Raw genomic sequence first — 45,214 nt, 5'->3', positions numbered from 1 at the left:
TCCACCTCAGCCACTACCTGGAGCTTAAAGCCTAAGGTATAATCGCGCTGACTACGCTTGCTTTTTTTCTCTGCTACTTTTTCCATAATAGGTTAATTTTAATGTCAACCTATTTTAGGACGGGACATGCGCTCAAAAAAGGCCTCGATCGGAGTTTTAAAGCGCTCTTCAATCTCCTCGGTCAGCTCTTTGTCTACAGGGCCGGTTTTAATCCAGGTAGAGCGGAGTTCTTTCAGTTTCTCCGATGCTTCTTTCCAGTCGATACTATCCTGCAGGGCTTCCGCTTCTTTTATCAGGCCTATTTTGATGGCCAGGTTCTTTTCGCGGTTCTGTTTTATAGTTTCATTTATATCTTCCTCGGCTTTGCCAAGGATATGATACATGGCTTCAAAGTCGCCAAGGGCATCGTAGTTGCCTACCTGCTCTTTCATATGAAGCACTTTCATCAGGAAGGAGCCTTTGTTTTCAGAAGAGGCGATGCGCTCCAGCAGGTTGTTTACTTTGTCGCGGAACATCTCAAAACGCTTCGCAAAATACACCAGCGAGTCGTCCTCAGATTCTTTAACATCGCCAACCTGGCGGGCCGGGTAGTTCATAAAGGGTTTTAACCACACCTGCTGGTCCTGAATAAAGCCATACTTTCTGGCTTCTTCCAATAGATCGTTGTTTTCCATTTTTGTATGGATCGGGTTATGCGTAGAAAATATAGGGTAAGAGCACTTTTTTAAACTAACTTTAGCATACGCAGCTTTACCGGTAGCGTTATAGTAGCAGTTTATGACCGAAGGTCCCTGTACTGTTTGCTGGTAATACTGGTTGCAAAGCAAGTATAAGTATACTTAGCCCATTCGTATGTTACAAGTTTAACGATTTCGGCGCAATAAACTGAAAGGTAAATGCATGAAATTTTACGATATTTGTATGTAGTTGATAAAACAACGGTGGCACGGGCGTAACAGTATAATTTTTCCGGAGCCACTTACCGAAGTATAACCTCACAAAAGCATAGCATGAGCAACGAAAAAATCATTTTCTCGATGGCTGGTGTAAGTAAAATTTACCCACCTCAAAAACAAGTACTTAAAAACATTTACCTGTCGTTTTTCTACGGGGCTAAAATTGGCGTGCTGGGCCTTAATGGTTCCGGTAAATCAAGCCTGTTAAAGATCATTGCCGGTGTTGATAAGCAGATACAGGGTGAAGTAGTCTGGAGCCCGGGCTATAGTGTGGGTTACCTGGAGCAGGAGCCGCAGCTGGACCCGACCAAGACCGTGCGCGAGATAGTAGAAGAAGGCGTAGCCGAAGTGGTAGCCCTGCTGAAAGAGTTCGATGAGATAAACATGAAGTTTGCCGAAGAAATGACGGACGACGAAATGAACAAGCTGATCGAGCGCCAGGGAGTAGTGCAGGAAAAGCTGGACCACCACAACGCCTGGGAACTGGATAACCGCCTGGAGCGCGCCATGGACGCACTTAGAACCCCGCCGGAAGATGCCATTATAGGTAACTTATCGGGTGGTGAGAAGCGCCGCGTGGCCCTTTGCCGCCTGCTGTTGCAGGAGCCGGATGTATTGTTGCTGGATGAGCCTACCAACCACCTGGATGCCGAATCGGTGGACTGGCTGGAGCAGCATTTGCAGCAGTATAAAGGTACTGTAATTGCTGTAACCCACGACCGTTACTTCCTGGACAATGTAGCTGGCTGGATTCTGGAGCTGGACCGCGGCGAAGGTATTCCATGGAAAGGCAACTATAGCAGCTGGCTGGAGCAAAAGGCTGGCCGTCTGGCACAGGAAGAGAAGACCGAAAGCAAACGCCAGAAAACCTTACAACGCGAGCTGGAGTGGGTGCGTATGGCGCCAAAAGCCCGTCATGCCAAGTCTAAAGCGCGTATCAGCCAGTATGATAAACTGGCCGGCGAAGATGCCAAGCAGAAAGAAGAAAAGCTGGAACTCTTCATTCCGGATGGTCCGCGCCTGGGCTCTCAGGTAATAGATGCGCACAACATCAGCAAAGCGTATGGCGATAAACTGCTGTTCGAAAACCTGAACTTCTCGCTGCCACAGGGTGGTATAGTTGGTATCATCGGCCCGAACGGTGCTGGTAAAACTACCTTGTTTAAGCTGATAACCGGCCAGGAAAAGCCGGATGCAGGCGAATTTACTGTAGGCTCAACGGTGCAGATCTCTTATGTAGACCAGGAGCACGCGCAGCTCGATGCCAATAAGTCTGTGTTTGAAGTGATAACCGGCGGTACCGAGCACATGCTGCTGGCTGGCCGACAGGTTAACTCCCGTGCCTATGTCAGCAAGTTTAACTTTACCGGTGCCGACCAAGAAAAGAAAGTAGACAAACTATCGGGTGGGGAACGTAACCGCGTGCACCTGGCCATGACACTGAAAGAAGGCGGCAACTTACTGTTGCTCGATGAGCCTACCAACGACCTGGACGTGAACGCGATCCGTGCCCTGGAAGATGCCCTGGAGAACTTTGCCGGTTGCGCCGTTATCATCTCCCACGACCGCTGGTTCCTGGACCGTATCTGTACGCATATCCTAGCTTTTGAAGGCGACTCGCAGGTGTACTGGTTTGAAGGTAACTATACCGATTACGAAGAGAACAAGAAGAAGCGCATGGGCGATGTAGAGCCGAAGCGCATCCGTTATAAAAAGCTGGTTTAAAGAATTACGAATTACGAATTTTTAGCCTGAATATAGAAGCCCGTTGCAGCAATGTAACGGGCTTTTTATATATAGTAAAATTTATATTCTTATAGTTATTTATGTTACTCGCTCTCTGCTTTTTACAGCGTAAATAAAGTTGTACTCATCTCCTGAGGGGCTTTTACTAACATTCCTATACCTTATGTTAACATATCCTGTTAATACGCGTAAACTCTAATATACAAACAGCCAAAGGTATAAATCAGTTGTTAAATGATTAAAGGTTGTTTATTATGAAAAAAGTCTACCAAAATGATGAAGAGTTAGCTTACTGGATTATAGCAGGATACTTTGCCATTATCGGCAGTATCGCCGTGATAGTATCTTAGCTTAAATAATAGTAAGAAAATACAAAAGCCGCACTGCAAGGTACGGCTTTTGTATTTATAGTTGGTGGCGGTTACTTTACGCGCTCAAACTTCAGTTCATCAAAGTGGAAGTCGGGGTTGTTGGCATCCAGGCGCAGCTGGCTTATAGTTCCGTCTTCGCCCACCAGAAACCGTGCGCGGGTAGGCGTGAGCAGGGCATAGTCTGTTTTCCAGTCCAGGTCAAAAATGTCGTGCTGCCAGTGGTTCAGGGTGCCGCCCAGCGCTGGGGCAGGGGCCAGCTGCAGGTCCAGTTTGCCATTTTTCAGGGTAACTATAGCATCGCCGTAAAGCTGGCTGCGGTAGGTACCGGTGTAGGCGTTCAGGTCCATGGTTGGCTTGCTTTTACGCTTCTTCTCTTTTGGTTTCTTGGCTTCTGCCTCGGCTTGTGCTTTCTTAGCCTTTGCCATGCCATCCAGCATTTGCTGGCTCCAGTCGCGGCTGTTCTGCAAGCCAAAGAACTGGTCCAGGGTATAGTTGGCAAGTGGCGTCATAATGCTGCTCATGCTGTTGGTCAGGATCACGATGCCCAGGTTCTCTTCCGGCGCCAGTACAGTGCGGCTGTTCATGCCTTCGTGGCCACCGCCATGGTATACCAGTTTACGACCTTCGTAGTCGCTTACAAACCAGCCCAGGCCAGCAGCATTAAAGTGCGTGGACGGCATGTACTCTTCCGCTGCTTTAGATACCGGGAACGGGTTATGTGCCTGCCACATGTGGCGGCTGGCGTCTTCGCTAAATATCTGTTTGCCTTTGTAGGTACCGCGGTTAAGCTGCAGGCGCATCCACTGGGCCTGCTGGTTTACGCTGGTAAAAATCCCGGCTGCCGGGTTCCAGTTATCCCAGGCGTTAAAGGTAGTGGCAAACGGTTTGTCATCCTTGTCAGAGCCATGCGGTGAGGCTACATTCTGCACCCCTTTCAGATCGTTTACCGACGTGTAAGAGCGGTTCATACCCAGCGGCTGAAAGAATGTTTCTTTTATGTAGTTTTCCCAGGTTTTGCCGGTTACGTTCTCAATTACTTCGCCGGCTGTAATAAACATCAGGTTGGAGTAACCATAGCCATCGCGGAACCCATATGCTGGCTCCAGGTACTGCATTCTGCGGATGATGTCTTCGCGACTATAAGTTGTGTTGTACCAGAGCAGGTCGCCGCTGAAGGTTTTGAACCCGGCCCGGTGGCAAAGCAGGTCTTCAATGGTCAGGTTTTCGGTAACGTAAGGGTTGTATAGTTTCAGGTACGGGATGTACTGGTTCACCTTGTCTGTCCACTTTATTTTGCCGGCATCTACCAATGTAGCCAGCGCGGCCGAGGTGTAGGCTTTGGAGTTAGAGGCAATCCCGAAAACAGTGTTGGCATCTACCTGGCCGCCGGTGTTAGCGTTCAGCACGCCGTAGCCTTTGGCAAAAATCACAGAGTCGTCTTTAACTATAGCAATGGCCATGCCCGGCACATTCCATTCTTTCAGGGCTTTCTGGTAATAAGCATCAAGTTTGGAGAGGGTGGCTGCCGTGTTTGCTTTCTGGGCCAGCACAGGTTGCAGTAACAGGCCAAGCAACGTATAGGTTTTGTTCATGAAGATAGCATTTTATGATGCAGCAATATATGGATTTTTGCTCTCCCATAAAACCAGGCCACCTTATAAGCAAAGCTATAGTTGTAACTATAAACCGGCTATAGTTTGGTGGAGTGCTATAGTTGTGAGGTTATCTACTCCGGCTTTTCGCGCCTGTCAGAAAAAGGGGCGGGCTGCTGGGTTAACTTTACAGGCTCTCCCCGGAAACCGCTGTTCTCGTTATGGTTGTCGTAAGGTACTTTTATGCCGTGGTAGTAGTCCTGTAGTTTATAGTCTTTGCGGAGCGGGTGACCTTCCCAGTCAGCTGCGCAGAGGATGCGGCGCATGTCGGGGTGGTCTGTAAAATAGATGCCAATCAGGTCAAACACCTCGCGCTCGTGCCAGTCGGCGGTGCGCCAGATGTGGCTGACGGTTGGCACGGCTGGTATTGGCTGGCCTGCAGTGTTGCGCGGTACCTGTACTTTTAAGGTAAGATGCTGGTTGTAAGGAATGGAATACAGGTTGTAAACTACTTCCATCGTTCCGGCTTCGGGGCCATTGTCGATACCAGTGAGGCAGGAAAGGAAATCGAAATACGTTTGCTCATTGTCGTGTAGCTCCAGGCATACCTCGGCCAGGCGCTCTGGCTGCAGCACCAGGTAAGGTTGCAGGTTGTCTGGCTTCTCGGCAACTATAACCTCAGCGCCAAACTGTGCAACTATAAAATCCCGTAATTCCGCAAACGTCATTTAATTATTAATTAGTAATGATTAATGAATAATAAGTGGTATTCGATCCCACTAGTAGTCATTACTCATTAAACATTATTCATTACATCTTCATTATTCATTCGTTCAGCCATAATTTGCTGTACGGCTCGTGGTGCGCGTATTGTCTCTTTCCGGATGATCTCCTGTAGTTTCAGGAAACCACCGATCAGGGCTTCGGGGCGGGGCGGGCAGCCGGGGACGTACACGTCTACCGGTATAATTCTGTCCACACCTTTTACCACATGGTAGCCATGCTCCCAGTAAGGGCCGCCGCAGTTAGAACAGCTTCCCATCGAAATCACGTAGCGCGGCTCGGGCATCTGCTCGTACAGGCGTCGTACGCGGTCGGCCATCTTAAACGTAACCGTGCCGGCCACAATCATCACATCCGACTGCCGTGGCGAAGCCCGTGGTATGATACCGAAACGGTCCAGGTCGTAGTTAGAGCCGTAAGCGCCCATCATCTCAATGGCACAGCAAGCCAAACCAAACCCCATCGGGAACAGCGAGGTAAGCCGCGCCCAGTTCAGGAGGTCGTCCAGTTTGGTAATTACAATGCCGCCTTCTCCGGTTTTATCCACGGGCTTTAATGATTAATGACGATTGAGTAATAAATAGATAAACTATAGTTCTTCTTTTTTGTCCTCTGTAAAAGTATCTTTTGTCCTGATGCTATAGTTGCGCTCGTTCACGCGCTGGTATAGTTCGGCTGGTATTTTGGAGCGGCTTTTGGGTATAACCGGGGCAGGTTTTATCCAGTCCAGGTGGCCTTTTGCCCAGGCATACGCCAGGCCCAGCACCAGTATACCGATAAAGATGAACATCTCGATCAGCGCGAACCAGCCCCATACACCATCTGTAGCTTCTATCAGGTCCCGGCGGCCAAACACCGTTGCCCACGGAAACAGAAAGGCCAGCTCTACATCAAAAATGATGAAAATAAGCGCCACCACGTAAAAGCGCGGATTAAACTGCACCCACGAGTTGCCAATCGGCTCTTCCCCCGACTCGTACGTTGTCAGCTTTTCGGCGTTTGGTCGGTTAGGACGCAGCAGCTTGGCCGTAAGCAGACCGATTACCACAAAAATGGCGCTTCCTACTATAAATAGCAGGATAGTTCCGAAGTCTGATGTATAGTTCTCTGCCATAGTAGCTGCTGTTCAGACAAATTTACGATAAATTAATTTGTGATTGCTCGCTGGTGCTTGTCTGAATCTTTAAACAGGGCTTTTACCCCAGGGATTTACAGGATTGGGCTGTTGCTATAGTTGGCTCACCTATTGTTCTATAGTTGCCGTGGTCAAACCACCCCTGCCCCTCCTTATCCAAGGAGGGGAACCTTGCAGTCTTTGATTCATAAACTATAGTTTTATAGTTGCTGCTTTAACACCCCTGTAGTCCCCTCAAGGGGACAATCTCTGCCTTTAACTATAGCTCAAACTATAGTTTCATAGTTACAGACCACGAGCAGGACAGGTTTACCTGTCCCTACGGAACTTTCACCACGAGAAAAGCTACAGAACTATAGCTAATCAAATAAGCTATAGATTCGCTATCGAAAGATCTCAGTCTTTGGGTTGAGCGCCTTGGCAGGTTCCGGTGCCGATAGGCAGCGCGACGTTAGGAGCGCAGGAAGCTGGCACCGCGCGATGCCCGAAGACGGGGCCTCCCGGCCTCAGAGGGAGGCAACCAAACTATAAAACTGTAGGCTCTTAGAGCTCCCAGGATAGAAAGTAGCTATGAAACAAACGGCTTGTGTCGAGTGGTAGGCAAAGTTAACTATAGAACTATAGCCTTTCAACTATAAGCTGAGATAGATTTCTCACTTTGTTCGAAATGACAATAGTGGAACTATAGGACATATAAGATGTCTCGGCTTTGCTCGACATGACAAAGGAGAAACTATAGTACAAATAAGATCCTTCAGCTGCACTCGGGATGACACGTAAAACCTCAACTATAGCTAAAATCAAACTATAACCAATAACCTTTGCCACTACAACCCGGTACCAATAGCACCATTAACCCAAAATAAAAAATGCTGACAGGCCGTGTAAATGCACCCGAAATCAAAACTGCCCATGGCTGGCTGAACACCGACCGTGAACTGACTCTGAAAGACCTGCGCGGTAAAATTGTTCTCTTAGATTTCTGGACGTTTGGCTGTATAAACTGTCAGCACATTGTACCGGATTTGAAGCGCCTGGAAGATGAGTACCACGATGTGCTGGTAGTGATAGGAGTACACTCCGCTAAGTTTGATGCCGAAAAACAGAACGAAACGATAAAGCAGGCCATCCTGAAGTTCGGGATTGAGCACCCGGTCGTGAATGATGCCGACTATAAACTATGGGACCAGTATGGCATAAAAGCCTGGCCAACTATAGTGCTGATAGACCCGCATGGCAGAGTGGTTGGGCAGCACGCCGGCGAAGGTGTGTACGACAGGGTGCAGCCTTATATACAGCGGCTGAAAGATGAGTTTAAAGATGAACTGAACTATGAGCCGATAAATTTCCACGTGGAGCATAGCGGAAATTCTATCTTATACTTCCCATCCAAGCTCATTAGCGACCCGGATGGTAACATTTACCTATCCGACAGTGGACATAACCGGATACTTAAACTAAACCAGCAAGGGCAGATACTGGAGACGATTGGCAACGGCAGACAGGGCTTTTCGGATGGCAACTATAGCAATGCCACTTTTTACGAACCACACGGCCTGGCCCTGCTGGGTGATACATTGTATGTAGCCGATGCCAAGAACAACGCCATCCGGAAGGTAGACCTGCAACACAAAATGGTAACAACTATAGCCGGCAACGGCGAGCTGGATTATTATTTTATGGAGGAACGCGCCCAGGAACCGGTAAACCCCAACAGCCCCTGGGACCTGCTTATTTACGGGCAGAGCATGTTTATTGCCAGCGCCGGCAACCACCAAATCCTGCGCATGGACCTTGAAACCGAAAAAGTATACCGCTTTGCCGGCTCGGGCCGCGAAGCCCTGGCAGATGGCTGCTGGCTGGAATCGGCTTTTAACCAACCCAGCGGACTGGCCATCAATAAAAATGTGCTCTACGTAGCCGATGCCGAAGCCAGCGCTATCCGGACTGTAAACATAGACACCGGCATGGTGCTCACGCCGCTCGGCCAGGGGCTGTTCGATTTTGGGGATGTGGACGGCCACGTAGACGATGCCCTGCTGCAGCACTGCGTAGGCGTAGAGATTATAGACAGCGACGTGTACATTGCCGACACCTACAACGGGAAAATAAAAGTGCTCGACCTTAGTCGTAACCGCGTACGCACCCTAACCAGTGGCCTGCACGAGCCCAACGATCTGATCCTTTTGAACGGCAAACTATGGGTAACCAGCACCAACAGCCATCAACTCTTTAAAGTGGATATGACGACCGGAGAGAAGGAAGAAATTACAGTTAGCAGTAAACAGTTATCAGGAAACAGTAAACAGTAATGAGTTAACAGTAACCAGTTAACTTTAACTGAACACTTGTAATTGTTTACTAATAACTGTTTACTGCTAACTGTAATTACGCTGCTGCTTTAACTATGGCTTGCTGTTTTACCCGGAGGGCCTGCTGCAGGTGGCGCTCCTGGTGCATTACTACAAATTCCAGGGTCTCGCCGATGCGCATTTTCAGCAGTTTAAAAAACTCGACCGGAATGGCTTTTTTGTTCAGGTTAGTTGTGCGGGCGCTTTGCAACAGATTTTGCAGGTCCTGGAGGTGCTTCTGAAACTCGGCTATAGTTGCTGGGCTTAGCTGGCTGTTGGCGGGGTTCATGTGCTTTACCGTTTTGTGCTTTTTGCCGTTCTGGGGGCGCACCATGTCCAGCGACTTTTTACCTAACCAACTATAGGTAATGCTGGGTACATAATTTCCATCGGCGTTGTTGGCTACGGCTTCGGCAAGGGCGGCATTGTAATAGCGGCTGTAGCGGTTCAGGTGCTCCAGGCACTCCAGTATGCTCCAGCTGTCGGGGGCAGGTTTATAGTTCAGTGTGGTGTTGTCCAGCCCGGATAGTTCGGTAACTATAGTCTGGTACTGGCTGCTGACTGTTTGCTGTAGTTGCTCTAATGTGATCATAGCGGTATAGTTTTATTTTGTACACTACAAAGGTACAGCAGCTTACACCTGCCAATCCTTGACGGGAATCAAGATTTACACTTTCAGGCGGCTCAAAGTCTCGGGCGACATGCGCAGGTACGAGGCAATGTACTTTTTGGGGATGTGCTGAAACAAATGCGGGCTGCGCTGCATAACGCGTTGCAGGCGTTGTTCCGGCTCCGGAAGCAGCAGGTCTACTTCCCGCTCTATTTTACCAACCAGGGCCTTTTCCAGTTGCTCGTACCAGAAGCGCTTAATGTTCGGCCTTTCTTCCATCAGGTTCACAAGGTCGGTTTTGCTGATGCCCAAGAGCTCGCTTTTCCGGAGTGCCTGTATGTAATACGCCGACGGCTTGCCATCCACAAAACTCGGAAACGAGATCATGAGTGTGTTCGGGTAACCAAAGCCAACGCAAATATCTTCGTCGGGTAAAGGGTAGTAAATGCGGAGGGCGCCGCTGGTCACAAAATACAATCCCTGTTCTACCTGCCCCTGGCGTATTAAAAAATCATAGCGGTTCAGGTGCACCTGTTTCTTCCAGAGCGGCTCAAACGCAGCTATGTCGTCCGGGGTGAAGTAAGGGATTTGCTGGAGTAGGGCGCGGAGCATGGAAGAAGACTTCTCTTAAATTAATGTTGCATTAGCTTATCAAAGTAAGAAATTCTTCTTCATAAATAATTCTAATTTCCTTACCACTTGAAATCAGTGATTCAATTTTAGCCATTTTAGAAGGCCCCGCATTTGAGCCAACCACCACAATATTTGTTTTAGTGCTTATTGCTGTGTTTATATCCGCGCCCATACTCTTCACAATTTTGGCAGCGTCTCCTCGGTTAATTGACTTCAAATCACCTGTAAAAACGAGCTTCTGATTATAGAATACACTATTTTTATCTGCTGCATCAAGGTCAGGTTTAAGAAGTGTTCTTTCTATCTTTTTATCTTGATATATAAGATCAAAAGACGATTGAGCATTTAAAGAGACCCTTTTAGATATTAAAGCTGTTAGTTCCTGATGATTAAAATGAAAAATAGACTTTGGTAAACGCGGAATAGCTGTAATTGCTATCATAGCTGAAACTATAGCATCAGCTTCGCTATTATGATGTTCAAATTCTACTCCGAAGTATTTTGCAACATCTTTTAATCTATAGTCGACTAAATCATCAAAAGCTTCTTGCGCAAGTTTATGGGTACAGAGATATTTGAAACTTGGCTGTGGTAAGTCGTAAAGGTTTAGAGTCTGAGTTAAAGCATTAATGTCAAAATCAGCATTATGAGCTACCAGAATCTCATCTTGAATAATTGATTTTAAATGAGGCCATAAATCACAAAATTCAGGCTGTGATGCAACTATCTTATCTGTAATCTTATGAATATCTGTATTTATAGTAGAGAATCTTAATTCCTGGGGTCTTACAAGAATATGGTTTGTTTCTACAATCTCGCCTTTACGAACTTTTGCATATCCAATCGAACATATGCTGGCTCTTTTCTCATTAGCCGTTTCAATGTCTATTGCTGTAAAATTAAGCTCTGAAAGCTGGTTAAGTACATAGTTTTGATTCATAGCTGATGTATTTTATCTTGTATTATAAATATACTAAATAAAATATGATTAGCAATATGATTTGAATCACCGCCGCTGCTCAAACTTCTCAAACCCAGCCAGTCCATCTAACTCTTTAACTACCACTTTTTCAACCTTAGCCCGCTCCGGCCCGCGGTGCGCCCAGGCTTCGAGTTTGGCTATAGTTTCGGGGTCGCCTTCGGCTTCTAAATACACGGTGCCGTCGGGCTCGTTCTGCACAAAACCGGTAAGTCCAAGTTCCTGTGCTTTCTCCTGGGTGCTGGCCCTGAAAAATACCCCCTGCACTTTTCCGTATACTTTCATAGATACCCGTTTATAGTTGTTGTTCATGGTTTTATAGTTTAAGTTAGCTGCATCATGTGCTACGCAGCAAAGTTAAGCTTGTTAGCCAGAGCTTTACAGCGCCCGTGTTAGAACAAAACAGGGTAGTGCCGTTGTTATACTATAAGCCCCAACTATAGGGCTTTGCTGAAATTTGATTTATCTTTATTGCCGCCGTTTTTAAATGCATCCGGCAGGTTTAGAACAGAACTATATGTCGTTATTATTCACTGATTTTAAGAGCTGGGACGCGCACTGCGCAGAGACCGGCCAGCCACTATACCAGCCGGTGCTGGAGTACGAAATTGAGCAGAAAGGCCGTACCGAAGAATTTATCTGGGAAAACATTGCCAAGGCGTACGAAGTGATGAAGGATGCCGTAAAAACCGGCCTCACCGAAAACATGACCTCACGCTCGGGCATGGTGAACAACGGAGCCAAAAAAGTAGCTAACTCGCCGGTTACCGTACTGTCGCCGGAGTTCCAGATGCTGGTTTCAAGGGCGTTGGGTGCCAAGGAAGTTAACTCGTGTATGGGGCGTGTGGTGGCAGCACCTACGGCTGGCGCGTCGGGTATTTTGCCGGGTGCCTTTACCACGCTGCAGGACCTGCACGGACTGGAAGACAGAAAAATACACGAAGCCCTGCTGGTTGCAGCTGGTATAGCCCTGATTATTGAGCAGAATGCCTCGCTGGCAGGTGCCGTGGGCGGTTGCCAGGCCGAAACCGGCAGCGCTGCAGCCATGGCGGCCGGCGGTATCGTTTACTGCCTGGGCGGTGATACAAAGCAGGTGTTTAATGCGGTAGCCATAACTATACAGTGTATGCTGGGCCTGGTGTGCGACCCGGTAGCTGGACTTGTAGAAGTGCCGTGCATTGTGCGTAACGCCAGTGCGGCTGCTATTGCATATTCCTCGTCGCAGTTGGCCATTGCCGGCGTAGATCCGGTTATACCGGTAGACCAGTGTGTGGCTGCCCTCGGCGAAGTAGGCGAAAGCATGGAGCGTAAGTACAAAGAAACTGCTGAAGGTGGCCTGGCCAATACACCACGTGCCCGCGAGATCGAGAACTTTGTGCTGGTGCAGGATGTAGAGATTCTGCCTGACGAAGATGCAGTGTAACAGTTAGAAAGTTGGGAAGTTAAAAAGTTAGAAAGGGTGAATGACCTGTATGGTTATTTGCCCTTTTATTTTATGATGCGGGCAACGGTATTTATAGTTTTGTGCTCTTTGTAGTTGAAGAACTATAGTTTATCTTGATATGGCGCGAGCGTCCTCGCCGTGTCGGCTATAGTTGGACCTCTGGCCCATTAATTATAAGATTCAATACTATACTAATACAACTTACCTGGCTAAAATACAACTTACCTGGCTAACTATAAACTATGAAAAAGCCCCTGATCATCACTATGCTGGCTGTGACCGCTACACTATCGGCTTGCACAGTGCCGCAAATGGCGTTGCAGTCTGATTTTAAGCAGCAGGCGGAGGAACTGCCTGTTGAAGGACGCAAAATGCTGAAACCGAACGGCGACTTCACCATCGGCACCTATACTGTAACCAATGTAAAGCGCGGCTGGGTGCAAAAGAGTGGAACCAATATTTTTGGCTACAACGAAAACGAAGCAACCCAGAAGTACCAGCTTAGTTTGCGGAACAGCCAGGGGCAGGAATGGTCGATGATCTCGGGGAGCTACCTGGGTATAAAGTCGTGGGAGGATGGTAAAGGCCTGACGATAGAACTGTCGCCGAACATGGAGTATTATGTCAGTAAGATCACGTCGCCGGAAGGTGAGGAGTGGCGTCTGATAACCGTAGACCCGCGTCATTATTTTAAGCGCAAAGAGTTTTTCGGAGAGCTCTCAAACGGAACTACCACCTTTAAGATAGATCCTGTTTATAAATTTGAAGGCAAAGGCTTGCCGCTTTCAGAGATCGTGGGCTATGAGTTCAGGGATTCCGGTAGCGTGGTGGGAGCAGTGCAGGTTATTAATGGTGGCAAAGTGTGGTTAAATCCTGATCTTCAAAGTGATACACGCACGGTAATTGCCAGTGCCATGGCCTCGTTTTTGCTTTACAATAAGTTGGAAGAAAGCTTTCAGGACAATTGAACTAAATTAAAGAATGTTTCTGTTGCCGCAGTAAGCGTAATTTCATCACATTTAGTTGGCGGTTCGTCACATTTTAGTGTCCAAAAGTATAAAAACCAGTAAGTTGCGCGTTAATATTGCAGGCTGCCCTTGCGTCAGCGTCACTCTGTTCAGTCATAATAAATGAAGAATTTTTTTTGGTGGTGCGCCGGAGCCGACGATACCATTTTAGAGAAGTGTTCTAAATCGGAGCACATAAAATATGCCGGTGTGGGCGCTACCGTTCTGTTTACGGGCGTGCTGGCCAGCATTTCGGGCGGGTATGCCCTGTATTCTGTTTTCGATTCGGTACCAATGGCTGTAGCTTTTGGCTTGTTGTGGGGTGCCGTTATCTTTAACCTCGACCGTTTTATAGTTTCCACCATCCGCAAAGAAGGCCGCTTCTGGAAAGAACTGCTGATGGTGACGCCCCGTATTTTGCTGGCCCTGGTACTGGCAATCGTTATCTCGAAGCCGCTGGAGCTGAAGATCTTTGATAAAGAGATACAGGCGATACTGAAAGAAAAGCAGGCCGAACTGGCAATACAGCACAAAACCCTGGTAGGAAAACAGTTTGCCGAGGTGGATTCTGTTAAATCTGAGATTGCTGCCATCCGTTCTGAAATTGAAGCTAAAGTACAGGAGCGCAACAAACTATACGAGATCGTAGCTGCCGAAGCCGACGGAACTGGTGGCACCGGTAAAATAGGCAAAGGCCCGATTTACGAAGAGAAAAAACGCCAGTACGACAAAGTAGACGAAGAACTGAAACTGCTACAGGCCAGCGCCGCCGACCGGATTCTGGTAAAGGAAAAACGTATTGCTGATTTGATGAAGCAGTATGACGAGACAGTTGCCGAAGGCCAGAAAAGCTTCTCGAACTACGACGGGTTGATGGCCCGTATTGATGCCCTGAACCAACTGCCGTGGTTGCCGGTGTTCTTTATTACACTGCTGTTCATCATGCTCGAGACTGCTCCGATCTTTACCAAACTTATCACCAATAAAGGGCCTTATGACGATATTCTGAAGGGGGTAGAGCACGAACGCACCACGCAGGAAATACAACGTGTGGCCGAGCGCCAGAAGCAATATGATATTAAACAGGCTGTAACCGAAGCAAAATTTGCCGCCCGCCAGGAGTATGAAATCGATGCCAAACGGGAAGAGGAAAAACTGAAATCGGATGCACACCTGGATGCCGTACGCGAATCGGCAGCTGTTTGGAGAGAACGTAAACTGGCAGATATTAACCGCAGTCCGAACACCGCCACCGAAATACTGAACGATGGTGAAGAGAACGGCTACTATAAGTGGTAAGAAAGTAATTAAACTATAAGCAAAGCGCCCGGCAAGTGTAAAACCTGCCCGGGCGTTTTTGTTTGTCTGAATCGGGTTACCTCACCCCAGCCCTCTCCTTTTATCGAGGGCCCCTACCCCCAAAACAGGAGAGGGAGACTTTTGGGTTCTGTTATAGTTAGGCTATGGCTCTATAGTTAGTCTTTCTCCGCTGGCGCGGGTTTGTAACCCGTGTCTAACTATGGTGTTGAGTTTGTAACTCAACTGGCCCGGTAGGGACAGGCATAAGTAATAGCTGTGGCTATAGTTCTATAGCAGTCCAACCACCCCTAACCCCTCCTTGTCTAAGGCGGGGAATTTTCTGCTATTGCTATAGTTTAGGCTATAGTTCTATAGTTTTACTACCGCTGTTCCGGACTTCCTTGTCCGGAGCCAATCTGTTTCGGAATTCCTGATCCGCGTTATTCTGGTTGCTTCTTTTTATTCTGCCATCCTGAAAGGATCTTTGAGAGAATTGACTACTGCTATAACCCACCCCAACCCTCCCAGGAGGGGAATTCTGGCCTTTGCTATAGTTTCCGTTATCATTCTATAGTTGCTACTGTAACAACACAAATGAGCACGACAACTATAAAATTGGCTGTTATTTGAGCTTTTTTACCCGTTACGGCTGCTATACTTTTCCAGAAATCGTAACTTGCAGTAACCAAACCCATCCTGACATGACCGTTTCAAAAATGGCTCAGAACCTGATCGGCTCCGAAATTATAAAGCTGGCCGGTGAGGTTAATTCCATGATTGCACGTGGAGAGCAAATCTGCAACCTGACCATCGGGGACTTTGATCCCAGCATCTATCCAATTCCGCAGGAACTGAAAGAAGGCATTACTAAAGCGTACAACGAAGGCCATACCAATTACCCGCCTGCCAATGGCGTAGCGGTGCTCCGCAAAGCGGTAACGGCCTTTACCAAAGAAAAACTGGGCTTATCTTACCCGGAGAACGATATTCTGGTAGCTGGTGGCTCACGTCCGCTGATCTATGCTACGTACTTGGCCCTGGTTGATCCGGGCGATAAAGTGGTTTTCCCGACCCCATCCTGGAACAACAACCATTACTGCCACTTGTCTGGTGCTACGCCTGTTATGGTAGAGACCCGGGCCGAGAACAACTTTATGCCGACTGCCGCCGATGTGGCTCCGCACCTGAAAGGCGCAACCCTGCTGGCTTTGTGCTCGCCGCTGAACCCGACCGGTACCATGTTCGCTAAAAAAGACCTTCAGGAGATATGCGACCTGGTGATAGAAGAAAATAAGAGCCGCGGCGAAGGCGAGAAACCACTTTACATCCTCTATGACCAGATCTACTGGATGCTGACTTTCGGTACAACGCACCAGCACTTCGACCCGGTAAACCTGCGCCCGGAGCTTAAGGATTACGTGATTTACATTGATGGCATATCGAAGAGCTTTGCTGCTACTGGTGTGCGTGTTGGGTATGCTTACGGCCCAACTATAGTTATGGATAAAATGAAGGCTATACTTGGCCACGTGGGTGCCTGGGCTCCGAAAGCAGAACAAATGGCCACAGCCGCCTACCTGCAGCAGCCAGAACAGGTAAACACCTTTATGACTGGTCTGAAGCAGAAGATACAAAGCAGCCTGGAGGTGCTGTACAATGGTTTTAAAGACCTGCAGAAAGAAGGTTTCGCTGTTGATGCCATAGAGCCGATGGGTGCCATTTACCTGTCTGTGAAGATGGACCTGGCCGGTAAAACAACTCCGGCTGGCGAAGTGCTGCACACTAGTAAAGACATTTCTTTCTACATCCTCTCAGAGGCTAAGCTGGCGGTAGTGCCGTTCTCTGCGTTCGGTTCTGAGCCAGAGCTTAACTGGTTCCGCTTATCAGTTGGTGGTGCATCTTTGGAGGACATTAAGGCCTCAATGAGCAGGTTACGTGCTGCGCTTGAGAAATTGAAGTAAACTATAGTTATAGCCCTCGCTTGCGTCCCGCGAGTGTGAGCTATTAAGCGGACTCTGGCCGCGTCTAAACTATAGTTTATACTTTGGTTATAGTTTAAAACCAGATCATAACGTGGCGGGACGCCACCTGATAACTCACACTCGCGGGACGCGAGCGTGGGCTTAACATCAACTATAAAAGAGACCTGCCAACTATAGCAGGTCTCTTCCTATTATGGCTCAATCGTGATCTGGCGGCTTATGCTCTCTTCCAGCGAAATAAAAGTTTCAGTGCGCTGTACGCCGGGCAGTACCTGTATCTTTTCGTTCAATACTTCGCGCAGGTGTTTGGTATCGCGGCAAATCATTTTTACAAACATACTATAGGAGCCGGTTGTATAGTGCAGCTCTATAATTTCAGGGACCTGGCGCATCTGCTCTACTGCTTCCCTGTATTCCGAGCCCTTCTCCAGAAACACCCCAATAAAGGCGCAGATGTCGTAGCCTAGCGCAACCGGATCCACCTTTAATTCTGCTCCGGTTACTACTCCCATCTCTGTAAGCTTTCGCATCCGCACATGTATCGTTCCACCCGAAACACCCAGGGTTTTGGCAATTTCGGTGTAAGGCTGCTGCACATCCAGCATCAGTGCTTTTAAAATTTCTTTATCCAGGTTATCAATTTGGTAATTCATATAGCCAGAATCAGATCCTTTTTAATGGTTTTACAATTTATACGTGCATTTTTTTAAAATATAATAACGAGGTAGATTTATTTTTGATGAGGTGTTAAAATTGTGCAACCTGTGTTGCTTAACTATAGTATAGTGGCAGGAGAATATTTAATAACTAATCAAATAAATAATTATGCAAAAAGAAGTTTTAGAAGAGCCTAAGGTGCTGGAAGATGTGTTAAGCCACCTGAGTCGGCCCGCACTGCCGGGAGTATTGCTCATACAGCAGGGGATTGTGCGCGCCACACACGATTTTATGTTTAAACGAGGCCTGACGCAGCTCATGCCGCTTATGCTGTCGCCGATAACCGACCCGCTTAACCATGGTGTGGTAGATGCCAGCATCCCGTACGCAGATAGGCGCTGGAGCCTGACCAAGTCCATGATCTTCCATAAGCAACTGGCCCTGATGCACCCCGACCTGGATAGCATTTACATTGTGTCGCCGAACGTGCGCTTAGAGTTTGCTGACCGTGCCCAGACAGGCCGCCATTTGTTCGAGTTTACGCAGATAGACTTTGAGTTTAAGAACAAAGACCGCTTTTATGTAATGGATTTTATGGAGGACCTGGTAAACTTTGTGTTTTCCCGCCTGAACGAAGAACTGCCCGAACTGCTGCTGGAAATGCGCGGCGAACTGCTGCCGCTATACGAGAAATGGCCGGTATTCCGCACTGAAAAGCTGGAAGCTGCCCTTGGCCAGGATTATGAAATGTTGCAGTCGCAAATGCTGGATACGCCGTACTGGCTATTGAACCACAAGCGTGAGTTTTACGACAAAGAAGACCAGATGCGCCCGGGCACTTACTTTAACTATGACCTGGTATGGCCCGAAGGTTTTGGCGAAGGCTTGTCTGGTGCAGAGCGCGAGAATGAATACAAACAGCTACTGAAGCGCATGACCGAGACAGGCGCCAACAAAGAGATATTTAAAGATTACCTGGAAGTGGCGAAGCGTGGTGAGTTGCCAAGAACTGCCGGTGCCGGCTTTGGCGTAGAGCGTATGACCCGCTTTATCTGCAGACTGCAGGATATTAATGATGTAACTGTGTTTCAGCGCCGCCCAGGCCATGCATCCATCTTTTAAACTATAGCTTATGAACGAAGCCGATAATGGAGACAATCCGGATAATGTTTTAATGTGAAACGGCCTGCTATAGTTGCAGGCCGTTTTTGTTTATAGTTGAACAACAAAGTCGATAATTAACAATCAACAATTTAACAATCAACAATCAAGTTCTCTCCTTCCAGAGCTGGTTAAACGATTTTGGTGCTACTTTTAGTGGTTCGCGGCGTTTGCTCCAGCTGTCTTTCTGCACATACTTCAGCACATAGTTTTTGATGCCGGCCGGTGCCATGTTCATCAGTTTGCGGCTCTTCATGGCTTTCAGCCAGAACTTAAAGGCTGTTCTTTCCTGGCTTTCGGCTAAGTTCATGTCCACGCTCTGTTTGCGGTTTAGCAGCAGCAGGTTGTGGATGTTTATTTTAACCGGGCAAACCGATGTACAGGCGCCGCACAACGAGCTGGCAAAGCTGAGGTGTTTGTTCTCGGCCATGCCATTGTAATGTGGCGTTAGTACAGAGCCGATCGGGCCGGAGTAGGTGCTCTCGTAGGTATGGCCGCCAATGTTTTTATACACCGGGCACACATTCAGGCAGGCGCCGCAACGGATGCAATTCAGGGCTTCGCGTTTTTCGGGTAATGCCAGCAGTTCGGTACGGCCATTATCCAGCAGGATCACATACATCTCTTCCGGGCCATCCTTTTCGTGTGGCTGGCGCGGGCCCGTAAACACCGTGTTATAAACTGTTACATTTTGCCCGGTGCCGCTGGTGCTTAGCAATGGCCAGAACAGGTCCAGGTCCATGATAGAGGGCAACATCTTCTCGATGCCAACTATAGCAATATGTGTTTTCGGGAAGGTAGTAGACAGGCGCGCATTTCCTTCATTCTCGGTAACGGCAACACCCCCTACATCAGCAATCAGGAAGTTGCCACCAGTTATGCCTATCTCAGCAGACGTATATTTTTCGCGCAGCAGGCGGCGGGCTACGCCTACCAGCTCCTGGGCATCGTCGGTGGGGGCTATGTTAAGTTTGCGTACAAACAGGTCGGCAATGTCCTTTTTAGACATGTGCATAGCTGGTGTTACAATGTGGTAAGGGCGCTGCTCGGCCAACTGTACAATATACTCGCCAAGGTCGGTTTCCACCACTTCCACGCCATTTTTCTCCAGGTAATTGTTCAGGTGTATCTCCTCCGTAGTCATCGATTTGGATTTTACTACAGAGCGGGCGCGCCGGCGCTTCATGATCTCCCCAATCTCTTTTAAAGCCTCCTGTGCATCGCGTGCCCAGATAACCTTGCCGCCACGGGCTGTAAAGTTGGCTTCAAACTCCATCAGGTACTTATCCAGGTCCTTAATGGTGTTGGTTTTGATATAGGATGCCCGTTCGCGGGCCAGTTCATGGTCGGAATATTGGGTGAGGCCACGCTGCACAGCGGCATTATACTTACCGATGTTGAATTTTATAGTAGCGCGGTGGTTCTGGTCGAATGATTTTGTTTCCGCGTCCAGCAGAAACTGCTTTAGTTTACTCATACTGTTTCGCCTACTGTCTTCTTACCCGTATAGTTGCCTGAACTATAAAAGAAAACACACCCAAAGTTAGAAAGTTAAAAAGTTAGAAGGTTAGAAAGTTTTAAGTTTTTGAAGGAGTGACTAAAGGAACTATAGTTTGTTAATCTTTAGCTATAGTTTGCCTTCCAGCCCTTCTCTAACTTTTTAACTTTCTAACCTTCTAACTTCCTAACTATAAAGGTTTACTTTTTATTGCTGTCTACTACTATGCGGTTGTCGCGGTTGGCGAGTTCCCAGGTAGTGTAGAAGGCAAGGCGGGCTACTTTTTCAGCGCTGTCGAACAGGATTTTGTCTACTGAGTCGCTTGGCTTGTGGTAGTCGGCGTGTACCCCGTTAAAGTAGAAAATGATCGGAATACCGTGTTTGGCGAAGTTGTAGTGGTCTGAGCGGTAGTAGAAACGGTTCGGGTCGTTCTCGTCGTTGTACTTATAGTCCAGCTTCAGGTTCACGTACTTCTGGTTGGCTTCTTCGTTAATGGCATGCAGCTCCGATGACAGTTTATCTGCACCGATCACATAAATATAGTTGCTGTCGTTCTGCTTCTCATAATCAAAGTCCATGCGGCCGATCATGTCGATGTTTACGTTGGCAACCGTGTTCTCCAGCGGGAAGATCGGGTTGTTTGAGTAGTACTCTGATCCCAGCAAACCTTTTTCTTCGGCAGTAACCGTCATGAACAGGATGCTGCGGCGCGGACCCTTGCCATCTTTTTTGGCTTGTGCAAACGCTTCGGCCAGCTCAATTACAGCTACCGTACCAGAGCCGTCGTCGTTGGCGCCGTTAAAGATCTTGTCATCTCCCTGGGCACTTTCCTCCATTCCTACGTGGTCGTAGTGGGCAGTTACCACAACAATCTCATCCTTCTTGTCAGAGCCTTCAATAAAGCCCAGTATGTTTTCGGTTGGCAGTGGTGTGGTGTTGCGCTGCGTCAGTACTTTTATGCTGGCTTCAGGCTTATAGTTGGTAGCTGTAGCGCTCAGGTTGGCAGGGGTAGTGCCTAAAATGGCGGCGCCCAGTGCCGGCGATGCAATAAAGGTAGTAGTGCGGCGGTTGTTGGTTTTACCTGGCATAGAGATAGAAGCCTGGCGCAGACGATTGGCGTAGCGCTGGTTCATCATGGTAAAGGCCTCCGGCGAAAGCACATACATAATGCTGGCAGCTTCTGCTTTACGGGCTACCTGCCCAAGGTCGTTCATCTTCTTCTCGAAGTCGGTTATGTTGCCAACCATTGTAACCAGCATTTTGCCTTTCAGGCTGGCAGTGTCAACAGGGGCGTTATCGGCAATAAACACCGGTGCAGCGCTCTGCTCTGTGGTATAGATCGATGAACCCATCGGGAAGAAATCCTGCATCATGGCAAACTTCTTAGAGCCCACCATCATATAGCCGTCGCCCCAGTTGCCTTTTTCAAGGTCAAAGGTTTGGTAGTATGGGTTCGGTCCGTTCTTTACAGGTCCCACCAGGCCATCTTCTCTGAACTCTTTTGCAATGTATTCAGCAGCCATTTTCTGGCCTTTCTCGCCAGTGTTACGGCCTTCGTACTCATCCGAAGCCAGAATGGTTAAGTGCTTCGACAGGTCGGCGGCGGTGATGGTGTTGCCGTAAGTGGTTGCAGCGGCGCGCAGCTTTTCGGCATCAGTAACGGGTGTTTTAGAGGCTGTGTTACTGGTAGATGCGCAGCCCGAAGCGAGCAGAGCGGCCAGTACAAACCCATAGGTATGCAGGTGTTTCATCGTTTTAAGGTAAGTTACAGTTTAGTCAGGTTATTATTGTTTGATGATAAGCACGGTAGCAAAAGCGGCCACTCCTTCTTTTTTGCCCACAAAACCGAGGTGTTCGGTAGTAGTAGCTTTTATGGAGATGTCGCTTTCCGAAATACTCATGACGCCGGCCAGGCATTTCTTCATATCCGGGATGTGTGGGTTTACCTTTGGCTCCTGCAGGCAGATGGTAGAGTCGATGTTGCCGATCTCGTAGCCTTCGAGGGCAAGCAGGTGTACCACTTCTTTTAAAAGTATTTTGCTGTCGATGCCTTTGTATTTCGGGTCTCTGTCTGAAAAATGGAAGCCGATGTCGCGCATATTGGCGGCACCCAGCAGCGCATCGCAGATAACGTGGACTAATACATCGGCATCGGAGTGGCCCAGTGCGCCATGTGTATGCGGAATTTTAATACCGCCCAGCCAGAAATCGAGCCCTTCCTGTAGTTGGTGCACGTCGTAGCCGAAGCCGGTTCTGATCTTTAATTTCATAGGTAAAGGTAAATGCTTAACAATAAGCGAATAGTCGTAAAAGTAAATCTAACGGAAAAATATGATTATACGGTAGCGGCTATATAGTTTCTTTGACGTTTGATATGGTGCCAAGGTTTAATACAGCGTAGTAGAATTATAAATTATGAATAGGCCTGTTATAACAAGAACAAGAGAGGGAGTTTGTCAGAATCAGGATTTTCAGGATTTGAGCTGTGGGTATAGTTTGAGTTATAGTTCTATAGTTAGCATACACACCCTTACTCTCTCAAGAGGAGACTTTCTACCCTTGCTATAGTTTGATTTATAGTTTCATTGTTTCTGTTGGTCAAACCACCCCTGCCCCTCCTTGTCTAAGGAGGGGAGCTCTGATACTGATATAGTTTCAGCTATAGTTCTATAGTTACAGACCACGAGCAGGCAGGCGCAGCCTGACACAAGGATCTATAACCACGAGAAAAGCAGATCTTCTATAACTAGGAGACATCAGGCAATCTATAGTTAAATCATAACCTATCGAACTGTTATCAGTCTTTGGGTTGAGCGCCTTTGACTTGTTGCGGTGCCGCAGGCAATCCGACGCAGGAGGATAGCAAGAAGGCAGCAGCGCGATGCCCGAAGACGGGGCCTCCCGGCCTCAGAGGGAGCTAAACCAACTATAAAACGATAGGCTCTTAGAGCTCCCAAGATCAGAGGAAACTATAGAATGATGCCTTGGTTCCAGTAGTAGGCAAAGCAAACTATAGAACTATAGCTCGTGAGTATCAACTATAAGCTGAGATAGATTTCTTGCTACACTCGAAATGACAAAAGTGTGGGGATTAACTCTAAGACATATAAGATGTCTCGGCTTCGCTCGACATGACATTAAAAACAACTATAGACTATAAAAAAGGCTGCAGTTTTGAGTTGCAGCCTTTTGCTAAACTTTAATGTAACTATAGCCTACGCTTCAGCTACTACTTCTTCCTTTTTCTTCTCAGCTTTATAAAGCAACGTAGAGCAGTTATTTGGATTAAGCACCTGCTTCGCGCAGCGCTGGATATCAGCAGGAGTTACAGCCTGTATCTTTTCACCTTCGGTATTTACAAAGTTGGCATCGCCTAAGAGTTTTCCGTAAGCCAGGTTCATAGCGCGGTTCAGCAGCTCAATTTCGGAGAATACCAAACTGGTTTCGGCCTGGTTCTTTACTTTGTTCAGTTCCTCTGCATCTACCAACGTATCCATCAGTTCCTGGTTTATTTTCTCGATGGCGGTGTTGGCTTCCTGTAAATCTACGCCTTCGTTCAGTTTGCCTTGAATGATCAGTAAGCCTGGTTCTATACTTCCGGTTACCGATGCTGAGATAGAGTTGAACAACTTCTGCTCTTTTACCAGTTGCTCATACAACCTGCTCGACTTACCACGGCCCAGAATATCGCTGATCAGGTCAATGGCATAGTAGTCTTTATGTGTGCGGTGCGGCATGTGGTAGGCTTTGTAGATAGCGCTTAGCGGCACGTCGGCACTAGTTTCCAGCACGCGCGGCTCGGTTTGCTGAGGCTCATTCGGGATGCTTCGGGTGTACTTTTCACCGGCAGGTATCGGTCCGAACCATTTTTCGGTCAGCTCTTTGGCATGCTCGAAGGTGATGTTACCGGCCACCACCAATATTGCATTGCTTGGAGAGTAGTGCTTTCGGTGAAAAGCCTTTACAATATCCATGGTCGCATCCTCGATGTGCGCGATTTCCTTACCTATAGTTGCCCATTTATACGGATGATTTTTGTAGGCCAACGGACGCAGTTTGAGCCACACATCGCCATAAGGTTGGTTCAGGTAGTTCTGCTTGAATTCTTCTACCACCACTTTGCGCTGCACCTCCAGGCCGTGTTCGCTAAAAGCCAGGTCCATCATGCGGTCCGACTCCAGCCAGAAACCTGTTTCGATGTTCTGTGCCGGCACGGTCAGGTAATAATTGGTGATATCCGGGCTGGTAAAGGCATTGTTCTCGCCGCCTACGCGTTGCAGGGGCTCATCATACACCGGTATGTTCACCGATCCGCTGAACATCAGGTGCTCAAACAAATGGGCAAAACCAGTATGCTCTTCCACTTCGTCGCGCGAGCCCACGTCGTACAGCACATTTAAAACCGCCATCGGCGAAGTATGGTCTTCGTGCACGATCACGCGCAACCCGTTATCTAAGGTAAATTCTTTAAACTGTATCATCGTTTTGGTAAGACGTTAGATTATAGATATTAGATGTTAGATTTTAAACTATAGCCATTCATTTAATCTCATGGAAGTCTACAATCTAAAATCTAGCGTCTAGTATCTTATCAAAGATCAAAAGTATAAATTAGCTACTATATTTTGTTGCTGAACCTAATATAGTAACTTGCCTGCCTGTAACAAGGTTTTCCTTTTTAAGATGAACTATAACCGCAAAGACTACTCCGACGACGAACTGATCTCGCTTTACCGCGCTATTTTGATGCCGCGCATGATAGAAGAACGCATGCTGGTGCTGCTGCGCCAGGGCAAGGTAAGCAAATGGTTTTCCGGCATTGGCCAGGAAGCAATAAGTGTAGGTTCGGCCATGGCGCTGGAGCAGGACGAATACATACTGCCGCTGCACCGCAACTTAGGCGTTTTTACCAGCCGAAATGTGCCTTTAGACAGACTGTTTGCGCAGTTCCAGGGCAAAAAGACCGGCTTCACAAAAGGCCGCGACCGTTCGTTCCACTTTGGTTCTAACGAGCACCACATCGTGGGTATGATCTCGCACCTGGGCCCACAACTGGCTGTAGCCGATGGTATCGCTTTGTCTGATTTGCTGGACAAAAAAGAGAAAGTGACGCTGGTATATAGCGGCGATGGCGGAGCCAGTGAAGGTGATTTCCATGAAGCGCTGAACGTGGCGGCTGTGTGGGGCCTGCCGGTTATTTTTATGATCGAGAATAACGGTTATGGTTTGTCTACGCCAAGCAACGAGCAGTTTAAGTTTAAGCAGTTTATAGATAAAGGCCCGGCCTATGGCATGGATGCCCTGCAGATAGACGGCAACAACCTACTGGAAGTGTACGACACCATTCGCCAGACAGCGGCCAGCATGCGCAAGAACCCGCGCCCGGTGCTGATCGAAGCTATGACCTTTAGAATGCGTGGCCACGAAGAAGCCAGCGGTACCAAATACGTGCCACAGGAGCTGTTTGAGAAGTGGGCGAAAAAAGACCCGGTAGAGAACTATGAGAAGTACCTGCTGGATAACCTGGTGCTGACGCCAAAGGCTGTAGAAACGATACGCGAAGAAATAAAGGCCGAGATTGAAGCCGGTCTACAAACCGCTTTTGCCACGCCAATGCCTGTTGCCGATAAGCAGGAAGAGATTGCCGACATGTACAAACCGTATGTGCAGCAACCGGTGGCGCCAGCCTCAGGAGCTAAAACCGAGAAACGCTTTGTAGATGCTATCTCAGACGGGTTACGCCAGAGCATGGAGCGCTACCCGGAACTGGTACTGATGGGTCAGGATATTGCCGAATACGGTGGAGTATTTAAGGTAACAGAAGGCTTTGTAGAGAAATTCGGAAAAGAGCGCGTACGCAACACCCCGCTTTGCGAGTCGGCTATACTTGGTATTGGCCTGGGCATGTCGGTGAAGGGCAAGAAGAGCATGGTAGAAATGCAGTTTGCTGATTTTGTGAGCGTGGGCTTTAACCAGATAGTAAATAACCTGGCCAAGAGCCATTACCGCTGGGGGCAGCACGCCGATGTGGTGGTGCGCATGCCTACCGGTGCCGGTACCGCAGCCGGCCCGTTCCACTCGCAGAGCAACGAAGCCTGGTTCTTCCACACACCAGGCCTGAAGATCGTTTATCCGTCGTCTCCGTATGATGCTAAAGGACTTTTGAACGCCGCTATTGAAGATCCGAACCCGGTGATGTATTTCGAGCACAAGCTATTATATCGTTCTATCTCACAGGAGATTCCGGATGATTACTATACCGTAGAAATTGGCAAAGCGAAAACAGTAGCCGAAGGCGAAGACCTATCGATCATAACATACGGTATGGGCGTGCACTGGGCCAAGCAACTACAGCAGGAAATGCCGGGCACCAGCATCGAGATTCTGGACCTGCGTTCGCTGCTGCCATGGGATAAAGAAGCCGTAAAAAATACGGTAGCTAAGACCGGACGCGTTATAATACTACACGAAGACACCCTGACCGGCGGGATAGGAGGCGAAATTGCAGCTTGGATAGCCGAAAACTGCTTTGAGCACCTGGATGGGCCTGTAGCCCGTGTTGCCAGCTTAGACACCGCTATACCGTTTGCACCGCCATTGGAAGCAGAGTTTCTGCCGAAACAGCGCCTGCGCGAAAAGGTGGAAGCCATACTGGCGTACTAAACTATAAAATTACATGCTATGATAAACCGCCTGCTGTACTCTTTACTGTTCTGTGCTGCGCTTTCCTTATTTGTCGGATGCGGAAACAAGGGTATTCCCTGCCCGTCGCCAACCGGTAAAAGCATGAAAGTACAGGCAAAGGGTGCAGCAGGACTGGAAGCCATAAAAGTACCTACCGATAAGAACGGAAGGGTACAAAAGCGGAAAAAGAAATTCCTGCTTTTCTGACGGATTTGCCTTCACCAACCTAACCAGCTACCCTATGAAACAACTTTTTACATTACTTATCTTTTGCCTGGCTTTCTCACTGATTACTGAAAGTACTTTTGCCCAGATAAAGGCCACTACAGATAGCAAGCACAAAAAAGAGCAGAAACGCTTTCTGAAGGAGGCCCGCAAGACAGAATCGACTTACAAGGAAACCCACCTGAATACCAATACCTACACGTATAAAAAAGGGGAGGCGGCCCGTAAGCGTGCTATTAAGCGCGACGAGCGCCGGAAGTACAAGTACGACGATACCGGCAAGCCACACAAGAAAAAGCAAATATTCCGCAAGAAGGCAACAAAGAAGCAGGAAGGCGTATAAATACCTGAATCAATACAACGCATACATCATGAACTGGCACCCACTGAACAGCTCCGAACAATTAGACAGCATTTTAGAAGAATCAAAACAGGGCCCGATCGTTATATTCAAGCACAGCACCACATGCTCTATCAGTGCAACGGCCAAAAGCAGGCTGGAGCGTCAATGGGGCGATAAAGGCCTGGATCATGTTAAAACGTATTACCTGGACCTGCTTTCTTACAGACCAGTATCGAACGAGGTGGCAGAAGTGCTGGAGGTGCGCCACGAGTCGCCGCAGCTGCTGCTGGTGCAGGATGGTATGTGTACGTTCCATGCATCGCACCTGGGCATAAATTTAGACGAACTGAAGAAAAAAGTTGCCACTACCAACCAGTAGCGGCAACTTTTTAGCTTAAATGTACTTAGTATATAAAACTTACCGTTTGCTTTATTTCCGGATGAAGGCTTAGCGCAACCGGGCAGGTGCGTGCCGCATTCTCCAGCATGGCTTTTTCTTTTGCAGTATAGTTGTTGGCCGGCATTTTAAACGTCAGCACCACTTCGGCGATGCGGCGGGGCTCGGCAGCCATAATTTTAGTAGTTTCTATTTCCATGCCCTCGATGGCAATGTTGTTGCGGGTAGCCACAATGCCCATAATGGTCATCATGCAGCTGCCAAGCGCGGCGCAAACCAGGTCTGATGGCGAAAAAGCTTCGCCGCGACCGTTGTTGTCTAAGGGTGCATCGGTAATGATCGCGTTGCCTGAAGCCAGGTGTTGTGCCGTGGTGCGCAGTTCGCCCAGGTATTTATTTTGGATAGTTGCCATAATCTAAATATTTGAAAAGGAACGTGAATTTACTTACTTTTAAACAAACTCTAAATTAAATAAAGTGATACGATTCATCGCTTTCGCCTTAATGCTTCTGCTGGCTGTTGTAGCGCGGCCGGTGCTTGCTCAGTCTGAGGAAGAGGAGAGCTTCAGAAACGAACTGAGCTATGGTGTAAACCTGAACTCGAATGGCGGGCTTATAGGTGGCGTTTTTGTGCGATCGGCCTACACTATAAACGACGATGTGCTGCAGTTTGGCGCCCTGGAGATAGTGGAAGTAAAACACCCCCGGGAGCTGCGTGTGTATGGCCAGACAGGCGATTCCTTTATTATAGGCAAGCAAAGTTACCTGTTTGTAGTGCGCCCGCAATATGGCCGCGAACTGGTACTTTTCCGGAAGGCCGCCGAGTCAGGGGTGCAGGTAAATGCAATAGGGGCCATCGGGCCATCGCTGGGGTTTCTGGCGCCTTACTATATCCAGTACAACTATGGCATGAGCGGCTTCGAGGATATCCGTACCGAGCGCTATGATCCTGTGAAGCATGTGAACAAAGAGTTTATACTGGGCAGTGCCGGTGTGTTTACAGGCCTCGGCGAATCTGAACTGAACATTGGTGTGCATGGCAAGGCCGGTCTGAGCTTTGAGTATGGCCGCTACAATGAGAGTATTGCCGGCGTAGAAGTAGGTGTGCTGGTAGAGGCTTTCACTAAAAAGATGGTCATTATCCCGGAGGCGCAGAACAACAGCGTTTTCACGTCGGTGTATCTCAATATCTACTACGGCCGCCGTAAATAACATCCCTTTCCGAACAAAACCTTTCCCGGGGCTGTTGCAAGGTAGCACGGCATAAAACTTAGGTCTTATGCTAATGTGTGTTAACGCATTACTTCCTATCTTTGCAGCATGGATGAATTAATATCACTTCCGGTAATACAGCCCAATACCACTCCTGCCGAACTGAGCGAGAATGGCAAGATCCGTAAGCCAAACTGGCTGCGCGTAAAGCTTCCTGTTGGGCAGGAATACGCCAAAGTACGTAACATAGTAGACGAATATAAACTGCATACCATCTGCGAGAGCGGCAACTGCCCGAACATGGGTGAGTGCTGGGGCGCAGGTACGGCTACCTTCATGATCTTAGGGAATGTGTGTACCCGCAGCTGCTCTTTCTGCGCTGTGGCAACAGGCCGCCCGAATGAATACGATGTAGATGAGCCACGCCGCGTAGCAGAGGCCATCCAGCTGATGGGTGTAAAGCATGCCGTTATTACGTCGGTTAACCGCGATGAGCTGAAGGACCGTGGCGCTGCCATCTGGCACGAAACGGTAAAGCTGGTTAAAGAACTATCCCCATCTACTACTATAGAAACCCTTATTCCGGATGTGAAAGGCACCTGGGATGCGCTGATCACCATGATCTCGGCGGGGCAGGAAGTAGTATCGCACAACATGGAGACGGTGAAGGAGCTATACCGCCAGGTGCGCCCGCAGGCCAAGTACGAGCGCAGCCTGGAGCAGATAAAACGTACCAAAGAGTACGGCAAACGTACCAAAACCGGTATTATGCTGGGCTTAGGCGAAACCCGTGAGCAGGTGTACCAGGCCATGGATGACCTGGCTGCCAACGGTTGCGATATTTTAACTTTGGGCCAGTACCTGCAGCCAACCAAACTGCATATTGAGGTAGCGGAGTTCATACACCCGGATCTGTTCGCTCATTACCGCGAAGAAGGTCTGAGCCGCGGTATTAAGTATGTGGAGTCGGGGCCGCTGGTAAGGTCATCGTACCACGCCGAGCGCCACGTAAACGTATAGCCAACTTAACTATAGTTATAACAAGAGCCCTGCAGCCGACCCGCTGCAGGGCTTTTTTGTTGGCTGAAATCTATCCCGGTCACCTTTCCAGCAACCGCAACTATAGCCTGTTTGCCGGGGAAACCATTCATCTGGAGCAACTATAGGTTGGATGATTATAATATTTTTTTTGACACAAGTGCATGGTGTGTTATATAAGGCTACTACTATATTTTGAGGTGAAAAATATAAATTATTATATATATATGCGTCTTATTATATTGATACATATTATTTTTCGAATTCAGCACAACATATTCATATTATTTAAGTAAATGAAATTGTTCAATATGTATAGTTGTATCTATATATATTCTGCTCTCCGCATATCTCATTTCAAAATACGTATATGAATAAATTTCTACTGCTGATTTGTTTCATCTGTGCTGTTAGTGTTACCCTTAGCTACGGACAGGCAACAGATGTACTGGGCAATGCAAGTAGTTATGCAGTGCTCGCTTCCTCTCAGATCAATAACAGCGGTGCATCAGGAATTACCGGAAACGTGGGTGTAAGCCCGGGAAGTACGATAAATGGTGAAGCCGGACTGGTTGTAAAAAATGGCAAGATCGAAAAGAATACAGCCTCGGCTATTAGTGCTCATCAGGATGCACTGGTAGCCTATAACGCGTTGTATGCCCGAACGCCGGCCACACCCCTGCATAACGACCTGGGGAACTCCCTGCTTCCGCTGGGGCCCGGTGTTTACAAAATAACCGGCGATGCCAGCTTTAAAGGCGTGGTAACCCTAACCGGAAACGGAGATGTGAACGCCAAGTTTGTGTTCATTGTAGATGGTGACCTGCTGACGGATGCACCGGCTGCCGGTGTACTGGCTATGAACGGAGCTCAGCCAAGCAATATTTACTGGGTAGTAACAGGAGGTGTAAACCTGGGTGGCTCTACGGGCTTTCAGGGCACTATTCTGTCGCAGGGCGATATTACGCTGGGCAACGGCGTGGTTGTGATCGGGCGTGTGCAGTCGATAAACGGGCAGATAAACCTGAACAATAACAACATATTTCTGCCAAACGTGGTGGTTACCGACCTGAAAGTAAGCAAAGCAGCTGCCGAAGGTACCTATGTAGTTGGCTCGGAAGTAACCTATACCATCACCGCCACCAACAATGGCCCAGGCACAGCCACCGACGTTATCGTGCGAGAAAATGTACCGGCCGGACTGGAGTTTGTGCGTGTTGAAAGCAGCTCGAAAGGTACTTATAACGAAGCTACCCACATCTGGGAAGTAGGCACGCTGGAGAACGGCGAGTCGGCTACGCTGAAGCTGGTATTTAAAGTAGTAGCCACAGGCGAACTGAAGAACAGCGTTACCATTATTGGCCGCGACCCGGATCCGAACCCGGGCGACAACATCGGCGAAGACCCGATAGATGTACCGGAGCCATCTGCTAACCTGAGTGTAACCAAATCGGCAAGTGCAGGCCCGCATAAATTAGGCTCGGAAGTAACCTATACCATCGTGGCAACCAACAATGGTCCGTATGCAGCTACCAATGTTGAGGTAACCGAACAATTGCCTGCCGGGCTTCAATACACCAGTCACCAAACAACAAAAGGTACTTTCGACCCGGTAACAGGCAAGTACATAATTGGTACTCTGGCAAACGGCGAGAGCGCTACTTTAACAGTAGTTGCCCGCATCGTAGCCGCCGGCACCATCAAAAACATAGCCGCTGTCACGTCACCAGACCTGCCGGACCCGGAACCAGGCGATAACGACGATGAAGAACCAATAAACGTGACCTGCGACGATCCGGGGCTGACTATAACCGGCAACGGCACCGTTTGCGCAGGCCAGGAACTGACCCTGACCATAACCGAAGTGACAGGCGGAACCTACAACTATACGCTGCCAGCTGGCTTTACCGAAGTAGCGCGTACAGCTACCACCATCACGATAAAAGCAGGAAATACCGGCGGCGAACTTACCGTAAATGTAGTTGACCTGTGCGGCACCGCTTATACTACAGCTAAAACTATAGTTGTAACCCCGGCGGTTGAGAAACCAACTATAGCTGGCACCGCGGCTGCCTGCGCCAACGCCGACGGTCTGACCTACACTATAACCAATGCCGTAGAGGGCGTGACCTATGAGTGGATCGTGACCGGCGATGTAACCATAACAGCAACTACAGCCACATCAGCAACTATAAACGCAGGAGCTACCGGCGGAACTATAGCTGTAAAGGCCAGCAACAGTTGTTTTAACAGCACTTCGGATGCCCTGACAATAGGAATAACGCCAGCACCTGCACAGCCAGCTTTTGTAGCATCAGCTTCGGAAGTATGTGCCGGAAAAAATGCAACCTATGAAGTAGCAGAAGTAGCAGGAGCTACAGGCTACACCTGGACTCTGCCGGAAGGCTGGACCATTACTTCAGGAGAAGGCACGAATAAGATAACTGTAAAAGCCGGAACAGCCGGTGGCAACATTAGCGTAACTGCTGATAATGCCTGTGGCAGCAGCGCAGTTACAACTATAGCCGTTACGGCCAACAATGTACCGGCACTGCCAACTATAAGCGGCACAACAAGCGGCTGCACCGGATCAACAGTAACCTATAGCGTAGCCGAAGTAACAGGCGCTACCAACTATAACTGGACCGTGCCACAAGGCTGGACCATCGTATCCGGAGAGAATACGCCAACAATAGAGGTACTTGTAGGTCAGGGAGCAGGCAATGTAACTGCAAGCGTAACCAACGGTTGCGGCGACAGCGAAACCGCAACTATAGCGGTAGCCCCGATCGTACTGACTGCTGACCTGGCCATAGAAGGACCGGATAATACCTGCGCCGGCAGCAACGACAATACCTACACCGTAACGGCCCAGGAGAACGCTACCTACCAGTGGACATTGCCGCAGGGCTGGACCATTGTATCCGGTGACGGCACCAACACTATAACAGTAGCAGCCGGCACCAGTAGCGGCGAAGTGAGTGTAACCGTAAGCACGCCATGCCACGATACCAGAACAGTTAGCTACAACACAACAGTAACAACGCCACCGGCATCAGCAGGAACTATTACAGATAACAGCACTTACTGCGATGGGCTTGCCTTCAGTATTGCCGCAGTTCCTGGAGCTACGGGGTATACCTGGTCGGTTCCGGCAGGCTGCACCATTATCTCGGGGCAGGGCACTACAGCCATCAAGGTAAAAGCAGATAACCCGAACGTGTCCGGCGATATTAAAGTAGTGGCCGTAACCGGCAGCTGCACGAGCCCGGAAGCGGTACTTGCCCTGGATATGAGCAAAGTGAACGGTAACCTGAACTTCCCGAAAGCCTTTAGCCCGAACGGCGATGGCAAGAACGACAACTGGGTGATAGCGAACCTGGAGAAATACAGCGGCAACGAAGTGATGATCTATAACCGTTACGGCACCGAAGTATATAAGAAGAAGAACTACCAGAACGACTGGACCGGAAACGGACTGGAACAGGGAACTTACTTCTATAAAGTGCTCGTGAAACTATGCGATGGCAAAGACCAGGTGTTTACAGGTTATGTAACCATCTTCCGCTAAGCATCAGGCCAAACAAAAGGACAAAAACATTTAATACAATGAGAATAGTTTATACCCTGCTGGTCCTGCTTATTGCCGTAACGGCGAGCGCCCAGCAAAACCCGCAGTACTCCCAATACATCTTCAACAGTATGGGCATTAACCCTGCCTATACTGGTAGCAAGAATGTGCTAAACGTAAATGCCTTCCACCGTGCGCAGTGGACGGGCATTGAAGGCGCCCCAACCACCCAGGCGCTCAGCATCGACGGTATTTCGGCTAACAACAAGCTGGGGCTGGGCCTGGCACTGACCCGCGACCAGATAGGGGCGCAGTCGGTGATCTCGGCTTATGCCAACCTGGCGGTAAAGCTGCCTGTCAGCGAGAATGGTGTGCTGAGCTTTGGTCTGGCGCCGGGGCTGGTACAAACCAAAGTAGACGGCAATGAATTCGGGATTGAAGACGACCCGGCCATACCGGCAGAGCCTATGAGTACCATTAAAGCAGATGTGAAGATCGGGGCTTACTTCCATACACAGCGTTTTTATGCCGGTTTATCTGCATCCGACCTGCTGCAGTACAAGGACATGGACCAGGTAGAGCCTGAGCGCCACTACTACTTCACGACCGGGTATGTAATGGATCTGGGGCCTTTTGTAAAGCTCAAGCCAAGCATTCTGGTAAAAGAGGATTTTAACGCACCTACCGCTATTGACCTGAACGCGTTTGTACTGCTGGCCGACCGGCTATGGCTGGGCAGCTCGTACCGCACCAGCATGAACCTGTTTAACGACACGCCGGAAATGTCGGGCATGAAGAACCGCACGGCAGTTGCCTTTATAGGGGAGCTGATGATTCACCGCTCGTTACGGCTGGGCTATGCTTACGATAAAATGCTGAATGGCCTGGACTCCTTTAACACACACGAAATTTCGGTAGGGTATTACTTCTTCAGAAAGAAAGATACCAGAATGATGACCCCGCAATACTTTTAACCGATAGCCAGAACGTTTATGAACTATAAGTTTACACCCATATACCTTGTTGCAGCTGTGCTCCTTAGCTTTGGAACAGCAGCACATGCACAATCAGACCTTAAAAAGGCGAACAGGCTCTTTAGTGAGAGCTCCTATGCCCTGGCACTGGACCATTATAAGGCAGCTATTGCAAAACGGGAGCCGGATGCCCAGACCACACAGCGCATTGCCGATGCCTATCGCCTTACCCGCCAGACCGGACAGGCCGAAGCATGGTACGCCAAAGCGGTGCAACTGCCCGGCAGCGACCCCATGAACCTGTATTATTATGCAGAAGCTCTGCGCAGCAACGGTAAATTTGCCGAAGCAAAAGAACAGTACATGAAGTGGGCTGAGGCGCAGCCGGAACATGCAGAGCAGGCCCAGAAAAAAATGGCTGCTGTAGACGAAGCTCAGAAACTGATGCAGCAGCCGACCGCCGAAGTACAGCAACTAACCACTATAAATGCCGGCAGCTTCTCCGACTTTAGCCCGGTACCGTTTGGCAAAGGCATCCTGTTTACCTCAGATCGTGGTGTTGCTTCCGATAAAAAGGCGGATGTGTACGGCTGGACAGGCCGCCCGTACCTGCAGCTGTTTTCGGCAGAGCCGGATGCGCAAGGCAACTGGGGGGCACCGGTAGCACTGCAGGATGTGCTGCACTCCAAATACCACAATGCTACGGCATCAGCCGCCGAAAACGGACAGCAGCTTTATTTTACCCGCACGCACATGGTACGCCAGCGCAAAGGCGGCAACCCTGACCCTACCAGCTGGGTAAACGAGCCCGAAAAACCAGAACATATCAACCGCCTCGAGATATTCCTGGCACAGAAAGAAGGCGAAACCTGGGGCAACATCCAGCCTTTTGCCTATAACAATGTTACTGAGTATTCAGTAGGTCATCCGGCGCTGTCGGCAGACGGGCAGATCCTCTACTTTGCTTCCGATATGCCCGGCAGCCTGGGTGACACTGATATTTTTTATACCGAGCGCCAGCCAGATGGCTCCTGGGGACAACCTGTAAATGCAGGACCAACTATAAACACACCGGGCCGCGAGAGCTTTCCGTATGCCGATGCCAGCGGTAAACTATACTTTGCTTCGGACGGACATGCCGGCATGGGCGGGCTCGATATTTTTTCGGCAGAAGGCACACACGCCAACTGGTCCGGCGTACGCAACCTGGGCTATCCGATCAACTCGCCTAAAAACGACTATGGCATTATGTTCACGGAGCCTGGTGAGCGTGGCATGCTATCCTCAGACCGCGACTCTGGCAATGGCACCGACGACATCTATAGTTTTAATGTGCTGCTGAAACCGGCAGTGCTGGCCATTACTACACTGGAGCGCAAGCAAAACGCAAAAGCTGCCGACACGCCACTGGCACAGGTAAGTGTTGCCATTACCCAGGAAGCTACTACCAACACCGAAACCGTGACCACCGACGCTAAGGGCCAGTATTTTATGCCGGCGCACAAAGGCAGAAACTATAGTTTGACGGGCACCAAAAACGGATACCTGACCCAGAAAGCCGTAGCCGCTATCCCTGTCACGGCCTCCGACACAGTACAGGTAGCCCTGCTGTTCGATAAAAATGAAGTGGACCGGGTAATTGTGCTCGAGAACATTTACTACGACCTGGATAAGTGGGATATACGTCCGGATGCAGCTGCCGAGCTGGATAAACTGGTAACGGTACTGCAAAGCAATCCGGAGCTTAAAATAGAAATGAGCTCACACACCGACAGCCGCGAGAGCGAAAAATATAACCTGACACTTTCGGAGCGCAGGGCGCAGGCTGCAGTGGAATACCTCGTATCCAAAGGCATAGACAAAAACCGCCTGACGGCAAAGGGCTACGGTAAATCGAGGCTGGTGAACAACTGTACAGATGGCGTAGAGTGCCCTGAAGAGATGCACCAGCAGAACCGACGCACCGAGTTCAAGATAAAATAAGACATATCAGCTTGATATAGAAATTCTCATTAGCTTTCATAGTTTGGAAAGGCTCCGCAGATTCTTCGGAGCTTTTTTGCTTTACTGGCGCTGTCGTAAACATTGTACGCTGCTGCACGTTCAGAAATGAGCTTTACAGCCCACCCATGAAGAAAACGATACTCTTATATATTTGTACCTGCCTGTTTACAACTATAGCTGCCGCCCAAACTATAGTTACAGGCACCATTACCAACGCCCATACACAGCAACCTATAGTTGGCGCAACCATAAAAGCCAGCACCGGCCAGGTTACCCAAAGCACTCTTAACGGAAGCTATAGTTTGCCCGTGCCCATGCAGGCAACGTACCTGGTCGTCTCGCACATCAGTTTTGTAACCGATACTATAGCTATAGCGCCGGAGCAGACCACAAACTATAACATACAGCTGCAGCCGCGCCCCATGGTTCTCCCCGAAGTAAGTGTGCAGGGGTACCAGACCAACCGGCCATTGCTCGAAACGGCAGGCGCCATCAGTATAATTAACAGCGATGTGTTGCAGCAAACCGACGAAAGCTCGCTGGTAAGGGCCATAAATACAGTGCCGGGCGTACAGATGGAGGAGCGTGCTCCGGCCAGTTACCGTATTTCGGTGCGGGGCAGCACGCTGCGCTCGCCGTATGGCATCCGGAACGTGAAACTGTACTACAACGGCATACCACTGACCGAGGCCAACGGCACCACCGCGCTTAATTTGTTAGATGCCGCCAGTGTTGGAAGTGTAGAAGTGCTGAAAGGACCAGCAGGCAGCCTGTACGGGGCCGGAACCGGCGGCGCAATCTTACTGGAACCAGACCGTGCAGAACTGGGGAGAGAAGCTGGCATTGGTGTAACAGTCGGATCGTTTGGTTTCCGGAAATACAGTGCCGTAGCAGGAGTGGGGTCTGCGAAGAGCAATGTGCTGGTACAGTATAACCAGCAGGAATACGATGGTTTTAGAGAGCAGTCGGCTATGAACCGGAAAGTGCTGCTGATTTCGCCGGAGTTTTATCTTTCTGAAAAGCAGACCATCACCTCGCACCTTATTTATTCGGATCTGTACTATGAGCTGCCGGGCGGGCTTACGCTGGAGCAATATAACCAGAACCCAAACCAGGCACGGGGCGGTGACTTCGGGAGTGTAAAACAGAATGCCTCCATGAACCAGGAAAGCTTTCTCATCGGGCTGAAGCACAACTATAGCTTTAACGACAACTGGAGCAATGCTACGCTGGTGTATGGCATGCAACGTTTCCGCGACCATCCGTTCAATACAGACTATGAGCGCAACGCCTCGCAGGAGGTCGGGGCACGGAGCAGCTTTGCGCACAACACCACTATCGCAACTATTGCTACCACCTTTACCTTTGGGGGCGAGTTTCAGAGGAGCCTGGAAGTGGCCCGCACCTATGACAATAACAGCGGCACAGCCGGCAACCTGCGCTCCGACGACGAAATTACTGCCAGAACCGGCTTTGTTTTCGGGCAGGCCGAACTGGAGCTGCCATCGGACTTTATTCTGACGCTTGCCCTGAGCCTGAACGACACACAGTATAAAACAAAGCGACTGGCCCAGGTGACGACCGGCAACTATAGTTTCGTTAAAGATTTCGAAACGGTCCTCTCTCCACGCATTGCGCTGCTAAAAAAACTGAATGATCAGGTATCGGTGCATGGCAGCATCAGCTCCGGTTTCTCGCCCCCGACTGAAGAAGAGATACTGACCTCTGACGGCGTTTTTAACAATGACCTGGAACCAGAGAGAGGCACGAACTATGAACTGGGTGTGCGAGGCTACGCCCTGCAGCGCAAACTATACGTTGATGTGGTTGGGTTTTACTTCAGACTGAACGAGACCATTGTGAGCCGGCAGAGCACATCGGGTGTGGCTGTGTTCCGGAACGTAGGAGCCACCTCGCAAAAGGGGCTGGAAACAGCACTGAGCTATACAATAGTGGATGCACCTGCCAGTTGGATAAGCTACAGCAAACTATGGGCAAGCTACACCTACAGCCATTTCCGGTTTAAGGAGTACCAGCAAAACACAGACAACTATAGCGGCAATCGCCTGACCGGGGTAGCGCCGCACGTACTTTCTGCCGGGTTTGATATCAGGACCAGGCCGGGCTTTTACCTGCACCTACGGGCAAACTACACCGACGCAATACCGCTGAATGACGCAAACACCGTGTACGCCGAAAGCTACCTGGTTACAGGTGCAAAACTTGGCCTGCGGCGAACTATAGCCAGTGCCCTGCAGCTGGATGTTTTTGCAGGGATCGATAACCTGACCGATGAAAACTATAGTTTAGGAAACGACCTGAATGCTTTTGGCGGAAGATATTACCAGCCGGCACCGCCCCGTAACTACTACACCGGCATAAAGCTAAACTATAAGCTCAGGTAAATCTACTGGGAAGTAACGGGCACCGGCGGGTATTGCGACATGACGTTGGCAACCGCTTTGTTTATGTCCTTGTCGCCGGCCACCACCGGGTCAAGGCCGGCTTCGTACCATCCGCGCCATACTAAACTGTTGGTATTTGGGTCTATCAGGTCTACGATCAGGGTGCCGGGCGGCAGCGATGCTACACTTCTGTAGGCAGGTATGCCGCTTGTGTTGTAGCGGTAGCGGTAACCATACCAGTAACTATAGCCATAGCCAAAACCCGGCGCATACACAGTATCCGTTTCCGAAGCATCTGTAGCGGGCAGGGCAATGTCGTAAGCAATAAGCAGGTCAGGAGATTCTTCATTGGGGCGCAGCCCGTTCTTCACCAGTTCGCTTTCTACGGCAAGTTTTATCTGCTGATCTAAAAGCGTACTATAGCCGCGGCCACCGCCGGTTATAGGGCTGGGCAGTTCTGCTTTATACCAGGCGTAGGTCTGGTACACCCTGAAGTTAGCGGTTTCGCTGTAAGTGCTGCGGGTAACGGGGCCGGTGGTGCAGGCAGTGCTCCATACAAACAGGAGCACTGTTAGGGCCTTCCACAAAATTACTGGGGTTGTTTTTAGAGAGTAGTGCATGGGCTGAGTAAGTGGAGACACCTACCTATACGCACTATCAGCCGCGAGGGCTATCGCAAACTATAAGCTGTAGCGAACTACTTTTTCTTGCGGAACCAGCTGCGCTGCTTAGCTGCACGCTCCTGGCTGATGAAAGAAGCAAGCTCCTGGTCCATTGTTACGGCAGGGGCTATAGTTGCCTCTACAGAGAAAGGAACAGCTACCGGAGAAACAACCGGCGACTGAGCTGGCTGGATAAAGATAGGCAATACTGCAACATGAACCTTTGCGGCCGAAGCAGCAACTGTACCACCGGAAGTAAGCATGGCAGCTCCGGTTGGAGTGTTAGCAGCACCTTGTGCTAAACGTAGAGCAAGGCTACTCATAGTGGCAACCTGCGCAGATGCGGAAGTATAACTAATTACCAGAATCGTAATAAAAGTAAGTAGTAATACTGATTTTTTCATATTGTTTATAGTTTTTTGACTACTCTAACGATTTAACGGTTGCAAAGTTATGGATTTTATATATACAAATAGCGAAATATGTAAAAAATAATCATATAGTTTTATTAGCATAGTTATAAAACCGCGATTAAATCGTTTAAATGCATTTTTTGAGAATGAAATTTTTTAAAAATTTTTTAAAAAAATCTTAACGTCAGGTTTAGGCGGTTATAAATTTATTGGAATAATACACTTTGAAAGGAAAATGGATGATTTGTCGATGAAATTCAGGGGTTTGTCGTGACTTTTGATAGGGTGGAGTAAAAGAAAAAGCCTGACCAATGTGGCCAGGCTTTCTGAAACTATAGGATAATTCGGTTAGCCGATAGCTACCATCTCATTTCCGTCTTCATTATAAGCTTCAATCGGAGCGCACGAGCAAACCAGGTTACGGTCGCCATAGGCACTATCGATGCGGCTAACGGTTGGCCATACTTTGTTGTCGCGCAGGTAAGCCATCGGGAACACTGCTTTCTCACGTGAGTAAGGTCTTTCCCAGTTCTCTACCATCACTACTTTTAAGGTATGTGGCGCGTTTTTCAGCACGTTATTCTTCTGGTCCGCTTTGCCGGCTTCAATCTCACGTATCTCCTCGCGGATTGAGATCATCACATCGCAGAATCTGTCCAGTTCTTCCTGTGCTTCAGACTCGGTTGGCTCTACCATCAGCGTACCTGCAACCGGGAACGATACGGTTGGCGCATGGAAACCATAGTCCATCAAACGCTTCGCAATATCTTCCACTTCTACGCCATACTTCTTGAACTCACGGCAATCCAGGATCATCTCGTGAGCGCAACGGCCTTTAGAACCAACGTACAGTACCGGGTAGTGCTTCTCTAAACGTGCCTTCATATAGTTGGCGTTCAGGATAGCAAACTTCGTAGCCTCTGTCAGGCCATCAGGACCCATCATGGCAATGTAGGCATAAGAAATAGGCAGGATAGATGCAGACCCCCAAGGCGCAGCCGACACCGCATGAATGGCATCTTTACGGCCAAGGTCAACTACAGCATGGCCAGGCAGGAACGGAGCCAGGTCTTTCACCACACCAATTGGGCCCATGCCAGGACCACCACCACCGTGTGGGATACAGAATGTCTTGTGCAGGTTCAGGTGGCAAACGTCAGCACCGATGTGTGCCGGCGAAGTTAAACCTACCTGAGCGTTCATGTTGGCACCATCCATGTAAACACGGCCGCCGTTGTCATGTATGATCTGGCAGATCTCAACGATTGACTCCTCATATACACCGTGTGTAGAAGGATAAGTCACCATTAAGCAAGACAGCTCATTTTTATATTGTTCTGCTTTCGCGCGCAGGTCAGCTACATCAATGTTACCTTTCTCATCGCACTTAACTATAACCACTTTCATGCCGGCCATAACTGCCGAAGCCGGGTTAGTACCGTGTGCAGAAGATGGGATAAGCGCAACTGTACGGTGATGATCGCCACGTGACTCGTGGTACGCACGGATAACCATCAAACCAGCGTACTCGCCTTGTGCACCAGAGTTTGGCTGCAATGATACGGCATCGAAACGGGTGATCTCGCAAAGCCATGCTTCCAGGTCTTTAAATATCTGCGCATAACCTTTTGTCTGGTCAGCTGGTGCAAACGGGTGTAATTGCCCGATTTCCGGCCACGTGATCGGAATCATCTCAGCGGTAGCATTCAGCTTCATGGTACAAGAGCCCAGCGAGATCATCGAGTGAACAAGAGAAATATCTTTGTTCTCCAGGTACTTCATGTAACGCAGTATCTCGTGCTCAGAGTGGTGCTTGTTAAACACTTCATGTGTCAGGTACTCGCTTGTGCGGATCAGTTTATCCGACCAGGTGATTTCAGTTTCTTCCGGTAGCGCATCTATCGTTAGCACATCCGCAGACTTACCAGCCACTTTTGCAAACACAGCAACTATTGCTTTTACATCGGCCAGGTTGGTGTTTTGATGAAGCGAGATACCAATGTTGTTCTCCCCGAAATAACGGAAGTTGATACCTGCAGCCTCAGCTTCCGTACGGATCGCATCTCTCAGTTCAGCACTTTCAACAGCGATCTTCAGCGTATCGAAATACTGCTCGTTCTGCTGCTCAAAACCTACGGCTTTCAAACCTTTCTCTAACTGTTGTGCAAGAGAGTGAGTATTTAAACCGATATACTTCAGACGGCGCGGGCCATGGTAAACGGCATACATACCGGCAATAACAGCCAGTAATACCTGTGCCGTACAGATGTTGGAAGTTGCTTTCTCACGACGGATGTGCTGCTCACGCGTCTGCAGGGCCATACGGTACGCTCTGTTACCTTCCGCATCTACCGAAATACCAATAATACGACCCGGAATTACGCGCTTAAAGGCATCTTTTGTAGCAAAGTAACCTGCGTGCGGACCACCAAAGCCCATTGGCACACCAAAACGCTGCGTAGTACCCACTACAGCGTCAGCACCCATCTCGCCCGGAGATGTTAACAACGTAAGCGAAAGGATATCAGCAGCAACAGCTACATAAGCATCGTTCTCATGCGCCTTTGCAATAAAGTCTGTATAATCGAAAATGGCGCCGTCGGCAGCAGGATACTGTACCAGGGCACCAAATAAGTTTTCGTCAGAGAAGTCAACTTCACGGTGATCGCCGATAACCAGCTCAATGCCGATTGGTGTAGCACGCGAAGTAAGTACGTCTATAGTTTGTGGCAGTACCAGGTCAGATACAAAGAAGCGGTTCGCGTTTTTGCGTGCTCCTTTACGCTGTGCATAGAACATTCCCATGGCCTCAGCAGCAGCAGTACCTTCATCCAGCAACGATGCGTTGGCAATCTCCATGCCGGTCAGGTCCATCACCATGGTCTGGTAATTGATCAAAGCCTCCAGGCGGCCTTGTGCAATTTCGGCCTGGTATGGTGTGTAAGCTGTGTACCAACCCGGGTTCTCCATAATATTACGGAGTATAACCGGGGGCATGATCGTATCATTATAGCCTAAGCCAATGTACGACTTGTATATTTTGTTCTGCTTCGCGATCTGCGAGAACTGGTTCAGAAACTCTGTCTCCGTCAGGGCTGCTGGCAGGTTCAAAGGTCTTTTCAGGCGAATGGCGGCCGGTACGGTCTCCTCAATCAGCTGGTCCAGCGAGTCTACCCCGATGGTTTGCAGCATGTCCTGCATCTGCTCTTTGTCGGGGCCGTTGTGGCGCTCCTTAAACACGTCTGCAGGTTTGGTTTTAAATATCATATCGATGAAATATTGATTGGGAAATTGGGTTAATTTTTTTCTTGGTAACTAAGGGGCACTAAGCTCCTCATGATTTTCCACAAAAGTAACAGTATTTGTTTTTATATTGAACCACGAAAAGTAAATACTTAACGCCTTTGCCGGGTGCAGCTTATACATATAATTATAGTGTAGCTGTAACTGTTAAACACAATATCCGGCCGCTTGTTTAGTGCTTGCCCTGTAGGGGCATGGCTATAGTTTCAAACATCAGAAATCCAAGAACAATTCATGAATCTGCACATGACCAAGGTTAAAGTAGGTATTATTAAAGAAGGAAAGGTGCCTGTAGATAAGCGGGTGCCGCTAACACCAAAAAAATGCGAAGAAGCTACCCAGGAATTTCCTGACCTTGAAGTGCTGGTGCAGCCAAGCGAAGTAAGATGTTTTTCGGATGAAGAATATAAAGAGCTGGGGATACCGCTGCAGCAGGACCTGAGTAATTGTGATGTGCTGATGGGCGTGAAAGAAGTGCCTGTAGACCAACTGATCCCAAACAAGACTTATTTCTTCTTTTCGCATACTATAAAAAAGCAACCGCACAATGCCAAACTGCTGCGCGCGGTACTCGACAAAAAAATCACATTAATAGACTATGAGCTGCTAACCGATAACGAAGGCCACCGTGTAGTTGCTTTTGGCCGGTACGCCGGTATAGTTGGCGCTTATAATGGTATTCTCACCTATGGCAAAAAGCACAACCTTTTCGACCTGAAGCCTGCCTACCTGTGCCACGACATGGATGATATGCGGGAAGAGTTCTTTAAGGTAAAACTGCCTGCCATTAAAATTGCGGTAACCGGTGGCGGACGCGTAGCAGGCGGCGCCATGGAAGTGCTGGATGAAATGGGAATCCGTAAAGTAAGTGTCTTCGACTATTTATATAAGCAATTCACAGAGCCAGTGTATGCCCAGTTGCACTCGGGCGACTATAACAGAAGGCCTGATGTGGAAGTATGGGACTCTCCTGACTTTTATGCCCACCCGGAACTATACGAAAGCACCTTCCGCAAATTTACCCGCGTAACCGATCTGCTCCTGGCCTGTGCCTACTGGAACCCGCAGGCGCCTAAGCTGTTCTCGGAAGAAGACATCCGCCAACCCGATTTCAAAATAGATACTATAGCCGACATTACCTGCGATGTAGATGGCTCTATACCTACCACCAAGCGCGCCACCACTATACCAGACCCGGTTTACGACTATAACCCAACAACAGGAGAATTAGAGGCTGCCTATAGTTCTGAAAGCAACATAACGGTAATGGCTGTTGACAACCTGCCATGCGAACTGCCCCGCAACGCCTCTCGCGACTTCGGTCGAAATATCATAGACTATGTGTTTCCGCAGTTCTTTAACAACGATGAAGGTGGTATGCTGGCCAGAGCAACTATAGCCAAGGATGGCGAGCTGACCGAGAAATATAAGTACCTGCAGGAGTATGCGGATAGTGCGGTTGTTAATAAAGAGCAAGTGTAATATTATAAATCATTAACTATAAACAAAAGCTCCGAGCCTGCCTCCGGAGCTTTTGCTGTTTTAAGGAAGCAGTATAGGCATCCTATAGATGGTATTTATAAAGAGCATACTATATAATATGATAGTAACTGAAGAGAGTCAGGTTAGAATTGTAGTGTATGAAAAGCTTTTAAAATAATCCGGCTTATTTCCAGCCACTTAAGGGAGCGGGAAGGAAAACTTTACAGGCCGGGTTTGCAAAACGGCAAAAGGTTGCTACTTTTGCCTCCCCGTTCAGCAGGAAGGGCAAGGAAAGTGA

The 45,214-nt window shown here is 48.9% G+C and carries 36 protein-coding genes; 18 read left to right on the top strand and 18 right to left on the bottom strand.

Annotation, left to right across the window (positions count from 1 at the left end; all coding sequences use genetic code 11):
- Positions 1 to 104 precede the first annotated feature (104 nt).
- Complete coding sequence (locus tag H7F15_RS18995; protein ID WP_255481334.1) at positions 105 to 674, bottom strand: DUF349 domain-containing protein; 570 nt, start codon at positions 672 to 674, stop codon at positions 105 to 107.
- Between the two features lie 336 nt (positions 675 to 1,010).
- On the opposite strand from H7F15_RS18995, the gene ettA reads away from it, so the two are divergent.
- A complete protein-coding gene (ettA, locus tag H7F15_RS18990) occupies positions 1,011 to 2,681 on the top strand; it encodes an energy-dependent translational throttle protein EttA (protein WP_185198583.1) in 1,671 nt (556 codons plus the stop codon).
- 442 nt (positions 2,682 to 3,123) lie between these two features.
- Here ettA and H7F15_RS18985 read toward each other — a convergent pair whose 3' ends face one another.
- From H7F15_RS18985 to H7F15_RS18970, 4 genes are all read right to left on the bottom strand, one after another.
- The gene (locus tag H7F15_RS18985) at positions 3,124 to 4,665 is read right to left on the bottom strand and encodes a serine hydrolase (RefSeq protein WP_185198582.1); all 1,542 of its coding nucleotides are present in this window, start codon (positions 4,663 to 4,665) and stop codon (positions 3,124 to 3,126) included.
- 134 nt (positions 4,666 to 4,799) lie between these two features.
- On the bottom strand, positions 4,800 to 5,393 hold the full coding sequence (locus tag H7F15_RS18980) for an NADH-quinone oxidoreductase subunit C (RefSeq protein ID WP_185198581.1): 594 nt from the start codon (positions 5,391 to 5,393) through the stop codon (positions 4,800 to 4,802).
- 68 nt (positions 5,394 to 5,461) lie between these two features.
- Positions 5,462 to 5,995: an NADH-quinone oxidoreductase subunit NuoB gene (gene nuoB / locus H7F15_RS18975; protein ID WP_185198580.1), complete on the bottom strand. Its 534-nt coding sequence runs from the start codon at positions 5,993 to 5,995 to the stop codon at positions 5,462 to 5,464.
- Positions 5,996 to 6,037: 42 nt separating this feature from the next.
- Entirely contained in the window at positions 6,038 to 6,562 is a 525-nt protein-coding gene (locus H7F15_RS18970; RefSeq protein ID WP_185198579.1) for an NADH-quinone oxidoreductase subunit A, read from the bottom strand.
- An 890-nt stretch (positions 6,563 to 7,452) separates the two neighbouring features.
- Here H7F15_RS18970 and H7F15_RS18965 point away from each other — a divergent pair.
- Positions 7,453 to 8,895 (top strand): thioredoxin-like domain-containing protein, encoded by a 1,443-nt coding sequence (locus tag H7F15_RS18965; RefSeq protein ID WP_185198578.1) that lies wholly within the window; start codon positions 7,453 to 7,455, stop codon positions 8,893 to 8,895.
- 76 nt (positions 8,896 to 8,971) lie between these two features.
- Here H7F15_RS18965 and H7F15_RS18960 read toward each other — a convergent pair whose 3' ends face one another.
- From H7F15_RS18960 to H7F15_RS18945, 4 genes are all read right to left on the bottom strand, one after another.
- Complete coding sequence (locus H7F15_RS18960; RefSeq protein ID WP_185198577.1) at positions 8,972 to 9,526, bottom strand: DinB family protein; 555 nt, start codon at positions 9,524 to 9,526, stop codon at positions 8,972 to 8,974.
- 75 nt (positions 9,527 to 9,601) lie between these two features.
- Positions 9,602 to 10,156 carry a Crp/Fnr family transcriptional regulator gene (locus tag H7F15_RS18955; protein WP_185198576.1) on the bottom strand — a complete coding sequence of 185 codons (555 nt, stop codon included), beginning with the start codon at positions 10,154 to 10,156 and terminating at the stop codon, positions 9,602 to 9,604.
- 31 nt (positions 10,157 to 10,187) lie between these two features.
- Positions 10,188 to 11,117, bottom strand: a complete 930-nt coding sequence (locus H7F15_RS18950; protein ID WP_185198575.1) for an exonuclease domain-containing protein — start codon at positions 11,115 to 11,117, stop codon at positions 10,188 to 10,190.
- A 66-nt stretch (positions 11,118 to 11,183) separates the two neighbouring features.
- Complete coding sequence (locus H7F15_RS18945) at positions 11,184 to 11,468, bottom strand: acylphosphatase (protein WP_185198574.1); 285 nt, start codon at positions 11,466 to 11,468, stop codon at positions 11,184 to 11,186.
- 205 nt (positions 11,469 to 11,673) lie between these two features.
- Between H7F15_RS18945 and sdaAA the strand changes: the two genes are divergently transcribed.
- The 4 genes from sdaAA to H7F15_RS18925 all read left to right on the top strand — a co-directional run bounded on the left by sdaAA (position 11,674) and on the right by H7F15_RS18925 (position 16,867).
- The gene (sdaAA, locus tag H7F15_RS18940) at positions 11,674 to 12,579 is read left to right on the top strand and encodes an L-serine ammonia-lyase, iron-sulfur-dependent, subunit alpha (protein WP_185198573.1); all 906 of its coding nucleotides are present in this window, start codon (positions 11,674 to 11,676) and stop codon (positions 12,577 to 12,579) included.
- Positions 12,580 to 12,842: 263 nt separating this feature from the next.
- Complete coding sequence (locus tag H7F15_RS18935; RefSeq protein WP_185198572.1) at positions 12,843 to 13,568, top strand: hypothetical protein; 726 nt, start codon at positions 12,843 to 12,845, stop codon at positions 13,566 to 13,568.
- Positions 13,569 to 13,730: 162 nt separating this feature from the next.
- Entirely contained in the window at positions 13,731 to 14,906 is a 1,176-nt protein-coding gene (locus tag H7F15_RS18930) for a DUF4407 domain-containing protein (RefSeq protein WP_185198571.1), read from the top strand.
- A gap of 701 nt (positions 14,907 to 15,607) precedes the next feature.
- Positions 15,608 to 16,867 (top strand): pyridoxal phosphate-dependent aminotransferase, encoded by a 1,260-nt coding sequence (locus H7F15_RS18925; RefSeq protein ID WP_185198570.1) that lies wholly within the window; start codon positions 15,608 to 15,610, stop codon positions 16,865 to 16,867.
- A 212-nt stretch (positions 16,868 to 17,079) separates the two neighbouring features.
- Here H7F15_RS18925 and H7F15_RS18920 read toward each other — a convergent pair whose 3' ends face one another.
- On the bottom strand, positions 17,080 to 17,541 hold the full coding sequence (locus tag H7F15_RS18920; RefSeq protein ID WP_185198569.1) for an Lrp/AsnC ligand binding domain-containing protein: 462 nt from the start codon (positions 17,539 to 17,541) through the stop codon (positions 17,080 to 17,082).
- Between the two features lie 172 nt (positions 17,542 to 17,713).
- Between H7F15_RS18920 and H7F15_RS18915 the strand changes: the two genes are divergently transcribed.
- A complete protein-coding gene (locus H7F15_RS18915) occupies positions 17,714 to 18,667 on the top strand; it encodes an asparagine synthetase A (protein ID WP_185198568.1) in 954 nt (317 codons plus the stop codon).
- A gap of 145 nt (positions 18,668 to 18,812) precedes the next feature.
- Here the strand turns inward: H7F15_RS18915 and H7F15_RS18910 are convergent, their stop codons facing one another.
- The 4 genes from H7F15_RS18910 to H7F15_RS18895 form a co-directional block, all read right to left on the bottom strand.
- Entirely contained in the window at positions 18,813 to 20,183 is a 1,371-nt protein-coding gene (locus H7F15_RS18910; RefSeq protein ID WP_185198567.1) for a LutB/LldF family L-lactate oxidation iron-sulfur protein, read from the bottom strand.
- A 221-nt stretch (positions 20,184 to 20,404) separates the two neighbouring features.
- Positions 20,405 to 21,955 carry a M28 family peptidase gene (locus H7F15_RS18905; RefSeq protein WP_185198566.1) on the bottom strand — a complete coding sequence of 517 codons (1,551 nt, stop codon included), beginning with the start codon at positions 21,953 to 21,955 and terminating at the stop codon, positions 20,405 to 20,407.
- A 33-nt stretch (positions 21,956 to 21,988) separates the two neighbouring features.
- Positions 21,989 to 22,474: a 2-C-methyl-D-erythritol 2,4-cyclodiphosphate synthase gene (ispF, locus tag H7F15_RS18900; protein ID WP_185198565.1), complete on the bottom strand. Its 486-nt coding sequence runs from the start codon at positions 22,472 to 22,474 to the stop codon at positions 21,989 to 21,991.
- Positions 22,475 to 23,419: 945 nt separating this feature from the next.
- Entirely contained in the window at positions 23,420 to 24,685 is a 1,266-nt protein-coding gene (locus H7F15_RS18895) for a pitrilysin family protein (protein WP_185198564.1), read from the bottom strand.
- A 202-nt stretch (positions 24,686 to 24,887) separates the two neighbouring features.
- Between H7F15_RS18895 and H7F15_RS18890 the strand changes: the two genes are divergently transcribed.
- The 4 genes from H7F15_RS18890 to ytxJ are packed head-to-tail and all read left to right on the top strand — an operon-like array spanning position 24,888 to position 27,835.
- Positions 24,888 to 26,867 carry a thiamine pyrophosphate-dependent enzyme gene (locus tag H7F15_RS18890; RefSeq protein WP_185198563.1) on the top strand — a complete coding sequence of 660 codons (1,980 nt, stop codon included), beginning with the start codon at positions 24,888 to 24,890 and terminating at the stop codon, positions 26,865 to 26,867.
- An 18-nt stretch (positions 26,868 to 26,885) separates the two neighbouring features.
- Entirely contained in the window at positions 26,886 to 27,095 is a 210-nt protein-coding gene (locus H7F15_RS18885) for a hypothetical protein (RefSeq protein ID WP_185198562.1), read from the top strand.
- A 34-nt stretch (positions 27,096 to 27,129) separates the two neighbouring features.
- Positions 27,130 to 27,456 carry a hypothetical protein gene (locus H7F15_RS18880; protein ID WP_185198561.1) on the top strand — a complete coding sequence of 109 codons (327 nt, stop codon included), beginning with the start codon at positions 27,130 to 27,132 and terminating at the stop codon, positions 27,454 to 27,456.
- A gap of 28 nt (positions 27,457 to 27,484) precedes the next feature.
- Positions 27,485 to 27,835 (top strand): bacillithiol system redox-active protein YtxJ, encoded by a 351-nt coding sequence (ytxJ, locus tag H7F15_RS18875; protein WP_185198560.1) that lies wholly within the window; start codon positions 27,485 to 27,487, stop codon positions 27,833 to 27,835.
- Positions 27,836 to 27,860: 25 nt separating this feature from the next.
- Here ytxJ and H7F15_RS18870 read toward each other — a convergent pair whose 3' ends face one another.
- Complete coding sequence (locus H7F15_RS18870; protein WP_185198559.1) at positions 27,861 to 28,265, bottom strand: OsmC family protein; 405 nt, start codon at positions 28,263 to 28,265, stop codon at positions 27,861 to 27,863.
- Between the two features lie 64 nt (positions 28,266 to 28,329).
- On the opposite strand from H7F15_RS18870, the gene H7F15_RS18865 reads away from it, so the two are divergent.
- The 6 genes from H7F15_RS18865 (at position 28,330) to H7F15_RS18840 (ending at position 39,056) form a co-directional block, all read left to right on the top strand.
- On the top strand, positions 28,330 to 29,064 hold the full coding sequence (locus H7F15_RS18865; protein ID WP_370523767.1) for a hypothetical protein: 735 nt from the start codon (positions 28,330 to 28,332) through the stop codon (positions 29,062 to 29,064).
- Positions 29,065 to 29,172: 108 nt separating this feature from the next.
- A complete protein-coding gene (gene lipA / locus H7F15_RS18860) occupies positions 29,173 to 30,084 on the top strand; it encodes a lipoyl synthase (RefSeq protein ID WP_255481333.1) in 912 nt (303 codons plus the stop codon).
- Between the two features lie 388 nt (positions 30,085 to 30,472).
- On the top strand, positions 30,473 to 33,673 hold the full coding sequence (locus tag H7F15_RS18855) for an ice-binding family protein (RefSeq protein WP_185198558.1): 3,201 nt from the start codon (positions 30,473 to 30,475) through the stop codon (positions 33,671 to 33,673).
- Positions 33,674 to 33,711: 38 nt separating this feature from the next.
- Positions 33,712 to 34,647, top strand: a complete 936-nt coding sequence (locus tag H7F15_RS18850; protein ID WP_185198557.1) for a type IX secretion system membrane protein PorP/SprF — start codon at positions 33,712 to 33,714, stop codon at positions 34,645 to 34,647.
- An 18-nt stretch (positions 34,648 to 34,665) separates the two neighbouring features.
- Entirely contained in the window at positions 34,666 to 36,630 is a 1,965-nt protein-coding gene (locus H7F15_RS18845) for an OmpA family protein (RefSeq protein ID WP_185198556.1), read from the top strand.
- A 146-nt stretch (positions 36,631 to 36,776) separates the two neighbouring features.
- Positions 36,777 to 39,056 (top strand): TonB-dependent receptor domain-containing protein, encoded by a 2,280-nt coding sequence (locus H7F15_RS18840; protein ID WP_185198555.1) that lies wholly within the window; start codon positions 36,777 to 36,779, stop codon positions 39,054 to 39,056.
- A gap of 2 nt (positions 39,057 to 39,058) precedes the next feature.
- Here the strand turns inward: H7F15_RS18840 and H7F15_RS18835 are convergent, their stop codons facing one another.
- The 3 genes from H7F15_RS18835 to gcvP form a co-directional block, all read right to left on the bottom strand.
- The gene (locus tag H7F15_RS18835) at positions 39,059 to 39,643 is read right to left on the bottom strand and encodes a DUF4136 domain-containing protein (RefSeq protein ID WP_185198554.1); all 585 of its coding nucleotides are present in this window, start codon (positions 39,641 to 39,643) and stop codon (positions 39,059 to 39,061) included.
- 110 nt (positions 39,644 to 39,753) lie between these two features.
- Positions 39,754 to 40,122 carry a hypothetical protein gene (locus tag H7F15_RS18830; RefSeq protein WP_185198553.1) on the bottom strand — a complete coding sequence of 123 codons (369 nt, stop codon included), beginning with the start codon at positions 40,120 to 40,122 and terminating at the stop codon, positions 39,754 to 39,756.
- Positions 40,123 to 40,479: 357 nt separating this feature from the next.
- Complete coding sequence (gcvP, locus tag H7F15_RS18825; protein WP_185198552.1) at positions 40,480 to 43,398, bottom strand: aminomethyl-transferring glycine dehydrogenase; 2,919 nt, start codon at positions 43,396 to 43,398, stop codon at positions 40,480 to 40,482.
- A 282-nt stretch (positions 43,399 to 43,680) separates the two neighbouring features.
- Here gcvP and H7F15_RS18820 point away from each other — a divergent pair, with 282 nt between their 5' ends.
- Positions 43,681 to 44,916, top strand: a complete 1,236-nt coding sequence (locus tag H7F15_RS18820; protein WP_185198584.1) for an NAD(P)-dependent oxidoreductase — start codon at positions 43,681 to 43,683, stop codon at positions 44,914 to 44,916.
- Positions 44,917 to 45,214: the final 298 nt, after the last annotated feature.

It is taken from the genome of Pontibacter sp. Tf4 (assembly GCF_014212495.1).
Classification (GTDB): domain Bacteria; phylum Bacteroidota; class Bacteroidia; order Cytophagales; family Hymenobacteraceae; genus Pontibacter.
The sequence above is the reverse complement of the archived record's forward strand: the minus strand, read 5'-3'. Positions and strand labels throughout refer to the sequence as shown.

Bases quoted from the DNA above. Each gene is read 5' to 3' on its own strand.
- H7F15_RS18995 (WP_255481334.1), bottom strand. From the start codon at position 674: ATGGAAAACAACGATCTATTGGAAGAAGCCAGAAAGTATGGCTTTATT.
- ettA (WP_185198583.1), top strand. From the start codon at position 1,011: ATGAGCAACGAAAAAATCATTTTCTCGATGGCTGGTGTAAGTAAAATT.
- H7F15_RS18985 (WP_185198582.1), bottom strand. From the start codon at position 4,665: ATGAACAAAACCTATACGTTGCTTGGCCTGTTACTGCAACCTGTGCTG.
- H7F15_RS18980 (WP_185198581.1), bottom strand. From the start codon at position 5,393: ATGACGTTTGCGGAATTACGGGATTTTATAGTTGCACAGTTTGGCGCT.
- H7F15_RS18970 (WP_185198579.1), bottom strand. From the start codon at position 6,562: ATGGCAGAGAACTATACATCAGACTTCGGAACTATCCTGCTATTTATA.
- H7F15_RS18965 (WP_185198578.1), top strand. From the start codon at position 7,453: ATGCTGACAGGCCGTGTAAATGCACCCGAAATCAAAACTGCCCATGGC.
- H7F15_RS18960 (WP_185198577.1), bottom strand. From the start codon at position 9,526: ATGATCACATTAGAGCAACTACAGCAAACAGTCAGCAGCCAGTACCAG.
- H7F15_RS18955 (WP_185198576.1), bottom strand. From the start codon at position 10,156: ATGCTCCGCGCCCTACTCCAGCAAATCCCTTACTTCACCCCGGACGAC.
- H7F15_RS18950 (WP_185198575.1), bottom strand. From the start codon at position 11,117: ATGAATCAAAACTATGTACTTAACCAGCTTTCAGAGCTTAATTTTACA.
- H7F15_RS18945 (WP_185198574.1), bottom strand. From the start codon at position 11,468: ATGAACAACAACTATAAACGGGTATCTATGAAAGTATACGGAAAAGTG.
- sdaAA (WP_185198573.1), top strand. From the start codon at position 11,674: ATGTCGTTATTATTCACTGATTTTAAGAGCTGGGACGCGCACTGCGCA.
- H7F15_RS18935 (WP_185198572.1), top strand. From the start codon at position 12,843: ATGAAAAAGCCCCTGATCATCACTATGCTGGCTGTGACCGCTACACTA.
- H7F15_RS18930 (WP_185198571.1), top strand. From the start codon at position 13,731: ATGAAGAATTTTTTTTGGTGGTGCGCCGGAGCCGACGATACCATTTTA.
- H7F15_RS18925 (WP_185198570.1), top strand. From the start codon at position 15,608: ATGACCGTTTCAAAAATGGCTCAGAACCTGATCGGCTCCGAAATTATA.
- H7F15_RS18920 (WP_185198569.1), bottom strand. From the start codon at position 17,541: ATGAATTACCAAATTGATAACCTGGATAAAGAAATTTTAAAAGCACTG.
- H7F15_RS18915 (WP_185198568.1), top strand. From the start codon at position 17,714: ATGCAAAAAGAAGTTTTAGAAGAGCCTAAGGTGCTGGAAGATGTGTTA.
- H7F15_RS18910 (WP_185198567.1), bottom strand. From the start codon at position 20,183: ATGAGTAAACTAAAGCAGTTTCTGCTGGACGCGGAAACAAAATCATTC.
- H7F15_RS18905 (WP_185198566.1), bottom strand. From the start codon at position 21,955: ATGAAACACCTGCATACCTATGGGTTTGTACTGGCCGCTCTGCTCGCT.
- ispF (WP_185198565.1), bottom strand. From the start codon at position 22,474: ATGAAATTAAAGATCAGAACCGGCTTCGGCTACGACGTGCACCAACTA.
- H7F15_RS18895 (WP_185198564.1), bottom strand. From the start codon at position 24,685: ATGATACAGTTTAAAGAATTTACCTTAGATAACGGGTTGCGCGTGATC.
- H7F15_RS18890 (WP_185198563.1), top strand. From the start codon at position 24,888: ATGAACTATAACCGCAAAGACTACTCCGACGACGAACTGATCTCGCTT.
- H7F15_RS18885 (WP_185198562.1), top strand. From the start codon at position 26,886: ATGATAAACCGCCTGCTGTACTCTTTACTGTTCTGTGCTGCGCTTTCC.
- H7F15_RS18880 (WP_185198561.1), top strand. From the start codon at position 27,130: ATGAAACAACTTTTTACATTACTTATCTTTTGCCTGGCTTTCTCACTG.
- ytxJ (WP_185198560.1), top strand. From the start codon at position 27,485: ATGAACTGGCACCCACTGAACAGCTCCGAACAATTAGACAGCATTTTA.
- H7F15_RS18870 (WP_185198559.1), bottom strand. From the start codon at position 28,265: ATGGCAACTATCCAAAATAAATACCTGGGCGAACTGCGCACCACGGCA.
- lipA (WP_255481333.1), top strand. From the start codon at position 29,173: ATGGATGAATTAATATCACTTCCGGTAATACAGCCCAATACCACTCCT.
- H7F15_RS18855 (WP_185198558.1), top strand. From the start codon at position 30,473: ATGAATAAATTTCTACTGCTGATTTGTTTCATCTGTGCTGTTAGTGTT.
- H7F15_RS18850 (WP_185198557.1), top strand. From the start codon at position 33,712: ATGAGAATAGTTTATACCCTGCTGGTCCTGCTTATTGCCGTAACGGCG.
- H7F15_RS18845 (WP_185198556.1), top strand. From the start codon at position 34,666: ATGAACTATAAGTTTACACCCATATACCTTGTTGCAGCTGTGCTCCTT.
- H7F15_RS18840 (WP_185198555.1), top strand. From the start codon at position 36,777: ATGAAGAAAACGATACTCTTATATATTTGTACCTGCCTGTTTACAACT.
- H7F15_RS18830 (WP_185198553.1), bottom strand. From the start codon at position 40,122: ATGAAAAAATCAGTATTACTACTTACTTTTATTACGATTCTGGTAATT.
- gcvP (WP_185198552.1), bottom strand. From the start codon at position 43,398: ATGATATTTAAAACCAAACCTGCAGACGTGTTTAAGGAGCGCCACAAC.
- H7F15_RS18820 (WP_185198584.1), top strand. From the start codon at position 43,681: ATGACCAAGGTTAAAGTAGGTATTATTAAAGAAGGAAAGGTGCCTGTA.